At 68.1% G+C, this 55924-nt stretch carries 54 protein-coding genes and 1 tRNA gene (2 of these 55 running past the window's edge); 31 read left to right on the plus strand and 24 right to left on the minus strand.

What is annotated here, in order from left to right; genetic code table 11:
* Window positions 1-1019, plus strand: the 3' portion of a protein-coding gene (locus IEW01_RS06635) for a thiolase family protein (protein WP_188526838.1). Its footprint begins 157 nt before the window's first position; only the last 1019 of its 1176 coding nucleotides appear in the window; the start codon falls outside the window, past its left edge; the stop codon is at window positions 1017-1019.
* A gap of 16 nt (window positions 1020-1035) precedes the next feature.
* Here IEW01_RS06635 and IEW01_RS06640 read toward each other — a convergent pair whose 3' ends face one another.
* The 3 genes from IEW01_RS06640 to IEW01_RS06650 form a co-directional block, all read right to left on the minus strand.
* Window positions 1036-3105: a tetratricopeptide repeat-containing sulfotransferase family protein gene (locus tag IEW01_RS06640; RefSeq protein WP_188526839.1), complete on the minus strand. Its 2070-nt coding sequence runs from the start codon at window positions 3103-3105 to the stop codon at window positions 1036-1038.
* 73 nt (window positions 3106-3178) lie between these two features.
* The gene (locus IEW01_RS06645; protein ID WP_188526840.1) at window positions 3179-3919 is read right to left on the minus strand and encodes a glutamine amidotransferase; all 741 of its coding nucleotides are present in this window, start codon (window positions 3917-3919) and stop codon (window positions 3179-3181) included.
* Window positions 3920-3979: 60 nt separating this feature from the next.
* Window positions 3980-5500: a fused MFS/spermidine synthase gene (locus tag IEW01_RS06650; protein ID WP_188526841.1), complete on the minus strand. Its 1521-nt coding sequence runs from the start codon at window positions 5498-5500 to the stop codon at window positions 3980-3982.
* Between the two features lie 192 nt (window positions 5501-5692).
* On the opposite strand from IEW01_RS06650, the gene IEW01_RS06655 reads away from it, so the two are divergent.
* The 3 genes from IEW01_RS06655 (at window position 5693) to IEW01_RS06665 (ending at window position 8933) form a co-directional block, all read left to right on the plus strand.
* Window positions 5693-7360, plus strand: coding sequence for a tetrathionate reductase family octaheme c-type cytochrome (locus IEW01_RS06655; RefSeq protein WP_188526842.1), 1668 nt, complete (start codon window positions 5693-5695; stop codon window positions 7358-7360).
* The gene (locus tag IEW01_RS06660) at window positions 7353-8009 is read left to right on the plus strand and encodes a cytochrome b/b6 domain-containing protein (protein WP_188526843.1); all 657 of its coding nucleotides are present in this window, start codon (window positions 7353-7355) and stop codon (window positions 8007-8009) included. The genes IEW01_RS06655 and IEW01_RS06660 overlap by 8 nt, the downstream gene beginning before the upstream one ends.
* Window positions 8010-8174: 165 nt before the next feature.
* Window positions 8175-8933, plus strand: coding sequence for a flavodoxin family protein (locus IEW01_RS06665; protein WP_188526844.1), 759 nt, complete (start codon window positions 8175-8177; stop codon window positions 8931-8933).
* Between the two features lie 77 nt (window positions 8934-9010).
* On the opposite strand, the gene mepK is transcribed toward IEW01_RS06665, so the two are convergent.
* Window positions 9011-9580, minus strand: a complete 570-nt coding sequence (gene mepK, locus IEW01_RS06670; RefSeq protein ID WP_188526845.1) for a peptidoglycan L,D-endopeptidase MepK — start codon at window positions 9578-9580, stop codon at window positions 9011-9013.
* Window positions 9581-9933: 353 nt separating this feature from the next.
* Between mepK and IEW01_RS06675 the strand changes: the two genes are divergently transcribed.
* From IEW01_RS06675 to IEW01_RS06685, 3 genes are all read left to right on the plus strand, one after another.
* Window positions 9934-11556: a L,D-transpeptidase family protein gene (locus tag IEW01_RS06675; RefSeq protein WP_188526846.1), complete on the plus strand. Its 1623-nt coding sequence runs from the start codon at window positions 9934-9936 to the stop codon at window positions 11554-11556.
* Between the two features lie 100 nt (window positions 11557-11656).
* Window positions 11657-11923, plus strand: a complete 267-nt coding sequence (locus tag IEW01_RS06680; RefSeq protein ID WP_188526847.1) for an acyl carrier protein — start codon at window positions 11657-11659, stop codon at window positions 11921-11923.
* A 6-nt stretch (window positions 11924-11929) separates the two neighbouring features.
* A complete protein-coding gene (locus IEW01_RS06685) occupies window positions 11930-13141 on the plus strand; it encodes a beta-ketoacyl-[acyl-carrier-protein] synthase family protein (protein ID WP_188526848.1) in 1212 nt (403 codons plus the stop codon).
* An 87-nt stretch (window positions 13142-13228) separates the two neighbouring features.
* Here IEW01_RS06685 and IEW01_RS06690 read toward each other — a convergent pair whose 3' ends face one another.
* Window positions 13229-13891, minus strand: a complete 663-nt coding sequence (locus IEW01_RS06690) for an invasion associated locus B family protein (protein ID WP_188526849.1) — start codon at window positions 13889-13891, stop codon at window positions 13229-13231.
* Window positions 13892-14333: 442 nt separating this feature from the next.
* On the opposite strand from IEW01_RS06690, the gene IEW01_RS06695 reads away from it, so the two are divergent.
* The 3 genes from IEW01_RS06695 to IEW01_RS06705 all read left to right on the plus strand — a co-directional run bounded on the left by IEW01_RS06695 (window position 14334) and on the right by IEW01_RS06705 (window position 17186).
* Complete coding sequence (locus IEW01_RS06695; RefSeq protein WP_188526850.1) at window positions 14334-15860, plus strand: helicase HerA-like domain-containing protein; 1527 nt, start codon at window positions 14334-14336, stop codon at window positions 15858-15860.
* A 179-nt stretch (window positions 15861-16039) separates the two neighbouring features.
* Window positions 16040-16624: an HNH endonuclease gene (locus IEW01_RS06700; RefSeq protein WP_188526851.1), complete on the plus strand. Its 585-nt coding sequence runs from the start codon at window positions 16040-16042 to the stop codon at window positions 16622-16624.
* Between the two features lie 85 nt (window positions 16625-16709).
* Window positions 16710-17186 carry a P-loop nucleotide/nucleoside kinase family protein gene (locus IEW01_RS06705; RefSeq protein WP_188526852.1) on the plus strand — a complete coding sequence of 159 codons (477 nt, stop codon included), beginning with the start codon at window positions 16710-16712 and terminating at the stop codon, window positions 17184-17186.
* Between the two features lie 51 nt (window positions 17187-17237).
* On the opposite strand, the gene IEW01_RS06710 is transcribed toward IEW01_RS06705, so the two are convergent.
* Both IEW01_RS06710 and IEW01_RS06715 read right to left on the minus strand, forming a co-directional pair.
* Window positions 17238-18296: a methyltetrahydrofolate cobalamin methyltransferase gene (locus IEW01_RS06710; RefSeq protein WP_188526853.1), complete on the minus strand. Its 1059-nt coding sequence runs from the start codon at window positions 18294-18296 to the stop codon at window positions 17238-17240.
* Between the two features lie 25 nt (window positions 18297-18321).
* Entirely contained in the window at window positions 18322-18618 is a 297-nt protein-coding gene (locus IEW01_RS06715) for a virulence factor (protein WP_188526854.1), read from the minus strand.
* 270 nt (window positions 18619-18888) lie between these two features.
* Between IEW01_RS06715 and IEW01_RS06720 the strand changes: the two genes are divergently transcribed.
* Together IEW01_RS06720 and IEW01_RS06725 are read left to right on the plus strand one after the other, a co-directional pair.
* On the plus strand, window positions 18889-20001 hold the full coding sequence (locus IEW01_RS06720) for a Ppx/GppA phosphatase family protein (protein WP_188526855.1): 1113 nt from the start codon (window positions 18889-18891) through the stop codon (window positions 19999-20001).
* 126 nt (window positions 20002-20127) lie between these two features.
* A complete protein-coding gene (locus IEW01_RS06725) occupies window positions 20128-20841 on the plus strand; it encodes an RlmE family RNA methyltransferase (RefSeq protein ID WP_188526856.1) in 714 nt (237 codons plus the stop codon).
* Window position 20842: 1 nt separating this feature from the next.
* On the opposite strand, the gene IEW01_RS06730 is transcribed toward IEW01_RS06725, so the two are convergent.
* The 4 genes from IEW01_RS06730 to IEW01_RS06745 all read right to left on the minus strand — a co-directional run bounded on the left by IEW01_RS06730 (window position 20843) and on the right by IEW01_RS06745 (window position 24536).
* The gene (locus IEW01_RS06730) at window positions 20843-21040 is read right to left on the minus strand and encodes a hypothetical protein (protein ID WP_188526857.1); all 198 of its coding nucleotides are present in this window, start codon (window positions 21038-21040) and stop codon (window positions 20843-20845) included.
* Between the two features lie 120 nt (window positions 21041-21160).
* Window positions 21161-22543, minus strand: a complete 1383-nt coding sequence (gene mgtE / locus IEW01_RS06735) for a magnesium transporter (protein ID WP_188526858.1) — start codon at window positions 22541-22543, stop codon at window positions 21161-21163.
* A gap of 202 nt (window positions 22544-22745) precedes the next feature.
* Window positions 22746-24332, minus strand: coding sequence for a pyruvate kinase (locus tag IEW01_RS06740; protein WP_188526859.1), 1587 nt, complete (start codon window positions 24330-24332; stop codon window positions 22746-22748).
* Window positions 24333-24446: 114 nt separating this feature from the next.
* Window positions 24447-24536, minus strand: a tRNA-Ser gene (locus tag IEW01_RS06745).
* Window positions 24537-24686: 150 nt separating this feature from the next.
* On the opposite strand from IEW01_RS06745, the gene IEW01_RS06750 reads away from it, so the two are divergent.
* Genes IEW01_RS06750 through IEW01_RS06770 form a run of 5 tightly spaced genes read left to right on the plus strand, consistent with a single transcriptional unit; the run spans window position 24687 to window position 28696 of the window.
* Window positions 24687-25517, plus strand: a complete 831-nt coding sequence (locus IEW01_RS06750; protein WP_188526860.1) for a hypothetical protein — start codon at window positions 24687-24689, stop codon at window positions 25515-25517.
* Between the two features lie 44 nt (window positions 25518-25561).
* Window positions 25562-26662, plus strand: coding sequence for a cobalt-precorrin-5B (C(1))-methyltransferase (locus IEW01_RS06755; protein WP_188526861.1), 1101 nt, complete (start codon window positions 25562-25564; stop codon window positions 26660-26662).
* Window positions 26659-27390: a cobalt-precorrin-6A reductase gene (locus IEW01_RS06760; protein WP_188526862.1), complete on the plus strand. Its 732-nt coding sequence runs from the start codon at window positions 26659-26661 to the stop codon at window positions 27388-27390. The genes IEW01_RS06755 and IEW01_RS06760 overlap by 4 nt, the downstream gene beginning before the upstream one ends.
* Entirely contained in the window at window positions 27387-28019 is a 633-nt protein-coding gene (locus tag IEW01_RS06765; protein WP_188526863.1) for a DNA-3-methyladenine glycosylase family protein, read from the plus strand. The genes IEW01_RS06760 and IEW01_RS06765 overlap by 4 nt, the downstream gene beginning before the upstream one ends.
* Entirely contained in the window at window positions 28016-28696 is a 681-nt protein-coding gene (locus IEW01_RS06770; protein ID WP_188526864.1) for an alpha/beta hydrolase, read from the plus strand. The genes IEW01_RS06765 and IEW01_RS06770 overlap by 4 nt, the downstream gene beginning before the upstream one ends.
* Window positions 28697-28807: 111 nt before the next feature.
* Here the strand turns inward: IEW01_RS06770 and IEW01_RS06775 are convergent, their stop codons facing one another.
* On the minus strand, window positions 28808-29647 hold the full coding sequence (locus IEW01_RS06775; protein ID WP_188526865.1) for an AAA family ATPase: 840 nt from the start codon (window positions 29645-29647) through the stop codon (window positions 28808-28810).
* A 200-nt stretch (window positions 29648-29847) separates the two neighbouring features.
* On the opposite strand from IEW01_RS06775, the gene dksA reads away from it, so the two are divergent.
* The 7 genes from dksA to alaS all read left to right on the plus strand — a co-directional run bounded on the left by dksA (window position 29848) and on the right by alaS (window position 40910).
* Window positions 29848-30270: an RNA polymerase-binding protein DksA gene (gene dksA / locus IEW01_RS06780; protein ID WP_188526866.1), complete on the plus strand. Its 423-nt coding sequence runs from the start codon at window positions 29848-29850 to the stop codon at window positions 30268-30270.
* Between the two features lie 83 nt (window positions 30271-30353).
* The gene (locus IEW01_RS06785) at window positions 30354-31523 is read left to right on the plus strand and encodes an FAD-dependent monooxygenase (RefSeq protein ID WP_188526867.1); all 1170 of its coding nucleotides are present in this window, start codon (window positions 30354-30356) and stop codon (window positions 31521-31523) included.
* 112 nt (window positions 31524-31635) lie between these two features.
* On the plus strand, window positions 31636-33084 hold the full coding sequence (gene guaB / locus IEW01_RS06790; RefSeq protein WP_188526868.1) for an IMP dehydrogenase: 1449 nt from the start codon (window positions 31636-31638) through the stop codon (window positions 33082-33084).
* 39 nt (window positions 33085-33123) lie between these two features.
* Window positions 33124-34275, plus strand: a complete 1152-nt coding sequence (locus IEW01_RS06795; RefSeq protein ID WP_188526869.1) for an RsmB/NOP family class I SAM-dependent RNA methyltransferase — start codon at window positions 33124-33126, stop codon at window positions 34273-34275.
* 200 nt (window positions 34276-34475) lie between these two features.
* The gene (locus IEW01_RS06800; protein ID WP_188527390.1) at window positions 34476-36824 is read left to right on the plus strand and encodes an ATP-binding protein; all 2349 of its coding nucleotides are present in this window, start codon (window positions 34476-34478) and stop codon (window positions 36822-36824) included.
* A 199-nt stretch (window positions 36825-37023) separates the two neighbouring features.
* On the plus strand, window positions 37024-38112 hold the full coding sequence (recA, locus tag IEW01_RS06805; protein ID WP_188526870.1) for a recombinase RecA: 1089 nt from the start codon (window positions 37024-37026) through the stop codon (window positions 38110-38112).
* Window positions 38113-38255: 143 nt separating this feature from the next.
* Complete coding sequence (gene alaS / locus IEW01_RS06810; protein ID WP_188526871.1) at window positions 38256-40910, plus strand: alanine--tRNA ligase; 2655 nt, start codon at window positions 38256-38258, stop codon at window positions 40908-40910.
* 69 nt (window positions 40911-40979) lie between these two features.
* On the opposite strand, the gene IEW01_RS06815 is transcribed toward alaS, so the two are convergent.
* The 11 genes from IEW01_RS06815 to IEW01_RS06865 all read right to left on the minus strand — a co-directional run bounded on the left by IEW01_RS06815 (window position 40980) and on the right by IEW01_RS06865 (window position 49879).
* Window positions 40980-41537, minus strand: a complete 558-nt coding sequence (locus IEW01_RS06815) for a VOC family protein (RefSeq protein ID WP_188526872.1) — start codon at window positions 41535-41537, stop codon at window positions 40980-40982.
* A gap of 61 nt (window positions 41538-41598) precedes the next feature.
* Entirely contained in the window at window positions 41599-43422 is a 1824-nt protein-coding gene (gene typA / locus IEW01_RS06820; protein WP_188526873.1) for a translational GTPase TypA, read from the minus strand.
* Window positions 43423-43519: 97 nt separating this feature from the next.
* Entirely contained in the window at window positions 43520-44134 is a 615-nt protein-coding gene (locus IEW01_RS06825; protein ID WP_188526874.1) for a YitT family protein, read from the minus strand.
* A gap of 45 nt (window positions 44135-44179) precedes the next feature.
* The gene (locus IEW01_RS06830) at window positions 44180-44794 is read right to left on the minus strand and encodes a YitT family protein (protein ID WP_188526875.1); all 615 of its coding nucleotides are present in this window, start codon (window positions 44792-44794) and stop codon (window positions 44180-44182) included.
* A 60-nt stretch (window positions 44795-44854) separates the two neighbouring features.
* A complete protein-coding gene (locus tag IEW01_RS06835; protein WP_188526876.1) occupies window positions 44855-45184 on the minus strand; it encodes a DMT family transporter in 330 nt (109 codons plus the stop codon).
* Window positions 45185-45237: 53 nt separating this feature from the next.
* Window positions 45238-45468 (minus strand): ribbon-helix-helix domain-containing protein, encoded by a 231-nt coding sequence (locus IEW01_RS06840; RefSeq protein WP_188526877.1) that lies wholly within the window; start codon window positions 45466-45468, stop codon window positions 45238-45240.
* The gene (locus tag IEW01_RS06845) at window positions 45465-45647 is read right to left on the minus strand and encodes a DUF4169 family protein (protein WP_188526878.1); all 183 of its coding nucleotides are present in this window, start codon (window positions 45645-45647) and stop codon (window positions 45465-45467) included. The genes IEW01_RS06840 and IEW01_RS06845 overlap by 4 nt, the downstream gene beginning before the upstream one ends.
* Window positions 45648-45799: 152 nt before the next feature.
* On the minus strand, window positions 45800-47194 hold the full coding sequence (fumC, locus tag IEW01_RS06850; RefSeq protein ID WP_188526879.1) for a class II fumarate hydratase: 1395 nt from the start codon (window positions 47192-47194) through the stop codon (window positions 45800-45802).
* A gap of 77 nt (window positions 47195-47271) precedes the next feature.
* A complete protein-coding gene (locus IEW01_RS06855) occupies window positions 47272-47733 on the minus strand; it encodes an SspB family protein (RefSeq protein WP_188526880.1) in 462 nt (153 codons plus the stop codon).
* Between the two features lie 74 nt (window positions 47734-47807).
* Window positions 47808-49046, minus strand: a complete 1239-nt coding sequence (chrA, locus tag IEW01_RS06860; protein WP_188526881.1) for a chromate efflux transporter — start codon at window positions 49044-49046, stop codon at window positions 47808-47810.
* A 56-nt stretch (window positions 49047-49102) separates the two neighbouring features.
* Entirely contained in the window at window positions 49103-49879 is a 777-nt protein-coding gene (locus tag IEW01_RS06865) for a hypothetical protein (RefSeq protein ID WP_188526882.1), read from the minus strand.
* A gap of 247 nt (window positions 49880-50126) precedes the next feature.
* Here IEW01_RS06865 and IEW01_RS06870 point away from each other — a divergent pair, with 247 nt between their 5' ends.
* Window positions 50127-50861, plus strand: a complete 735-nt coding sequence (locus IEW01_RS06870; protein WP_188526883.1) for a hypothetical protein — start codon at window positions 50127-50129, stop codon at window positions 50859-50861.
* Window positions 50862-50949: 88 nt separating this feature from the next.
* On the opposite strand, the gene IEW01_RS06875 is transcribed toward IEW01_RS06870, so the two are convergent.
* A complete protein-coding gene (locus tag IEW01_RS06875; protein ID WP_188526884.1) occupies window positions 50950-51240 on the minus strand; it encodes a hypothetical protein in 291 nt (96 codons plus the stop codon).
* A 45-nt stretch (window positions 51241-51285) separates the two neighbouring features.
* On the opposite strand from IEW01_RS06875, the gene IEW01_RS06880 reads away from it, so the two are divergent.
* The 6 genes in view from IEW01_RS06880 to IEW01_RS06905 are tightly spaced (at most 2 nt apart) and all read left to right on the plus strand, a layout consistent with a single transcriptional unit that may run on beyond the window.
* A complete protein-coding gene (locus tag IEW01_RS06880) occupies window positions 51286-52791 on the plus strand; it encodes a terminase TerL endonuclease subunit (RefSeq protein ID WP_188526885.1) in 1506 nt (501 codons plus the stop codon).
* A complete protein-coding gene (locus tag IEW01_RS06885) occupies window positions 52782-53111 on the plus strand; it encodes an HNH endonuclease (RefSeq protein WP_188526886.1) in 330 nt (109 codons plus the stop codon). The genes IEW01_RS06880 and IEW01_RS06885 overlap by 10 nt, the downstream gene beginning before the upstream one ends.
* Window positions 53104-54384, plus strand: a complete 1281-nt coding sequence (locus IEW01_RS06890) for a phage major capsid protein (protein WP_188527391.1) — start codon at window positions 53104-53106, stop codon at window positions 54382-54384. Before IEW01_RS06885 ends, IEW01_RS06890 begins: the two co-directional genes overlap by 8 nt.
* Window positions 54384-55016, plus strand: coding sequence for an HK97 family phage prohead protease (locus IEW01_RS06895; protein ID WP_188526887.1), 633 nt, complete (start codon window positions 54384-54386; stop codon window positions 55014-55016). Before IEW01_RS06890 ends, IEW01_RS06895 begins: the two co-directional genes overlap by 1 nt.
* Before the next feature lies 1 nt (window position 55017).
* Window positions 55018-55551: a hypothetical protein gene (locus IEW01_RS06900; protein WP_188526888.1), complete on the plus strand. Its 534-nt coding sequence runs from the start codon at window positions 55018-55020 to the stop codon at window positions 55549-55551.
* Window positions 55552-55553: 2 nt separating this feature from the next.
* Window positions 55554-55924: the beginning of a phage portal protein gene (locus tag IEW01_RS06905; protein ID WP_188526889.1), read on the plus strand. The gene runs 703 nt beyond the window's last position; the window shows 371 of its 1074 coding nt (coding positions 1-371); its start codon is at window positions 55554-55556; the stop codon falls past the right edge of the window.

Genomic DNA, 55924 nt, shown 5'->3' on the forward strand with positions numbered 1-55924 from the left:
TCTTCGGCTCGGCGCTCACGCAAGGCTCCACCGGGGTGAACACCGCGCGCCACGTCGCCCTCGCGGCCGGGCTGCCCGCCAGCGTCGCGGCGGTGACGCTCGACCGGCAATGCGCCTCGGGGCTGAACGCCATCGCCAGCGCCGGCCACATGATCCGCGCCGAGGGCGTCGACGTGGCGCTGGCGGGCGGGCTGGAAACCATCTCGCTGGTCCAGAACAAGCACTGGAACGGCCATCGCTACCACACGCCGGGGGTGGCCGAGGGCTATTATTTCTCGATGCTCGACACCGCCGAGGTGGTGGCGGCGCGCTACGGGGTGAGCCGCGCGGCGCAGGACGCCTACGCGCTGCAAAGCCAGCGCCGCACGGCGGGCGCGCAGGCGGCGGGGCGGTTCGACGACGAGATCGTGCCGGTCGAGGCGGTGAAACTGGTGCTCGACAAGGCCACCGGCGAGGCCCGCGAGGAGCGCGTCGTTCTGGAGGCTGACGAGTGCAACCGCCCGGCCACAACGCTCGAAGGGCTCGCCGGGCTGGCCCCGGTGCAGGGCGAGGGCAAGACGGTGACGGCGGGCAACGCCAGCCAGCTTTCCGACGGTGCTTCGGCGCTGGTGGTGATGGAAGCGGGCGAGGCGGCGCGGCGCGGGCTGGAGCCCTTGGGCCGGCTCAGGGGCTTCGCCGTGGCCGGCGTGGCGCCGGAGGAAATGGGCATCGGCCCGATGGTCGCGATCCCGCGCCTTCTCAAGCGCCACGGCCTCAGCGTCGACGACATTGACCTGTGGGAGATCAACGAGGCCTTCGCCGCCCAGCTCATCCCCTGCCGCGATCACCTTGGCATTCCGGACGAGATCCTCAACGTGAACGGTGGCGCGATCTCGATCGGCCATCCCTACGGCATGTCGGGCGCGCGCATGGCGGGCCACCTGTTGCTGGAGGGCCGCAGGCGCGGGGCGAAACTCGGCGTGGTGAGCATGTGCGTCGGTGGCGGGCAGGGCGCGGCGGGGCTGTTCGAGATCTTCTGACCCGCCGGCGGCGGGGTCAGACCACCCCGCCGAGCCGCTCCAGCATCGGCGCGAGGAAGGGCTCGTAGGGCCGCCAGGCTTCGGAACTTCCGGTATACATCTTCTGGCGCACCTGCGTCGCCGACACCGTGCGCACCGCGCGCCTGGTCTGGTGGAAGTCGAGGCAGGCCTCTTCCCAGTCGAGCCCGGCGGCGGCGAGGAGCTTGCGGGTCTCTTCTTCCTGGTGCTCGGTGAGGCGCTCGTAGGGCACGGTGGTGATCCGCCCCGGGTAGAGGCCCGACCAGAAATCCATCAGATCGAGATGCGCGAGATACATCGCGGCGGTATCGGCCATGTCGGTGCCGAAATTGTTGGCCCGCCCGATGAAGGTGTTGGAATAGTTCGACCAGCAGGTGGCGCGGGCATCGCGGCGCATGAACAGAACCCGCGCCTCGGGCATCGCGGCGAGGGCGTGGCCGAGGTGGCGGAAGTTGAGCGGGGTCTTGTCGGTGACCACGGGCTTGTCGGCCCCGAGCCGTTCGAGCGCGCCGAAGTAATCGCGCCGCAGCGCGATCAGCGTCTCGCGGTCGGGCGCCGCGCCGACCTCGGCATCGCGCCAGCCCAGCCGCGCCATGCCGGCGTCGATCGCGGGCAGCTCGCCGGCGCCGTGCACCTGGCTGTGGCTGGCGAGGATCTGCTCGACGAGCGAGGTGCCCGAGCGCGGCATCCCGACGATGAACACCGGGCGGTGCGGTGCCGGCACCTCGGCCAGCGCCGCCGCGTCGAGCGGGGCGATCCCGTCCGCGAATTGCGCCTTCATCGCCGCGAACATGGCGAGGTGGGCGTTGATATCGTAGGGTTCGGCCTCGCGCCGCAGGCGGTTGGCGCGGTCGAGCCGGGCGAAGGCCGCCGCCGCGTCGCCGGCCTTGTCCAGCGCCTTGAACAGGGTGAAGCCGATGATCGTGCGCTGCCCCGGGCTTACCCCCGGGTCTTCCAACATCGCCTCCATGCGGGCGTAGTCGGGGTGATCGAGCGTCAGGGTCTCCATCTGCCAGCGCAAGGCCAGCGGCTCGGGCGTCGACGGATCGAGCGCGTAGGCCTTGTCGAGCGCCGCCACTGCGCTGTCCTTGTCGCCCAGCTCGCGGTGGAACTTGCCGATGAGGTTCCACGCCCGGGCATCCTTCGGATCACGCGCCAGCGCCGTCTCGCAGGCGGCGAGCGCCTCTTCGGGGCGGTTCACGTCGCCGAGCGCGCGGGCGTGGTTGGTGTGCAGCACCGCCAGCTCGGGCTTGAGCGCGGCGGCGCGGCCCAGCGCCTCCACCGCCTCGTCGACCCGGCCCAGCGCGTTGAGCGCGTTGCCGAGGTTGTTGAGCACGTCGACGTTGCCCGGATCGAGCGCCTGGGCCGCCTCGAAAGTGGCGAGCGCCTTTTGCGCCTGGCCCAGCGCGGCGTGGGCATTCCCGAGGCCGATATGCGCCTGCGGCAGCTTCGGCGCGCGGGCGACGGCCCGTTCGAACACTGGCACCGCCTCTTTCGCCCGCTCGGTGTTGACCAGCGCATAGCCCAGCATCAGCTGCGCCTGGACGAAATCGGGATCGAGCTTCAGCGCGACGCGGGCGGCGGCCTCGGCCTCGTCGTAGCGCCCGAGCTGGGCGAGGGCGGTGGCCTTGTTGGCCGGCGCTCCGGCAAAGCCCGGATCGAGCGCGATCACCCGGTCGAAGCCCTGGACGGCGGCCTCCAGCTTGCCGGCCCGCATCTGCGCCAGCGACAAAAGGTTGATCAGCGCCGGATCCTTCGGAAACAGCAGCGCGAGGCGCTGGCCCTCGGCCAGCACGCTGGCAAGGTCGCCGCGTTCCATCAGCCGCTGGAGCGCCTGCATCTGCTGCGGCGCCGGGCCGGGGGCGCGGGGTGCGGCGGCCTGCCGGGCGGCGCCGGGCATTGCACCAGGGCGGGCCGGGCGTGCTGTGGCGAGCGCCTCCAGCCCCTTGCGGGCGGTGGCATTGCCGGGAAACTTCGCCAGAACCTTGCGGTAGAGCGCCGCCGCGCCGGCGCGATCGCCCTTCTTCGCCAGCTTCGCTGCCTTGCGCAAGGTGCCGTCAACCGACATCGCCGTCTCCCCCGGAGTTGTTCCCACCCGTTTTCTCACGCAGCCGCGCCGAAGGCCAGAGCCCACCGGCGGTTCAGCCGCCGTAGCGCGCCACGAAGTTGCGCAGGATCAGCTCTGGATAACGCACGTCCTGGCCGCGCACCTCCTCGATCAGCGCCGCCGCCGTCTCGGGCGGGAAATAGCCCTTGTGCTTGTAGATGTGGATGCGGGTCTCGAACCCTTCGGCGTCGGCCTCGGGGTGAAACTGCGTGGCATAGACGTTCTGGCCGTAGCGCAGCATCTGGAACGGCGTGGGGCCGGAGCCGACCAGCCGCACCGTGCCGGGCGGCAGCGCCTGCACCGCCTCCTTGTGGCCGACGAAGGCACGGAAGCTGTCGGGCACCCCGGCGAGCATCGGATCGGCGCGGCCCTCTGCCGTGAGGGTGCAATCGACCGCGCCCACCGGCTCGCCGTAGGCGTCCTTCGACACGATCCCGGGGCTCAGGTGATGGCCGAGAATGCCGATGCCGTAGCAGCAGCCGAGATAGGGCAGGTCGCGGGCGCAGATCTCGGGCATCAGCCCCATGATCGCGTCCTCGATACGTTTTTCCACCGGGTCTTTCTCGTCCTCGGGGTCGGAGACGCAGCCCGGGCCGCCGCCGACGATCACGCCGCTGTAGGCGTCGAGCGAAAGCTCGGCCGGCAGGCGCTCCTGGTCGAGCCGGATGCGGTGCACGTCGCCGGCCGAGAGCCCGCCCTTGGCGAGAATGGCGGCGAACTCGTTGTCGGCGGCCTGCGCCTCGGGGCGCAGCTGCAGGATGAGAAACGGTTTCATGGCCTGTCCGCTAGCCCGCGGGGCGCGGTCGGTCAAGCCAAAGCGGGCAGGCGGCACAGATCAGAACGTCGCGCCGAGAAGGCGGTCGATCGGGGCGAAATCGTCGGTGAGCACGAGTTGGCCGTGTTCGGCGCGCAGGGCGGCAAGGAAGCTCTCTGGCAGGCGGCCGAAGCCCTTGGGCGCGGGCGCGCGGGTTTCGAGAAACCCGGCCGGGCTGGCGCCGTCGCCCGCCGCCAGCACGAAAACCCGTTGCGCGCCCGGTTCCAGCCGCTCGGCACTCGTCCAGACCTCAACGACGGGAAACACCGCCTCGGCCGTCGCCAGGATCGCGGCGAGGGCGGCGAGGCTGTCGGCATGGTCGATCACGTTCATCAGGAAAACCCCGCCGGGGGCGAGGCGTGAAGCCGCAAGCTCGAAGAACTCGCGGGTGATCAGGTGTTGCGGCACCGCGATGTCGGTGAAGGCATCGCCGATGATCACGTCGTATCTATCGGGCCGGCGGGCGAGGGCGCGGCGTGCGTCCTCGTGCAGGATCTCGACGCCCTCAGGGTCGAACCAGAAATCGGAGATCGCCATCGCGGTCACCGCCGGGTCTATCTCGGCCACGGTCATTTCCGGGCGCGGCGCGCGCGCGCCCCAGGCGCGGGGGATCGAGTAGGTGCCACCGCCGATGAAGAAGGCGTGGAAAGCCCGCGTGCCCATGCGGTGGCGGGCGATGACCTCAAGGAGCGCGGCGTGGTCGGTGTGCATCACCCCCGGCGCGTCGCGCGCGGAAATGCCGTGGGCGAGGTGATCGAGCACCATCAGCCGCACCGGCGCCTGCGGATCGGTCGAAACATCGAGGCTGCGCAGGCAGAAATACCGGCTTTCCATGGTGCAGGGGTTGGGCGCGGCCAGCGTGGCTGCGGCCAGCGCCAGCGGCGCGATCAGTGCGCCCGCCGCCAGTGCCAGCGGCGGCGGGTGCCCCGCCCGGCGGCCGAGCGCGAGCAGGAGAAGCGTGGCCAGCGCATAGGCGACGGTGACCGCGGCGAGCGTGCCGATCGAGCCGAGCCAGGCGATGAACACGAACCCCGCAAGCAGCGTGCCGGCGATCGCCCCGATCGCCCCGGCGGCGAACATCGCGCCGAGCGCGCGTCCCTGCCGGTCGGGGGCGGCGGCCACGGCGATGGCGGCCAGCACCGGGGCGGGGATGCCGGCGAAGAGCGAGGGCAGGAAGAAGGCGATCATGCTGAGCGCGACGATGGCGGTTACCGCGTTGTCGGTGGCGGGCAGCACGACATCGGCGCCCCAGCGCAAGAGGAAGACCGCGCCCGCCGTGGTCAGCGCCGCCGCCGCCAGCGCCCAACCGGTGGCGACAAGGGCGCGCGCGGGCTGGCGCTCGGCGATGATGCCGCCGATCCAGTGGCCGGCGGAGAACCCCGCGAGCACCACCGCGATCACCGAGGTCCAGGTGTAGAGCGACATGCCGACGTAAGGCGCGAGCAGCCGGCCCGCGACGATCTCGACCACGAGAGAGGCGGCCGAAACCGCGCCTTGAAGCGCGACGAGAAGCCAGACGGGGGGCAGGGCGCGAGCGGTCATGCAGGGTCCTCGGCGGGTGGATCGGTGGCGACTTTGCGGCGCGGCCCGCCGTGGGGCAAGGGCAAACTCCGCCCCAGGGCGCGCTCCTGCGGCAATTCGTGCCCTCGCCTCGGGGCGGGCAAAAGTAACATAACAGATAACAGATATGTTATCCTTGGTCCTCGCAAGGGGGCCGGAACGGAGGAGACGGCAATGCGGAGACTGGCAAGCATCGTCTGGCTGGTGCTCGGGCTGGGGGTCTGGCTCGGCCTTGCCGGCAACGGACTGGCACAGGACGAAACCGGGGCGACGCCGCCGCCCGACCGGGTGACCGCGCCCAACACCTCGACCGCGGATCACTCGAAATTCGAGATCCTCCAGCAGAGCTTCGCATCCGGCCCCGAGGTGACGGCGGCCTGCCTGTCGTGCCACACCGAGGCCGACGACCAGTTCATGCACACGATCCACTTCCAGTGGGAATACGAAAGCTCCGCCGGCCAGATGCTGGGCAAGAAGAACGTGCTCAACGCCTTCTGCGGCAACGTCGCCGGCAACGAGCCGCGCTGCACCTCCTGCCACGCCGGCTACGGCTGGGACAACATGAACCAGCCGCCCCCGGCGCAATCGACCGCCGTCGACTGCCTTGCCTGCCATGACCGTTCGGGGCAATACACCAAGCTCGCCGACGCCGCCGGTCACCCGCCGCTGGAACCGGTGAAAGCCGGTGCGATGACGATCACCGGCCAGCCCGCCTGGGCCGTGGACCTCGCCAAGGCGGCGCAGAGCGTGGGCCAGCCCGGGCGCGACAACTGCGGCAACTGCCATTTCTACGGCGGCGGCGGCGACAACGTGAAACACGGCGATCTTTCGTCGGTGCTCTACGAGCCGCCGCTGGCGGTCGACGTGCACATGTCGCCCGAGGGCGAGAACTTCACCTGTTCGACCTGCCACGTCTCGGACCAGCACGAATGGGCCGGCTCGCGCTACGACGTGCACGCCTCCGACCCCACGGGCACCGGCAAGCCCGGCGCGCGGCGCGACCTGGCCACCTGCGAAAGCTGCCACTCGAACGACCCGCACCCCTCGACGCTGATCGGCATGAAGCTCAACGACCACGTCGACGTGGTCGCCTGCCAGACCTGCCACATCCCCGAATTCGCCCGTGGCGGCGTGGCCACCAAGACGATGTGGGACTGGTCGACGGCGGGCAGGCTCTCGCCCGAGGGCAAGCCGATGCACGAGGAGAACTACATCCAGAGCGACGGCACGGCGCTGCACACCTACCTCTCCACCAAGGGCGATTTCGAGTGGGGCGAGGATGTCGTGCCGCACTACGCCTGGTTCGACGGGCAGGTGGAATACACCACCGGCGACCAGACCATCGACCCCGAGAAGGTAGTCGAGGTCAACCGCATCCACGGTGCGCGCGACGACGGCAAGAGCCGGATCTGGCCGTTCAAGCTCATGGAGGGCCGGCAGGCCTATGACGCGGGCTTCGACAAGCTGGCCTATTCCCACGTCTGGGGCCCGACCACCGACACCGCCTTCTGGACGAATTTCGACTGGTCGCGGGCGATCGAGGCGGGGATGAAGGCCGCCGGCTCGGAGTATTCGGGCGATTACGGCTTCGTCGACACCCACATGTACTGGCCGATCACCCACATGGTCGCACCGGCCTCCGACGCGGTGGCCTGCGCCGAATGCCACGCGCAGGACGCGCGCCTTGCCGGGCTTGCGGGGATCTACATGCCGGGCACCGAAACGATGTCGTGGGTCGGCATCCTCGGCCGGTTGATGGTGCTCGCCGTGATCCTCGGCGTGCTCGGTCACGGCCTGTTGCGCCTGGTCACCCGCAGGAAGGGAGGAAGCCACCATGGCTAACCGCATCGTCAAGGTTTTCCCGCGATTCGAGCGGTTCTGGCACTGGACCCAGATGGCGCTGATCTTCACCCTGATCTTCACCGGCTTCGGGCTGAACGGGCTGCATGGTCTGATCGGCTTCAAGATCGCGGTGATGTTGCACACACTCGCGGCGCTGGTGCTGCTCGGGGTCTGGCTCTTCGCCACCTTCTGGCTCTTCACCACGGGCACGTGGAAGCAGTTCCTGCCACGGGCCGACGGCATGTTCGAGGTTGCCCGCTTCTATGCCTGGGGCGTGTTCCGGGGCGAGGATCACCCCTATCGGAAACTGTTCTGGCGCAAGCACAACCCGCTCCAGGCGGCGACCTATTTCGTGTTGAAATGGATGATCTTTCCGGCGATCTGGAGCACCGGTCTGGTCTATCTGACCTACAACTTCTGGGAGCCGCTGCCGAACGCGGTGTTCTGGCTCGAGATCGTCGCCAACCTGCACCTGCTGGCGGCCTACGTGATCGTGTCGTTCGTGATCATCCACGTCTACCTGCTGACCGTCGGTCACGGCTTCCGTGAGCACGTCAAGCCGATGGTGACCGGGTTCGACGAGATCGACCTGACACCGGAGCAGGAGGCCTACCTCGAACAGAACGAACCCTGGCGGCTGAAGCACTGACCGGTGACCGGGCGCGGTGACGGGCGGTGCCTGCGCGGACAGCGGCCCGATCGGGTTCACCTGCGTGTCACACCTCGGTGAGACGGCGGCGGCGGGGTTGATCGGATGGGGGCGGTTGGTTGAGGCTGGTGCTGTGCCCGCACCCCCGACAGGAAAGGCCAGACCATGCCCCTCAACGAACATCAGGAGACGCTCTGCCGCGAGAATAATACCGATTTCTCCGATCTCACCGCGCTGTTCATCAATACCTCGCTGAAACGCGATCCGAACGAGAGCCACACCCGGCTCCTGATGAACGTCTCCGCCACGATCATGGAGCGCAACGGCGTCACGGTGGATCACCTGCACATGCTGTCGCACCGGGTTCCGCCGGGGGTTTACCCGGACATGACCGATCACGGCTGGGAGGCCGATGACTGGCCGGCGCTGTGGGAGCGGGTGAAGGCCGCCGACATCCTCGTTGTCGGAACGCCGCTCTGGCTGGGTGAGGAAAGCAGCGTCTGCCGGGTGTTGATCGAACGGCTCTACGGCATGTCGGGCCTGCTCAACGACAAGGGCCAGTCGATCTATTACGGCAAGGTCGCGGGCAGTGTGATCACCGGCAACGAGGACGGGGTGAAACACGCGGCGATGACGATCGGCTACGCGCTGTCGCATCTGGGCTGCACGATCCCGCCGCAGGCCGATTGCGGCTGGATCGGCGAGGCCGGGCCGGGCCCGTCCTACGGCGACATGGTCGATGGTGAGCCGGCCGGGTTCGACAATGAGTTCACCCAGCGCAACACCACGATCATGACATGGAACCTGCTGCATCTGGCGCGGATGCTGAAGGACGCGGGCGGCTATTCCAGCCATGGCAACGACCGCAACGCCTGGGGCGCGGGCTGCCGCTTCGACCACGACAACCCCGAATACCGCCGCTGAGACGGGCCGCTGACCTGAAAAGACAAACCCCGGCGCGGGGCCGGGGCGATGTCGTCATCGATCGTGGGAAAAGAGGCTCAGCTGCCCCAGGTGCGCACCGCACCGCAATCCATGTGCACGAAGTTGGAGCCGGAATACTTGCCAACACCGCCGGCCTTGCAGGCGGTCGCGGCCTTGAACATCTGGCCGACCGAGCGGCTCTTCAGCCGCAGGTCGGCGGCCTGGCCCTTGAGGTGCAGCGAGTTTTTCGCCACGCCGCGCGAACGCGAACGCAGCATCGCGTTGGTTTCGGGGCTGCGGTAGCCCGACAGCAGCATGTAGGGTTCGTTCACGTCCAGTAGCCCGTGCGCGGCGGCCATGATGTCGAGCGTGCGGGTGTCGATCTGGACCATCTTGTTGTTGCGCCAGTCGCGCATGAAATGGTTGATTTCCGCGATCGCCTCGGGGATGTACTCCCCCTCGATCCAGTAGATCGTGTCGATCCGCTCGCCGGTCCGGCCCGAATGCATCACGATGCGGCGGATGTCGCCGCCACCGCGGAGGAACCCGGCGGCATTGGCGAAAGTGGGGGCGGCGCTGACGGCGGTGGCCGCGAAGGCACCCAGCAGAGCGCGGCGGCTCAGTCCATTGGAGCTCGTGCTTGTCATCTGTCCCAGTTCGTCCCGTATCTTGTTTTTTACTCCGCGTCGCACTGCTCTGCGCGGCACGGTTGCTTTTTGCGCCTCAGCCCTCGGCGCCATCCCGTTATGTCATACAACGAATCGTCCTCCAACCCCCCGCGTTGCCATGGCGGCCACAGACAAGAAGAATCGGCAGAAATTTGCTGAAAAGCCCCAACACCGGGTTAACTGTGGCTACAGTGTCGCACCCGCCCGTTCGGCGGCGACGAAAGACGCAATTTGGCGCGTTTGTGAATGGACTCGGCCCGTAGCCATGGCAAAATGGGTGGAATTCGGGGGATTTCTCCCGGTTTCCGCCTTTGAAGCGAGGAAGATTCAAGATGCCGCTGCCGCGCCTTCGCAAGACCTTCATTTACTCGATTGCCGCCGCCGCCCTGATCGGGCTCACCCCGCCCGCCGGAGCCGTTTCCACCGACTTGCGCTTCCCGGCCTTCGCCCAGGCGGTGGCCGAGGCGGCGGTGGGTCACGACGAGGTGGCCGCCTTCTACCGCGAGACCGGTTACCAGCCGATCTGGACCGGGCAGGAACCCGGCGAGCGCGCGCGGCTCGAGGCGCTGCTGAAGGCGATCCTCTCGGCCGGCGACCACGCGCTGCCGGTCTCGGCCTATGACACCACCGAGCTTCAGGCGATGATGCGGGCGGTGTCTTCGCCGCGCGACCGGGGACGCGTCGAGGTGGAACTCACGCGGCTGTTTCTGACCTATGCGCACCAGTTGCAGAGCGGCATTCTCACGCCCAGCCAGATCGATGCCGGCATGGTCCGCCGGCCCGATCGGCGCGACAGCACCGACCTGCTCACCAGCTTCGTCGGGGCCGAGAACCCGGACGCCTTCCTGCATACCCTGGTGCCCACCTCGGATGAATACGCCCGCCTGATGCACAAGAAGTTCGAGCTCGAACGCCTGATCTCCGCGGGGGGCTGGGGGCCGACGGTGCCCGCCAGCGCGCTGCGGCCGGGCGACGTGGGGATGACCGTGGTGGCCCTGCGCAACCGTCTCGTGGCGATGGGCTATCTCGATCGCTCGGCCACCATCACCTACGACGCCGACATCCAGCGCGCGGTGCAGCGGTTCCAGGAAAACGCCGGGCTGAGCGCCGACGGCGTGGCCGGGCCCTCGACGATCCGCGCGCTCAACGTCGCCCCCGAGGAGCGGCTGAAGTCGATCATCGTGGCGATGGAGCGCGAGCGCTGGCTCAGCATCGACCGCCAGAACCGTTACGTCTGGGTCAACCTGACCGATTTCACCGCTCGGATCGTCGATGGCGGCAAAATCACATTCGAGACCCGCGCGGTGGTCGGCCAGAACCGGGGCGATACCCGCACGCCCGAGTTCTCCGACACGATGGAACACATGGTGATCAACCCGAGCTGGTACGTGCCGCGCTCGATCTCGGTGAACGAATACCTGCCGGGCATGATCGCCTCCGGCGGCGGCAGCGCCGGTCACCTGCAGCTGATCGACGGGCGCGGCAACGTGGTTCCGCGTTCGGCGGTGAACTGGGAAGCTTACAGCCCGCGCAACTTTCCCTACGACCTCAAGCAGCCGCCCTCGCGCGGCAATGCGCTGGGGCTGGTGAAGTTCATGTTCCCGAACAAGTACAACATCTACTTGCACGACACGCCCTCGAAGAGCCTGTTCAACAACGAGGTGCGGGCCTATTCGCACGGCTGCGTGCGCCTGCAGAAGCCCTTCGAATTCGCCTACACCCTGCTGGCGCCGCAGGAGGCCGATCCCAAGACCTACTTCCACAGCGTGCTCGACACCGGGCGGGAGACGCAGGTCAACCTGGTGAACCCGGTGCCGGTGCACCTCGTCTACCGCACCGCCTATTCCGACCTGCGCGGCCAGATGAGCTACCGGGCCGACATTTACGGCCGCGACGCCAAGGTCTGGGCCGCGCTCGAGGCGGCGGGAGTGCGGCTGCCGGGTTACGAAAGCTGAGCCTCGGCGCGCGAAACGACGCGCCTCGCATATTTGGGTTTTCTTGCGGTTCCAAACCGAATAAACGGAGTGCGCCCGTTGTCTGACGCCAGGGAGCACGATGTCCGAGGATATCCGTAACCGTATCATCGAGATCATCGCCGAACAGGCGGTGATCGAGCCGTCCGACGTGTCGATGGAGCAAAGCCTCGAAGACCTCGGGATCGACAGTCTCGGACTGGTCGAGGCGATCTTCGCCATCGAGGAAAGCTTCGATATTTCCGTGCCTTTCAACGCCAACGCGCCCGAGGAAAGCGAGTTCGACATTTCCTCCGTCGGCGCCATCGTCGAGGCCGTTACCGGGCTTGTCGCCGCGCAGAAGGCCTGAGGCGGGATGCGGCGTGTCGTGATCACCGGGGCGGGCACGATCAACCCCCTTGGCCATGATCTTCCCGAAACCTTCGCGGCGATGAAGGCGGGCCGGTCGGGGATCGGCACGCTCGATTTCCGCGATGCCGACCGGCTGTCGATCCGCATCGGCGCGCAGGTGAAGAATTACGACCCGCAGACGCATTTCAGCCGCCAGGAACTGGTGCTGTTCGACCGCTTCACCCAGTTCGCGCTGCTGGCCGCGCGCGAAGCGATGGGGCGGGCGGGGCTGACCGTCGAGGGCGCGCTGGCCGAGCGCGCGGGCGTGGTGCTGGGCAATTCCGGTGGCGGGCTGGGCACCGTCGAAGACAATTACCGCACCGTCTTCGAAGAGGGCAAGAACCGGGTGCATCCCTTCGTCGTGCCCCGGCTGATGAGCAACGCCGCCGCCAGCCAGGTGTCGATGGCGCATAACCTGCGCGGGCCGTCCTATACCGTCGCTTCCGCCTGCGCTTCGTCGAACCACGCGATGGGCCAGGCGCTGATGCTGATCCGGTCGGGGATGGCCGAGGTGATGCTCACCGGCGGCTCCGAGGCGATGCTGTGTTTCGGCGGGATCAAGGCCTGGGAGGGGCTGCGGGTGATGTCGCGCGACGCCTGCCGGCCGTTCTCGGCCAACCGCAACGGCATGGTGCAGGGCGAGGGCGCGGCCGTATTCGTCTTCGAGGAAATGGAACACGCGAAGGCGCGCGGCGCCGAGATTCTCGCCGAGGTGGCCGGGTTCTCGATGACGGCCGACGCCTCTGACATCGTGATGCCGTCGCGCGAGGGCGCGGCACGCGCGATCGCCGGCGCGCTGCGCGACGCCCGGCTGAACCCCGAGGACGTGGGCTACATCAACGCCCACGGCACCGGCACCGCCGCCAACGACAAGACCGAATGCGCCGCCGTGGCCGAGGTTTTCGGCGCGGCAACCGCGGGGTTGATGATCTCGTCCACCAAGTCGATGCACGGACACCTGATCGGCGGCACCGGGGCGGTGGAACTTCTGGCCGCGGTGATGGCGCTCACCGATGGGGTGATCGCGCCGACCATCGGCTACGAGGCGCCCGATCCCGATTGCGCGCTCGACGTGGTGCCGAACGAGGCGCGCGAGGCCCGCGTCGGGGCGGTGCTGTCGAACGCCTTCGCCTTCGGCGGGCTCAACGCGGTCATCGCGCTGAGATCGGCGCCGTAAGGCCGGCCGGCGTTTTCTCGACACCCTGGGCAACAAAAAACGCCGCGCGAAGATCGCGCGGCGTCGGGTCCGGTGTATTGCGCCGGATTATTCTTCCGCGGCAGGCGCGGTCTCGGTCTCGGTCTCGGTCTCGGCCTCGGTCTCGGCCTCGGGCGCGGCCGCGGGGCGAACCGGAACCGAGAGCGAATCGTAGGCCGCGGTGAAGCCCTTGAGCGACACCGGGATCTGGATCCGCGTCGGCTCCCGGTCGGGCGGCAGGAAGGCGACGAGGCCGAGGTTCATCACCTCGCCGGCCTTGAAGGCCGCGACGTCATCGGCGCCGAAGAGAAGCCGGGCGATGCAGCCGTCGGGCAGGCACATGTAGAAATCGTATTGCTTCGAGAGACCGCGGTCGACGCCGATGGTGAGGCCCTGCGGCAGCAGGATGCCAAGGTCGATCGGCAGGGCCAGCTCGCCCATCGAAACCGCCGGGCTGTCGGCGGCCTGGCGGGCGAGGGCGATCTTGCCCACCGGGTTGCGCTCGGCGTCGTAGAGGATCTGCGCCATGCGGCAGGGATCGTTGCCATCCTCGGTGCGCAGGCATTCGCGCTGCCAGTCGGTGAACACCTCGTCGACGTAGGTCGCGTCGTCCGCCGCGGTGGCCGCAACGGGGGCTTCGGCATTCTCCGGCACCTCGGCGTCTTGCGCCGCGGCGGGACCGGCAAGCGCGACCAGCAGCGCGAGGCCGAGGGGTTTGAGCAGATTTGCCATGATCGAATTCCCGTTTTTCGTTTCCATTCGCGATGTTGATTAACATGGGGCGCCGACCGTGTCAGGCGCGAAATTCACGCGCCGCGCCGGATGTGCGAAACCCGCCGCGCGCAGGCAAGGAGGGCCGTGAATTGATAAAGGGCCCGGTTGGACCGGACCCTTTGGTGTAATTTTTTCTCCCTGCCGGACTGGCCGACTTGTGGGCGCGACGCTACGACGGATTGTCGCAGCGGTCAACAGGCTGGAAAGGCCGCACACGCATGGCGCGAGCCGGCCCGGCGAAGGGTGATCGGGCGAAAAGAGCCGCGCCCGAAGGCGCGGCCAGTCTGACAGGGAGGAAGTCGCCCGGGCGAAAGAGGACATGGCCCGGACGGATTCACACTGGCACGAAATCCTTAAAAATGTATTTTCATCGCAAAGGGTTCCGAGGGAGGCAGGCAGCATGGACGACCAGGTGTTCATCGGCGGAGGCGGCGAGAACTACGGCGTCAAGCAAGGGCTGCTGCTGAAATACGCCAACCGGCACGGGCTGATCGCCGGGGCGACCGGCACCGGAAAGTCGGTGACGCTGCAGATCCTGGCAGAAGGGTTTTCCAAGGCCGGGGTGCCGGTGTTCCTCTCCGACGTGAAGGGCGACATGGCCGGGCTCGCGGCCGCCGGGTCGGCCGGGTTCAAGCTGCATGACGCGTTCATGGCGCGTGCCGGCAAGATCGGCTTCGACGATTACGCCTACGAGCAGTTCCCGGTGACCTTCTGGGATCTGTTCGGGGAGCAGGGCCACCCGGTGCGCACTACGGTGGCCGAGGTCGGCCCCTTGCTGCTCTCGCGCCTGCTCGAGCTGACCGACGTGCAGGAGGGGGTGCTCAACGTCGCCTTCCGCGTCGCCGACGAGGAGGGGATGCCGCTTCTCGACCTGAAAGACCTGCAATCGCTCCTGCTCTGGGTTGGCCAGAACGCCTCCGAACTGTCGTTGCGCTACGGCAATGTCGCCGGGTCGTCGGTGGCGGCGATCCAGCGCGCGCTTCTGGTGCTCGACAACCAGGGCGGCCAGAACCTGTTCGGCGAGCCGGCGCTGGACCTGGCCGACCTGATGCGGGTGGAGCCAGACGGGCGCGGCCGGATCTCGATCCTCGCCGCCGACAAGCTGATGCAATCGCCCCGGCTCTACGCCACCTTCCTGCTCTGGCTGCTGTCGGAGCTCTTCGAGGACCTGCCCGAGGTGGGCGACCCCGACAAGCCGAAGCTGGTTTTCTTCTTCGACGAGGCGCACCTGCTGTTCGACGATGCCCCGCGCGCGCTGATCGCCAAGGTCGAGCAGGTGGCGCGGCTGATCCGCTCCAAGGGGGTCGGGGTCTATTTCGTCACCCAGAATCCCGCCGACGTGCCCGATACCGTGCTCGGCCAGCTCGGCAACCGCATTCAGCACGCGCTGCGGGCCTTCACCGCGAAGGATCGCCGCGAGCTGCGCCACGCCGCCGAAACCTACCGCGACAATCCCCGCTTCGACATCGAGCAGGCGATCCGCGAGGTGGGCACGGGCGAAGCGGTGACCTCGATGCTGGAAGCCAAGGGCGCGCCGGGGGTGGCCGAGCGCACCTTGATCCGCCCGCCGTCGTCGCAGCTCGGGCCGATCTCGCGAGAGGTGCGCGCCGCGGTCAATGCCGCGTCGCCCTTCGCCGGCAAGTACGACACCCTCATCGACCGCGACAGTGCCCACGAGATGCTGGCGGCCCGGGCCGAAGCGGCGGCGCTGGCGGCCGAGCGCGCCGAGGCTGAGGGTCAGGCGCGCGAATTCAGCGCCGCGCGCCGCTACAGCGCGAACGCCAGCCCGGCCGCACCGCGCAAGGCCTCGGGGCGCGGCTCGTCCTTCGGCGAGGAAGTGGCGAAAGTGGTGATCAAGGAACTCAAGGGCACCACCGGCAGGCGCATCGTGCGCGGGGTGCTCGGCACGCTGTTCAAGGCGCGCTGAACCCGGCTTGCCGCCGATGCGCCGCTTCGTCACGACGCTGTCATGAATCGCCGTCAGGATGGGCCCATATCGTGGGGCTTGTCTGGAACTCTTTCCCAGATATAGTCATCGAAAAGATCATGGGGCGGGATGTCCCCGCCCTGCGGGTTCGAGACAGGGCGAGGGCGGAGTCACCGATCATGGACGGCGAGTTCAGAACATCATTCGTGCGCGAGCAGGCCAACCCGAGGGCGCACCCGGCATTGGTGCTCAACGCCGATTTCCGCCCGCTCTCCTACTACCCGCTCTCGCTCTGGCCATGGCAGGAGGCGGTGAAGGCGGTGTTTCTCGACCGGGTCAACATCGTCGCCGAATACGACGAGGTGGTGCACTCGCCCTCGATGGCGCTGCGCATCCCCTCGGTGGTGGTGCTCAAGGACTATGTGAAGCCGCAAAAACGCGTCGCCTTCACCCGGTTCAACCTGTTCCTGCGCGACGAATTCTGCTGCCAGTATTGCGGCGCCACTGGCGATCTGACCTTCGACCACGTGGTGCCGCGCGCGCGGGGCGGGGTGACGAGCTGGGAAAACGTCGTCGCCGCCTGTTCGAAGTGCAACCTGCGCAAGGGCTCGCGCTCGCTGCGCCACTCGGGTCTCAGCCTGCGCAAGCCGCCGCGCCAGCCGGGGGCGGAGGAGCTCAAGAACCTCGGGCGCAAGTTCCCGCCGGGCTACCTGCACGACAGCTGGACCGACTTTCTCTACTGGGACGCCGAACTGGAGGCGTGAAGGCGCTGGTTGCGTCCCGCGCGTTGTTTCACGTCCATACTGCGGCGCACAGCCCCAAGGTAATCCCATGTCTCGAACCATACCCATGTTGCACCTCGTCTGCGGCAAGGCCGCATCGGGCAAATCCACCCTGACCGCGCGGCTCGGCGAGGCGGCGGGAACTGTCGTCGTCGCCGAGGACGACTGGCTGTCCGCCCTTTATGGCGACCAGATGCAGTCGCTGCCGGACTACGTCCGGTGCGCGGCGCGGCTGCGTGTCGCCATGCGCCCGCATATCATCGCGCTACTGAAGGCCGGGCTGTCCGTCGTCTTGGATTTCCCCGCCAACACGGTCGAAACTCGGCAATGGATGCGCGAGATCGTGCAGAGCGCGGGTGCGGACCACCGCTTGCACTATCTGGATGTGTCCGACGAGGCGTGCTGGGTGCGGCTGCAGGCGCGCAATGCCCGGGGGGATCACCCGTTTTCCGTCACCAGGGAGCAGTTCGCCCGGCTTCTTGAGCACTTCGTGCCGCCTGCCGAGGGCGAGGGACTCACCATCGTGCGCCACACGGCGCGCTAGCGCGGATGGCAGCTCCGGGGGGCAGGCCGGCACCCCGGAGATCCTTGCGCGTCAGCCCCGGCGGCGGCGTCCGCCGTCGCGCCCGCCCCGGCCGCCGCGGCTGCCCCCGCCCGAGGCGGCGTGGTTGAACTTGATCCAGTCGGCGCCATGGGCATCGTTGTCGAGCAACAGGTTCGCGGCGCGGATCGCTTCCATCTCCTTGCCCGGGCGGTAGCGGGTGGAGCCCAGGCCGAACAGGGTGACGAAGGTTTCATCGTCCATGTCTTCCGGCAGCACCACCCCGAGCGCGGCGACCTCGGCCCGCTTCTCGGCGATCTTTGCAGCGGGCACCGGCAGCGCCAGCGGGTTCATGATCGCGCTGGTCATGCCCGAGGCATAGGCCATCGGCAGGAAGGCGTTGTTGATGCCGTGGCGGTTGGGCAGGCCGAAGGAGATATTCGACGCGCCGCAGGTGGTGTTGACGCCCAGCTCGTCGCGCAACCGGCGCACGAGGGTGAACACCTGCTTGCCGGCGGTGGCCATGGCGCCGATCGGCATCACCAGCGGATCAACCACGATATCATGCGCCGGGATGCCGAAATCGGCGGCGCGTTCGACGATCTTCTTCGCCACCGCGAAGCGCACCTCGGGGTCTTCGGAAATGCCGGTGTCGTCGTTCGAGATCGCCACCACCGGCACGTTGTATTTCTTCACCAGCGGCAGCACCAGTTCGAGCCGCTCCTCCTCGCCGGTGACGGAGTTGACCAGCGGGCGGCCCTCGGCCACCTCCAGCCCGGCCTCCAGCGCCCCGGGCACCGAACTGTCGATGCAGAGCGGCACATCGACAAGCCCCTGCACCAGCCCGATCACCTTGCGCATCAGCGGCGGCTCGGTGACGTTCGGGTCGGGGTTGGTGTTGAACACGACGCCCGCGTTGACATCGAGCACGGTGGCCCCGGCGGCGACCTGCGCCACCGCGTCGCGCTCGACGGTGGAAAAGTCGCCGGCCTCGAGCTCGGCGGCCAGCTTCTTGCGCCCGGTCGGGTTGATGCGCTCGCCGATCACGCAGAACGGCTCGTCGAAGCCGATGGTGACGGTCTTGGTCTTGCTTTCGAGAACGGTGCGGGTCATGGGTCTCTCCTCGGGGCGGCGGGGCTCAGGCCCGGCCGTGATTGTCGATGAGCTGCCGGAGCCGCTCGGGGGTGTAGTCGGCCTCGATCCGCGCGGCCTCGGCGCTGGCGATCTCGCCCGGTTCGCCCGGCGTTTCCACCGGGCCTTCGCGGTGCCACTGCGCGAGGTAGTCGTCGGTGCCCGCCATGCCCGCCTTCATCGCGGCGCGGTCGATCGCCTGTTCGAAGCGTTCCGACAGCTGCACCTTGGCGGCCGCGCGGCCCTTGCCGACGATGACCTGGGCGGGGATGTCGCGCCAGTAGACGATGGTGAGGCCGGGCATGGGCGTTCTCCTTGGTTTCCTTCCCGATAGGCCAGCGCCGCCCGCCCGACCGCGCCAATGGCGACGTGACGCGCGCGGGATGCGACCTCGGGGCTCGCGCCTCGATACCCGCCCGGCCGCGCCGGGCCAAGGGGGCGGGGCTTGAATTGTCTTCATGATCATCTTCACCGCTTGTTGACCGCAGGGTCGCCGGGCGGCCGGCGGCACAGAGCTTGCGCGGTGGGCAATCCTGCCCTACCTTTAAGGCAACTTTGAATGGAGGGCGTGAAAATGGCGCCCAGGCGTCCCGATGGCGTGGGCGCGTTCCCGAAAGCGGTCGAGCCACCCGCGCCGAAACGGCCGGATCCGGACAGCCTCTATGCGGCGCTGGATCTCGGCACCAACAGTTGTCGCATGCTGATTGCCCAGCCCAAGGGCAGCCAGTTTCATGTTGTCGACAGTTTCTCGAAATCCGTCGGACTCGGCCAGGGCCTCGGCGGCTCGGGCCGGCTGAGCCGGTCGTCGATGGCGCGCACGATCCAGGCACTGAGGATCTGCAAGCGCAAGCTGGCAAAGCACGATGTCGGGCACATGCGGCTGGTGGCCACCGAGGCCTGCCGCCGCGCCACCAACAGCCGCGATTTCATGCGCATCGTCGAGCGCGAAACCGGCCTCAGCCTCGAGATCATCAAGCCCGAGGAAGAGGCGATGCTGGCGGTGATCTCCTGCGCGCCGCTGGTCTCGACCCGCACCGAGCAGCTTCTGGTGGTCGATATCGGCGGCGGCTCGACGGAACTGGTGTGGATCGACCTCTCGGCGGTGCCGCCGCTGGAGCGGCCGCGCTCGATCATGCGGCTGCGGACGGGGTTCAAGGGCGATCTGGGGCCGTTTCCGACCGCCCGGGTGGTGGACTGGATCAGCGTGCCGCTCGGGGTGGCGACGCTGCGCGAGGCCTATGACGACGTCGACGACGACTCGGCGCGCTTCGCCCTTATGAGCTGGTATTTCGAGGAACAACTGGGCGGGTTCTCCCCGTTCCACCGCGAGAACAACCGCGAGGGGTTCCAGATCATCGGCACCTCCGGCACCGTCACCACCGTGGCCGCCACCCATCTCGGGCTGAAACGCTATGACCGCAACAAGGTCGACGGGCTGCGGATGACCTCCGACCAGATCGACCGGGTGATCCGGGGCTACCTTGCCGCCGGGCCCGAGGGGCGGCGCGCCGATCCCCGGATCGGGCGCGACCGGCAGGCGCTGATCATGTCGGGCGCGGCGATTCTGCAGGCGCTCCTGCGGATCTGGCCCACCGATCGCCTCAGCGTCGCCGACAGGGGGCTGCGCGAGGGGCTGCTCTACGCGCAGATGTCGTCGGACGGGGTGCTGGAAGACGGGCCGTTCTGAGGCGGGCGCTGCCGGATCGGGCGGCTGGCCCCGGCCGGCGTGAACCTCTGGCCCCGCGCCGGACGCATCGCGAGGCGTTGCGGCGCGCATGGCTTTCGGTATATCCCGGCGCAAAAGGAGGCGCAGGTGGCCAAACAACCAACCAAGGGCACATCGGGCCGGGGGGAGCGTGACCTCAAGGTCAAGGTGAAATCCGCGCGCGGGCGCAAGCTCTCGTCGACGCTCTGGCTCCAGCGCCAGCTCAACGATCCTTACGTGAAGCGCGCCAAGGCCGAAGGGTATCGGGGCCGGGCCGCGTTCAAGATCCTCGAACTGGACGACCGTTTCGGCTTTCTCAAGCCCGGCGGTCGGGTGGTTGATCTCGGCTGCGCGCCGGGCGGCTGGCTGCAGGTGGCGGTGGCGCGGGTCAACGCCTTGGGAGAGATCGCGGGAAAGCCCAAAGGCACCGTGCTCGGCGTCGATCTTCAGGAGATCGAGCCGGTGGCCGGTGCCGAGACGCATCAGCTCGATTTCATGGCGGATGGCGCGGACGACCAGGTCAAGGCCTGGCTCGGCGGCAAGGCCGACGTGGTGATGAGCGACATGGCGGCGGCCTCGTCGGGCCACAAGCAGACCGACCATCTGCGCATCATCGCGCTCGGCGAAGCGGCGGCCTTTCTCGCCTTCGACGTGCTGGAAGAGGGCGGCACCTTCGTCGCCAAGGTTCTGGCCGGTGGCGCCGAGGGCGACCTTCAGAAGCTGCTCAAGCAGAAATTCACCAAGGTGGTGAACGTCAAACCCCCCGCAAGCCGCTCGGACTCGTCGGAAAAATTCGTCGTGGCAACGGGGTTCCGCGGCTAGATCAACCGTCGATCAGGCCCAGGTCGCGGCCGCTGGTCACTTGCGTCAGCATCCGGCCGCGCGCGGTGTGGCGAATATCGTAGCCATAGCCGCGCAGGCGGAAGCGCCACTCGCGGTCCGACAGGCAGGTGCGGCGCTCATCGAGCGCGAAGGCAAGGGCTTCGGAGACGGCGGAAAGCCCGGTCTGGGTGATGTGCATTGGTTTAATTCCCTGTTCAATCGGTGTCCATGGCTCGGATTGTCCACGGATTCGTGGCAGGAATGACGCCGGAATGGGGCGGAACCGGGGTGATTTCGCGCGGGGCCCCCGCGCCCCGCGTTACAGCAGCACCACCGAGGCCAGCCCGAGGAAGGCGAAAAAGCCGACCACGTCGGTGACGGTGGTGACGAAGGGCCCCGAGGCCAGCGCCGGGTCGATCCCCGCCCGGTCAAGCAGCAGCGGCAGCACGATGCCCGACAGCGCGGCCGAGGCGAGGGTGAGCACCATCGCCATCGCGATCACCGCCGCCAGCATCGGCACGCCGAACCAGAACGCCGCGACGGCGGACATGATCACGCCGAAGGCGAGGCCGTTGATCGTGCCGACCATGAGTTCGCGCGAAAGCACCCGCCGGGCGTTCTGCCCGGTCAGTTCGCGGGTGGCGAGCGCGCGCACCGCCACGGTCATCGTCTGGGTGCCGGCGTTGCCGCCCATCGAGGCCACGATCGGCATCAGCACCGCCAGCGCGACCATGGCTTCGAGCTCTTCCTCGAACATCGAGATCACGATCGAGGCGAGGATCGCGGTCAGCAAGTTGACGAACAGCCACACGAAGCGGCCGCGCACGGTGTCCCAGATCCGGTCGGAGAGCGAGCTCTCCTCGCTCACGCCGGCGAGGCGGAGAAGGTCTTCCTCGGCTTCCTCGTCGAGCACGATCATGGCGTCGTCGATGGTGATGACGCCGACGAGTTTTTCCGCTTCGTCGACCACCGGCATCGAGATCAGGTGATACTTGTTGAACAGCCGCGCCACCTCGCCCTCGTCCTCGGTGGCCGAGACGGTGCGGAAACTGTCTTCGCTGAGATCGGTGAGGTGCACGTCGCGCCGCGCCGCGAGGATGCGCCCCAGCGTGCCGTAGCCCGTGGGCCTGCCCTCGAGATCGACGAGGATGATGTGGTAGAACTGCGCCGGCAGCCATTCGGCGGCGCGCAGGAAGTCAATCGTCTCGCCGACGGTGTAGTCTTCGGGCACGGTGACGGTTTCGGACTGCATCAGGCGGCCGGCCGAGCCCTCGGGCCACGACATGGCGCTCTGCACCGCCTCGCGGTCGTCGCTTTCGAGCGATTGCAGGATGAAGTCCTGGCCGTCCTGTTCGAGGTCTTCGAGAATGTCGACCACGTCGTCGGAATCGAGTTCGCGCACGGCTTCGGCGACCACCTCGCGCGGCAGCGCCTCGATCACCTGCTCACGGATCGACTCGTCGATCTCCGACAGGATATCGCCGTCGAATTCGGAGCCGTAGAGCTGCACGAACCGGTCGCGCTGGTCGGACGACAATTGTTCGAGGATGTCGGCGATATCGGCGGCATGCACGGTTTCCAGCGCGGTTTTCAGCGCCTGCGGATCCTCGGCCTCCATCGCGGCGAGGATCACATCCCATTGCTCGGAGGTGATTTCGTCGAGCACCTCGGTCACATCGTCGATCTGCTCTGCCTGCTGCATGACGCTCTCCTCCACTCGTCCAGTCCCGGTGCCCGCCAATTCACCCTGACGCCTCGCCATGCGCGGGCGATGCGGCCCCGAGTCGTGGGCCGCTTCAAAGCTCGTCGGCTACACGAGAAAGGCGTTCAAGTCGATCAAATCGGCATCGGCGGAGGGCACAAAACAGCGATCCCGGGCGCGGCCGCGCGCAGGGCGGCCCGGCTCAGAGCGCCTGTGGCGCGGCCCATGCCTTGAGCGGGGCGAGGCGCGGGGTTTTCTTGGCCTGGTGCCGATCCATCCGGCGCAGCACCCGGTCGAGGAAACCCACCGCCTGCGCGGCATAGGGGCCCTTGTTGAGCATGACGCATTCGGCGCGCTGGCTCATCGCCGCGTCGGTCGCCTCGGCGCGGCTGGCAAAGCCCTCCTTGGCGAGCCCTTCCAGCACCTGCGTGGCCCAGATCGCGGGCACTTCCGCCGCTTCGCAGAGCCACAGGATCTCTTCCTGGATCTCCGCCAGCCGCTCGAGCCCGATCTCGACGGCGAGATCGCCGCGCGCGATCATCACCGCCACCGGGCCGCGGGCGCCGGCCTGAACGATCAGCCGGGGCAGGTTGCGCAGCGCCAGGTCGGTTTCCACCTTGAGCACGATCGCGGGGCTTTGCGCGCCCGCGGGCAGGCGTTCGGCGATCGCGTCCTGCAGGGCGCGCACATCGCGCACCGTCTGGACGAAGGAATAGCCGATCAGGTCGGCGCGCCCGACGGCGAAGTCGAGCGCGGCGAGATCGGCCTCGGTGAGCGCGGGGATGTCGATATCGACGCCGGGCAGGTTCACGCCCTTCTCCGGCGCGAGCCGGGCGCCCTTGGCGCGGGCTTCGGTGACCTGCAGCTCGGCCCGGCCCTCGGCCACCTCCAGCACCCGCGCGCCGAGCTTGCCGTCGTCGAAATGCACGATCGCGCCGGGGCGCAAGGCGTCGATCAGGTTGGGGTGGCTCAGGGTGATCTCGACGCGCTCCACCTCCGCCCCGGTGGGCGCGCGGGTGAGCATCAGCCGGTCGCCCTTCATCAGCCGCGGCCCGCGCGTTTCGGGGGCGATGCCGTCGCGGGCGAGCGCCTTGAGCTTCTTTTTCTTCTCCCGTGCGAGGAAGATGGGCGGCACCGATACCGTGGTGGTGCGCACCTTCGGCCCGCCGAGATCCATCAGCACCGGCACACGCCGGCCCGCGGCGGCGGCGGCGTCACGGGCGAAGGCGATCATCGCCGCCCAGGCCTCGGGGCCATCGTGGGCGCAGTTGATCCGCACCGCGTTTGCCCCCGCCGCGATCAGCTCGGTGATCAGCTCCGGCGCGGTCGCCGCCTCGCTTGGCAGGGTGACGAGAATCCGCGCGCTGCGCCCGGTGGGTTCGGAGCCGAAGAGCGCGTCGCGCCGGGCTTCGATCACGGCCCGCGTGGCGTCGACCGGGGGCGGCAGCGGCCCGGCGAGCGGCCCGCCGCCCGCCATCGCGTCAAGCGCGGCGATCACCGCGTCGAGCGTGGCCAGCATGTGGGATTCGCTGCGCCCGAGCGACGACAGGCCAAGCCGCGCCAACGCCCCCTGTTCGGCGGTGAGGTCGATCCGGCGCAGGGCGAGAAACAGCGCGAGGTTCTCGGCGGAGGCGGCGAAGGCGGACCCTGCCAGCGCCGGTTGCCAGCCTTCGAGGGTGACCGCCGCGCTCGCCCGCGCTTCCGCGCGCACCTCGATGAGCCGTTCCTGCAGCTCCGCCGCGAGGCCTTGCGCATCGGCGGCACTGATCGCTCTGTCGGTCTGGTCCATGATCGCCTCCGGCCCGAACCCGGCAGGGCCGGGTCTCGACACCGATCAGATAATCACGGCGATTTGTCAGTTCCATGACATGGACGCGAAAGCGCAGACTTTCCGGTGGGAAAGTGGCGGAGAGACAGGGATTCGAACCCTGGGTCCCCGTGAAGGGACAACGGTTTTCGAGACCGCCCCGTTCGACCACTCCGGCACCTCTCCGCGGGGGTCTGGCGGGTGACATAATGCCAGCGCGAGCGGGGCGCAACCCCTCATTTCCGCCGATCGGAGCTGGGTTTGCGCCGCGGCTCTTGTGGCGCCTCGGCGGCATGCCTAGTCTTTTGAAAGTCAGGCATGCGCGAGGAGGCAATCATGCGGGTTCAAGGAAACATGGCCGGGGCACTCGTGCTGGCGTTCGCCACCCTCTGGGGGGTCGTCGCCGGCGCGGCCGATCGCGCGGAGTACCGACAGTTTCTCGAGGTGACCGGGTTCGACGTGGCGATCACCTCGATGCAGCAGGGCGCCATGGCCGGCCCCGGCATCGCCGGCGATGCGCCGGACGCCTTCGGCCGGCAATACACCGCGCTGGCCCGGCGGGTGTTTGATCCAGAGCTGATGCTGGATCGCGCGGTGGAGATGATGGAGGCGGTTCTGCCCGAGCCGCTGCTCGAGCACGGCATGGATTTCTACGGCTCCGAGCTTGGCCGGCGGCTGGTCGCGGTGGAAAACGAGAGCCACGTGACCGAGGATGATGTCCGCCACGAGCAGGGGCGCGAGATCGTCGAGCGGCTTGGCGAGACCAACCCGGCGCGGCTGGAGGATTACAGCGCGATGATGGATGCGATCGGCGGGGTCGAATCCAGCCTGCGCGCGGTGATCGAGGTGCAGCTGCGCTACCTGCTGGCGGCGATGGCGGCGGGCAGCGTCGATATCGACTATTCCGAGGCCGAACTGCGCGCCTTGCTCGAAGAGCAGGCGCCGGAGATTCGCAGCAACATCGCGCTCTACTCGATGCTGGGCGCGGCCTATACCTACCGCGACATGTCGGACGCGGATATCGAAGCCTACCGCGCCGCGCTCGAAGACCCGGCGATGATGCAGGTCTACGAGATCCTGAACGCGATCCAGTTCCAGGTGATGGCGGAACGCTACGAGGCGCTGGCCGAGGCGCTGGCCGGGCTGACGCCGGAGCAGGAGATCTGAGCGCCGGCTTGTCGGGCCGGGCAGGCGGCGTATAGTTCGCGGTGATGGATCACGAGAAGCGAGACCTGCGCCGGGGCTGGACCACGGGCGCCTGCGCCACGGCGGCCGTCAAGGCGGCGCTGCTGCGGCTGTGGGGCGGGGCCTTTCCCGAAACGGTAACGATCACGCTGCCGCGCGGCGAGCGGCCCGGCTTCGCGCTGGCCCGCAGCGCCAGGGGGTCGGACTGGGCCGAGGCGGGGATCGTCAAGGATGCGGGCGACGACCCGGACGTTACCCACGGCGCGCTGATCCTGGCTCGGGTGCGCGAATCCGCTGCGGGCGTGACCTTCCGCGCCGGCGCCGGGGTTGGCACGGTGACGAAGCCGGGCCTGCCGATCCCGCCGGGCGAGCCCGCGATCAACCCGGTGCCGCGCGAGATGATGCTGCGCGCGGCGTGGGAGGCGGGGCTGGAGACCGGCCGGACAGCGCAGCCGGTTCCTGATGTGGCCGGGCTGGCGGAAAGCTGGGTCGCCGCCGGGTTGCCCGGCGTCGAGATCACCATCTCGATCCCCGGCGGCGAAAAGCTCGCGGCGAAAACCTGGAACCCGCGCCTTGGCATCGAGGGCGGGCTGTCGGTGCTCGGCACCACCGGGATCGTGCGGCCGTTCTCTTGCGCGGCGTGGATCGCCTCGATCCACCGCGGCGTCGACGTGGCACGCGCCACGGGGCTGAGCCACGTTGCCGGCTGCACCGGGGCGACCAGCGAACGCGCGGTGCAGGCGCTCTACGGGCTGCCCGATCATGCGATGCTCGACATGGGCGATTTCGCGGGCGGGATGCTGAAATACCTCGCCCGCCACCCGGTGGCGCGGGTGACCATCGGCGGCGGCCTCGCCAAGCTGGCCAAGCTGGCGCAGGGCGCGATCGACCTGCACTCGGCGCGCAGCCAGGTCGATTTCGCCCGGCTGGCGGAGATGGTCGGCGACGCCCGGGTGGCGCAGGCGAACACCGTGCTGGAAGCCTATGGAATCGTTGGAGAACCCTTGGCGAAAAAGGTGGCCGAGGCCGCGCTAGAGCAGGTCAGGGCGCGGTTCGGGGCCGAGATCGGCTATGACGTGGTGGTGGTCGACCGGGAGGGCGCGGTGATCGCGCGCGCCGGGCCGTGAAGATCCTGCTGATGGCCGGCACGGCGGAGGCGCGGGCGCTGGCCGATCGGCTGGCGCAGGATCCGCGCGTCGCGGTTCTGGCCTCGCTCGCGGGCGAGACGCGCACGCCGCATCGGCTTGCGGTGCCGGTTCGGGTCGGCGGATTCGGCGGCGATGAGGCGCAGGAAAAATTCATGCAGGACGAGGGGATAGAAGCGGTTATGGATGCAACGCATCCGTTCGCGGCGCAGATTTCGGCCCGCAGCGCGGCGCTCTGCGCGCGGCTGGGGCTGCCCTATCTGCAGATCCTGCGCCCCGGGTGGGTGCCCGGCGCCGGCGACCGCTGGACCTTTGTAGACCGCGAGGAGGAGGTGGCGGCGGCGCTGCCGGCGGGGGCGGTGGTGTTTCTCGCCACCGGGCGCAAGACGCTCGACCGGCTCAGCGGGCTTGCGGCGCACCGGGTCTATTGCCGCCGGATCGACCGGGCCGAGGGGCCATGCCCGCTGCCGCAGGGGCGCTGGGTTGTCGGCCGCGCGCCGTTCAGCGTTGCCGACGAGGTCGCGCTGTTCCGGCGGCTGGGCGTGACCGCGCTGGTGGTGAAGGACGCCGGCGGGACGGCGGATGCCAAGCTCGTCGCCGCGCGCGAATTGGGGCTGCCGGTGGTGCTGATCCGCCGCCCGCCGCAGCCGCCGGGCGACAAGGCCGCCAGCGTCGCGGCGGCGCTCGACTGGCTGGAGCGCCGGTTATGAGCGGGCGGATCATCGAGACGGCGGCGGACCTCGGCGAAGGCGCGGACTGGCTCGCCGCGCGCGAGCCGCGGTTCGCCGAGGCGCTTGAGGTGGTCGGGCCGCTGCCGCTGCGCCGCCGGCCGGAGGGGTTCGCCCAGCTTTTGTGGGTGATCGTCGGCCAGCAGGTGAGCACCGCGAGCGCGGCGGCGATCTGGGCGCGCGTGCAGGCGGCGGGGCTGACCGATCCCGCCCGTGTGGCCACGGCCGAAGACGACACCCTGCGCGCCGCCGGGCTCAGCCGCCAGAAAGCACGCTATGCCCGGGCGCTGGCCGAGGCCGGGATAGATTTCGAGGCGTTGCGCGATCTGCCCGACGAGGCGGTGGTGGCCCGGCTCACCGAGGTGCCGGGGATCGGCCGCTGGACGGCGGAGATCTACGCGATGTTCAGCCTCGGGCGGGCGGATGTTTTCGCCCCAGGCGATCTCGCCCTGCAGGAGGCGGTGCGCGGGCTGTTCGGGCTGGAGGCGCGCCCGCGCGAGGCGGCGCTGCGCCGGATGGCCGCGGACTGGTCGCCCTGGCGGGGCGTTGCGGCGCGGCTGCTGTGGGCCTATTACCGGGTGGCGACAAACAGGGAAGGGATCCGTTCATGACGCGCGAGTTGAAGTTCAAGCGCCGGCCACCGATGTCGGGCGAGGTGAAATCGGTGGTATTGTTCCTGCACGGCTACGGCGCCGATGGCGACGATTTGCTCGGGCTGGCCGATCCGCTCGCCCCGCACATGCCCGACACCGCCTTCATCGCGCCAGATGCGCCGGAAAAATGCGCCGGCAACCCCTTCGGCTTCCAGTGGTTCCCGATCCCCTGGCTCGACGGCTCGTCGGACGAGGAGGCCTCGGAAGGCGCGTTCCAGGCGGTCAGGGACATCGACGCCTTCGTCGACCAGGTGCTCGCGCAGGAGGGCATCACCGCCGACAAGCTGATGGTGTTCGGCTTCAGCCAGGGCGCGATGCTGGCGCTGCGGGCGCTGCCCCTGCGCGACGTGCCCGTCGCCGGGATCGTCTCCAGCTCCGGCCGGCTGCTCGACCCCGACAGTTTCGCCGACACGGTGCTGTCTAAGCCGCCGGTTCTGCTGATCCACGGCGACCAGGACGAAATGGTGCCGCCGGGGCATTTCAACGAGGCCGGGCAGGCGCTGGAGAAGGCCGGGTTCGAGGCCTATGGCCATGTCATGGAGGGCACCGGCCATGGCATTTCGCCTGACGGGCTCTCGGTGGCGCTGGCCTTCATGGCCCAGCGGCTCGGGATCGCGCTGGACGTTCCGGAATAGGGGGATCGCCCCGGGCTGCGCCCGGGCCGACCCGCCCGGGGGCTGTGCCGCCGGACCCCCGGGATTTTTTTCAAGAGATGAAAGAGGTCGGCCGGCGCGCGCGGGGCCGGCTCAGCGTTCGCGCCGGGCCATGAAGGCGAGGCGTTCAAAGAGGTGGACGTCCTGCTCGTTCTTCAAGAGCGCGCCGTGCAGTTTCGGCAGCGACGAGGCGCCCTCGCGCGCGAGATCTTCGGGGTCGAGATCCTCGGCGAGCAGGAGCTTGAGCCAGTCGAGCACCTCGGAGGTGGAGGGCTTTTTCTTCAGCCCGGCCTGGTCGCGGATCTCGTAGAACTGGGTGAGCGCGGTGGTCAGCAGCCGCTCCTTGATGCCGGGGTGGTGGACCTCGACGATGCGCCGCATCGTTTCCATGTCGGGAAAGCGGATGTAGTGGAAGAAGCAGCGGCGCAGGAAGGCGTCGGGCAATTCCTTCTCGTTGTTCGAGGTGATGATCACCACCGGGCGCTGGCGCGCGCGCACGGTTTCGCCGGTTTCGTAGACGTGGAACTCCATCCGGTCGAGTTCCTGCAGCAGGTCGTTGGGAAACTCGATGTCGGCCTTGTCGACCTCGTCGATCAGCAGCACCACCCGCTCGGGCGCCGCGAAGGCCTGCCAGAGCTTGCCGCGCCGAATGTAGTTTGAGACGTCGTGCACCCGTTCATCACCGAGCTGGCTGTCGCGCAGCCGGCTCACCGCGTCGTATTCGTAGAGGCCCTGCTGGGCGCGGGTGGTGGACTTGATGTGCCACTCGATGATCTCCATCCCGAGGCTCATGGCGACCTGGCGGGCCAGCTCGGTCTTGCCGGTGCCGGGCTCGCCCTTGACCAGCAACGGGCGCTCGAGCGTCACCGCGGCGTTGACGGCGACGGTGAGATCTTCGGTGGCGACGTAGGTCTCGGTGGAGCTGAACTGCATCGGTCTTCCCGGGGGCTGGTTGGGGCTTGGCGTTTCGCGCCCATATGCCCCGAAGCCGCAGGCGGGGGCAAGCGCATTGGCTTGGGCGCATTGGCTAGTGACAACCCACCTAGGGTGGGCTAAAGGGGCGCGCAGGAGGACACCGGATGGTCGAGACAGTCGAAAATGGAGTGGCCGCCGGCGAGCACAAGGAGCCTGGGATGAAAGCTGAAGTGTTCCTGCCAGAGGATTATCGTCCGGCCGAGGACGAGCCTTTCATGAACGATCGCCAGCTCGAGTACTTCCGCCGCAAGCTCTTGGCGTGGAAGGCCGATCTGCTCGACGACAGCAAGACCACGATCGAGGGATTGCAGGAGGGCGCGCGCAATATTCCCGATATCGCCGACCGCGCCTCGGAAGAGACCGACCGGGCGCTGGAACTGCGCACCCGCGACCGCCAGCGCAAGCTCGTCTCGAAGATCGACGCGGCGCTCAGGCGGATCGAGGAGGGCGAATACGGCTACTGCGAGGAGACCGGCGAACCGATCTCGCTCAAGCGCCTCGACGCCCGTCCGATCGCCACGCTGAGCCTCGAGGCGCAGGAGCGCCACGAGCGGCGCGAGAAAGTGCACCGGGACGACTGATGCGCGCGCTTGGCCTGGATTTGGGTTAACTGGCACCGGGGTGGCGACGCCCCGGTGTTTTCATGTTGCGGGGGAGGATCGCGATGCTGACGGGGCAGGAGGTCACCATTCTCGGGGGCGGGATCGGCGGGCTCGCCGCCGCCGCCGCGCTGGCGATGCGGGGGGCGAAAGTCACCGTGCTGGAACAGACCCCGGCGATTCGCGAGGTGGGGGCGGGCATCCAGATCAGCCCCAACGGCGTGGCGGTGCTCGATGCGCTCGGGCTCGGCGCCACGGCGCGGGCGCGATCGGTGGCGAGCCGGGCGGTGCTGCTCAGGGACGGGCTCACCGGGCGCGACGTGCTGCGGCTGGATTTCGAGGCGCTGAAGCCGGGCCGCGAGTTCCTGCTGTTTCACCGCGCCGACCTGATCGACATTCTGCTCGAGGCCGCGCGCGAACTGGGCGTGACGATCGAGACCGGGGCGAAGGTTGCCCGCGTCGATGTCGGCCAGCATTCGACGCTGATCGAGATCGAGGGCCAGGAAACCCGCGAGGCGCATTTCGTGGTCGGGGCCGAGGGGCTGCATTCGCTGATGTATCGCGCCCTCAACGTGCCGCGCGAGCCGCTGTTCACCGGCCAGGTGGCCTGGCGCGCGCTGGTTCCCGCGCGGGGCGACGAGGCGGCGGAGGCAACGATCTGGATGGGCCCGGGCCGGCACATGGTCACCTACCCGCTGCGCGGCGGCCAGATCGTCAACATCGTCGCGGTGCAGGAACGCGCCGGCTGGGTTGCCGAGGGCTGGAACCATGACGACGACCCGGCGAACCTGCGCAAGGCCTTCGAGATGTATGCGCCCGAGGCGCGGGCGCTGCTCGACCGGGTCGAGGCGGTCAATCTCTGGGGCCTGTTCCAACACCCGGTGGCCGAGCAATGGCACCGGGGCGGGGCGGTCATCCTCGGCGATGCGGCCCACCCGACGCTGCCGTTCATGGCGCAGGGCGCGGTGATGGCGCTGGAAGACGCCTGGGTGCTGGCCGAGTGCCTCTCGGTCTCCGGGCTAGAGGAGGGGCCGGCGCTCTACCAGGCGCGGCGGCGTCACCGGGTGATCAACGTGGTCGAGGCCGCCAACCGCAACGCGCGCAACTACCACTACGCCAACCCGGCGCTGAAATTCATCGGCCACAACGCCCTGCGCCTCGCCGGGCGGTTTGCCCCCGGTCGGGTGCTGCGGCGGTACGACTGGATCTACGAGCACGACGTGACCAAACCCTGAGCAAACGGCCCGCCCGTGGCGCGCGGCGCAAGAAATTGCGCCACCCCTCTTTCCAAACCTCACCATGCGTGAAATAGGGAAGCGCCAAACGATGTATCCAAGGAGATCCCCCATGGAGATTCGCGAGGCCCTCACCTTCGACGACGTGCTCTTGGTGCCCGCGGCCAGTTCGGTGCTGCCTTCGACGGCCGATACCCGCACCCGCGTCACCCGCGAGATCAGCATGAACATCCCGCTTCTCGCCGCGGCGATGGACACGGTGACCGAGGCGCGCATGGCGATCGCCATGGCGCAATCGGGCGGCCTCGGGGTGATCCACAAGAACCTCGACATCGAGGCGCAGGCGCGCGAGGTGCGCCGGGTCAAGCGGTTCGAGAGCGGGATCGTCTACAACCCGATCACGCTCACCCCCGACCAGACGCTGGCCGACGCCAAGGCATTGATCGAACGCTACAATTTCACCGGCTTCCCGGTGGTGGACGCGCACGGCCACGTCGTTGGCATCCTCACCAACCGCGACATGCGCTTCGCCACCTCCGACGATACCCCGGTCAAGGCGATGATGACGCGCGACAACCTCGCCATGCTCACCGAACCGGCGGAGCTGGAAGAGGCCAAGAACCTGATGAAGTCGCGCCGGATCGAGAAGCTGCTGGTCACCGACGGCGCCGGCAAGCTCACCGGGCTTCTGACCTTGAAGGATACCGAGCAGGCCGTGCTCAACCCCACCGCCTGCAAGGACGATCTCGGGCGTCTGCGCGTGGCGGCGGCGACCTCGGTGGGCGATGCCGGCTTCGAACGCTCCGAGGCGCTGATCGACGCGGGCGTGGACATCGTGGTGATCGACACCGCGCATGGCCATTCGCAGGGCGTGATCGACGCGGTGCGCCGGGTTAAGGCCCTGCCCGGCGGGGTGCAGGTGATCGCCGGCAACGTCGCCACCGCCGAGGCCACCCGCGCGTTGATCGACGCGGGCGCCGACGCGGTCAAGGTGGGGATCGGGCCGGGCTCGATCTGCACCACCCGGATGGTCGCCGGCGTGGGCGTGCCGCAGTTCACCGCGATCATGGATTGCGCCGAGGCCGCGGGCGACGTTCCGGTGATCGCCGATGGCGGTATCAAGTTCTCTGGCGATTTCGCCAAGGCGATCGCCGCGGGCGCCTCCGCCGCGATGGTGGGCAGCATGATCGCCGGCACCGACGAAAGCCCTGGCGAGATCATTCTCTACCAGGGCCGCAGCTTCAAGAGCTACCGCGGCATGGGCTCGCTTGGCGCCATGGCGCGCGGCTCGGCGGATCGCTACTTCCAGAAGGATGCCGCCTCCGACAAGCTGGTGCCCGAAGGCATCGAGGGGCAGGTGGCCTACAAGGGCTCGGTGGCGAACGTGATCCACCAGATGGTCGGGGGCCTGCGCGCCGCGATGGGCTACACCGGCAACGCCACGATCGAAGAGATGCGCGGCGGTGCGCGGTTCGTGAAGATCACCGGGGCCGGGCTGAAGGAAAGCCACGTGCATGACGTGCAGATCACCCGCGAAAGCCCGAACTACCGGGGTGGCTAAGGTTTTCAATGCCTTGCCCGTTGTTCTTGAGGTGATGGCGTGACTCCGTCCGCACGGATCGCCGCCGCCATCGAGGTGCTCGACGCCTGGCTCGATGGCGCGCCGCTGGAACGTGCGCTCACCAACTGGGGCCGCAACCACCGCTTTGCCGGATCGAAAGACCGCGCGGCGATCCGCGATCACGTGTTCGACGCGGCCCGGTGCCGGCGGAGCTTTGCCGCGCTTGGCGGCGCCGAGAGCGGGCGCGGGCTGATGATCGGGGCGCTGAAGGCGCGGGGCGAAGACCCGCGCGGATGGTTCACCGGCGTGGGCCACGCGCCCGCGCCGCTTGGCTCGGGCGAGGGCGAGGGGCCGGTGCTTGCGGCTCTGCCCGAGACGGTGCGGCTCGATTGTCCCGACTGGCTCGAAGCTCCGCTGCGCGCAAGCCTCGGCGACGATTTCGCCCCGGTGATGGAGGCGCTGCGCCACCGCGCGCCGGTGTTCCTGCGCGCCAACTTCGCGCGCACCAGCCCCGAAGCCGCGCGCGCCGCGCTGGCGGAGGAGGGGATCGAGACCCGCCCGCACCCGCTTTCGCCGACCGCGCTGGAGGTGACCGAGGGCGCGCGCCGGGTGCAGGCAAGTGCGGCGTTTCGCGCCGGCCTCGTGGAATTGCAGGATGCCGCGAGCCAGGCGGTTGTCGATCTCTTGCCGGTCGGCCCCGGCACCCGGGTGCTGGACTATTGCGCCGGCGGCGGCGGCAAGAGCCTTGGGCTGGCTGCCCGTGGCGCGCAAGTGACGGCGCATGACGTTGATCCTGGGCGTATGCGCGATCTGCCCGCCCGCGCGACGCGGGCCGGGGTGCAGGTTGGCAGGCTCGGGCCGGAGGGCGGGCGGTTCGACCTCGTGCTCGCCGACGCGCCCTGTTCCGGCTCCGGCGCATGGCGGCGCAACCCGCAGGGAAAGTGGGATCTGACGCCCGAGAGACTCGATGAGCTTTGCGCGATACAAGCCGGAATTCTCGATGAAATCACCGATTACGTTGCGCCCGGCGGGCAGCTTGCCTATGCCACCTGTTCGCTGCTGGAGGCCGAGAACGGCGCCCAGATCGAGGCCTTTCTCGCCCGCCACCCCGGCTGGCGCTGCGATTTCGCGCGTCGGTTCACGCCGCTCGATGGCGGCGACGGTTTTTTCCTCGCGCTCTTGACGCGGTAAGCCGGCGCGGCTCTACTCAACGCAAGGTTGCATCCCGCCCATGGCGTTCAAGCCGGCGTTAATCACCTGTTAACGACGGCGCGACCTAATGCGGGAGATCGAATCACCAACAGGGGGCCGCCTTGTCGCACCCGGCGTTGTCACCAGGTCCTGCCACGCAGGCCGCGCTCGAGCTTGGGCCCAGGGCCCTGCTGCTTGTGATGCTCGGCGCGGGGCTGCTCGGGCTGGCCTGGGCCGTGCCGGTCGGCGTGGCGGCGCTCGGCCTCGTCCTGCTCGGCGCCACGTTCATCGCGCTGGCGCTGCTGGTGAAGGGGCTGGGGCTGCGCCACGGCGTCGCCCGGGCCAGGCTGCGCGCGGCGCTGGCCGAAACCATCGCGCTCGATGCCGCGCCGGGGGTCATCACCGATCGCGACGGCGAGATCTTTTATCTCAACGACGCGGCGCGCGCGCGGTTCGCCGCCGCGTCGCCGGGTGGCACGCTGGTGTCGGCCTTCGCCGATCTCTTTGCCGCGCCGGCGACGCTGGTCTACCGCTTGCAGAACAAGGCGCTTGCCACCGGCGCGGCGCGCGAGGACGTGGTGCTGCGCCAGGGCCACATGCGGCTTTCGGTGCACCGCGTCGGCCAGCAGGGGTTCCTGTGGCGCTGCGAGGATATCGGTGATCGGCTTGCGGCCGGGCAGGGCGGCGAGGCGATCTCGTTGCCGATGATGACGGTGGCGCAGAACGGCGCGATCCTGTTCATGAACGAGGCCCTGCGCCGGTTGCTCGGAGGGCGCGAAACCACGCTCGACAGGGTGTTCGGCGAGTTGCCGCTGCGCCCCGGAGAGAACCACCGGATCACCGGCGCGCATGGCCCGGTTTCGGTGATGCCGGTCGAGGTGCCGCTCACCGGCGGGCGGCGCGAAATCTACCTCGTGCCCGACGCGCGGCAGCACCGCGTCGGCCCCGGCGAGTGGGGCGTGCTCGAAAGCCTGCCGCTGCCGCTGCTGCGGCTCAACCGCGACGGCGCGATCACCATGGCGACGGCGCGGGCGCGGCGCTTGCTGGGCGATGACGCGGTGATCGGCAGCCACCTCGCCGACCAGCTCGAAGGCCTCGGTCGGCCGCTTTCGGACTGGCTGCGCGAAGCCTGGGAGGGGCGCAACCTGGGGCGCATCGAAACCATGCGCGCCTCCAGGGCCGAGGAGCGGTTCCTGCAGGTCTCGCTCGAACACTACCACGACGAAAGCGGCCCCGCGCTCGTCGCCGTGCTCAATGACGCCACCGAACTGAAATCGCTCGAGACGCAATTCGTCCAGAGCCAGAAGATGCAGGCGATCGGCCAGCTCGCCGGCGGCGTGGCACATGATTTCAACAACCTGCTCACCGCGATCTCGGGGCATTGCGACCTGCTCTTGCTGCGCCACGACGAGGGCGACCCCGATTTCGCCGATCTCAGCCAGATCTCGCAGAACGCCAACCGGGCGGCGGCGCTGGTGAACCAGCTGCTGGCCTTTTCGCGCAAGCAGACGCTGCGGCTCGACCGGCTCGACCTGGCCGACGCGCTCGGCGACCTGACCCATCTGCTGGGCCGCCTTGTCGGCGAACGGGTGCAGCTCTCGCTGGAAACCGGCGCGGCGATCCGGCCGGTGCGCGCCGACAAGCGGCAGCTCGAGCAGGTGCTGATGAACCTCGTGGTCAATGCCCGCGACGCGATGATGCCGGCCGGGGGGAAGATCCGGCTGGTGCTCGAAAACTGCTCGCTCGACCGTCCCCTCGCGCGCGATCGCGCCGTCGTTCCGCCCGGCGATTACGTCACCATCCGGGTGATCGACGAGGGCTGCGGCATCAGCGCCGAGCTGCGGGCGAAGATCTTCGAGCCGTTCTTCACCACCAAGGGGGCCGGCAAGGGCACCGGGCTCGGCCTGAGCATGGTTTACGGGATCGTCAAGCAATCGGGCGCCTTCGTCTTCGTCGATTCGGTCGAGGGATCGGGCACGACCTTCACGCTGTATTTCCCGGTGTATCGCGAAGACCTCGTGGCGCGCACCGGGGGAAGCGCGGACGCGCCGGCATGGCAGCCTGATGGCGCCGATGCGGCGCCGCCGCGCGATTTGGTGGCCGGTGCGGCCCCGGCGCCGAATGGCGCTCTCGCCGCCGTTACCGAGGGCCTTCCCCGTCCGACCCATGGCGCCCCGCCGCGCGACGGCGGCATCGTGCTGCTGGTGGAAGACGAGGCACCGGTGCGCGCCTTCGCCTCGCGCGCGCTGAGGCTTCGCGGCTTCACCGTGCTCGAGGCCGAAAGCGCCGAAGACGCGCTCAAGACGCTCGAAGACGAGAGCCTCGAGGTGGATGTCTTCGTCACCGACGTGGTGATGCCCGGCATGGACGGGCCGACATGGGTGAGCGAGGCCCTGCGCCGGCGTCCGGGGGTGCGGGTGATCTTCGTCTCGGGCTATGCCGAGGATTCGGTGAGCGAACACCAGAACCGGATTCCCAACTCGGTCTTCCTGCCCAAGCCGTTCTCGCTCACGGAACTGACCGAGACCGTTTCGCGGCAATTGCACTGAGGCCCGGCCACGCCCTTTTCGCGCGGCCCGGGGGCTTTTCCGGCGCCGTCAACGAAGTGTTAACCATTGCCGGCCACCATCGGGGGAGAAGATTGGTCTTGAAATGTTCTCTTTTTGTGCGCATGGTGCCGCGCAGAACAAGAGGCGAACAGAGCAGTGATTGCTGCGCGGGCAAGGGTGTGAAATAAGGATGGCAAAGATGGCAACGGCGGATCTCCTCGATATGACGACCAAGCGTGACAGCGAAAAGCAGAAGGCGCTCGACTCGGCGCTTGCCCAGATCGAGCGGCAGTTCGGCAAGGGGTCGATCATGAAGCTCGGCGCCGACAACCCGGTGGCCGAGATCGCGTCGACCTCGACCGGCTCGCTCGGGCTCGACATCGCGCTCGGCATCGGCGGCCTGCCGAACGGGCGGATCATCGAGGTCTACGGCCCGGAAAGCTCGGGCAAGACCACGCTCACGCTGCACTGCGTGGCCGAGGAGCAGAAGAAGGGCGGCGTCTGCGCCTTCGTCGACGCCGAACACGCGCTCGACCCGCTCTATGCCAGGAAGCTCGGGGTCGACCTCGACGAGTTGCTGATCTCGCAGCCCGACACCGGCGAGCAGGGGCTCGAGATCGTCGACACGCTGGTGCGCTCGGGCGCGGTCAGCATGGTGGTGGTGGACTCGGTCGCGGCGCTGACACCCAAATCGGAGCTCGAGGGCGACATGGGCGATTCGAACGTCGGTGTGCAGGCCCGGCTGATGAGCCAGGCGATGCGCAAGCTCACCGGCTCGATCTCGCGGTCGCATTGCACGGTGATCTTCATCAACCAGATCCGGATGAAGATCGGGGTGATGTTCGGCAGCCCCGAAACCACCACCGGCGGCAACGCGCTCAAGTTCTACTCCTCCGTCCGGCTCGACATCCGCCGCATCGGCGCGATCAAGGATCGCGACGAGGTGGTCGGCAACGCGACCCGGGTGAAGGTGGTGAAAAACAAGGTGGCCCCGCCGTTCAAGCAGGTGGAATTCGACATCATGTATGGCGAAGGCATCTCGAAAACCGGCGAGTTGCTCGATCTCGGCGTGAAAGCCGGCGTGGTGGACAAGTCCGGCGCCTGGTTCTCCTACGGCGACGAACGGATCGGCCAGGGCCGCGAGAACGCCAAGACCTTCCTCAAGGAAAACAAGGCGATGGCGCTCGAGATCGAGGACAAGATCCGCGCCGCCCACGGCCTCGAGTTCAACATGCCCGAGGGCGAATCCGGCAACGACGGTGACGGCGACGACCTGATGGAAGCCTGAGACCAAGGGCTTTGAACGCACATCACGGCCGGGGCGCGCCACGCCCCGGCCGTTCTGCTGTGGACACGCGCCCGAGCCGCAATTAAACCGGGGCGACCGGCCCTCGCGGCCTTCAAACCCACGCTCGGACCCCGAAAAGACATATGGCCAGCCTGAACGACATCCGCTCCACCTTCCTGAGCTTCTTCGAGCGCAACGGCCACGAGGTGGTCGACAGCTCGCCGCTCGTGCCGCGCAACGATCCCACCCTGATGTTCACGAACTCGGGCATGGTCCAGTTCAAGAACCTGTTCACCGGGGTCGAGCACCGCGACTACACCCGCGCCACCACCGCGCAGAAATGCGTGCGCGCCGGCGGCAAGCACAACGATCTCGACAACGTCGGCTACACCGCGCGCCACCACACCTTCTTCGAGATGCTGGGCAACTTCTCCTTCGGCGATTACTTCAAGGAGCAGGCGATTCCCTATGCCTGGGAGCTGCTGACCAAGGAATTCGGGATTCCGAAAGACAAGCTGCTCGTCACCATCTACCACACCGACGACGAGGCGGCGGAGATCTGGAAGAAGGTCGCCGGGCTGCCCGACGAGAAGATCATCCGCATTCCGACGAGCGACAATTTCTGGCAGATGGGCCCCACCGGCCCTTGCGGCCCCTGCACCGAGATCTTTTTCGACCACGGCGAGCATATCTGGGGCGGCCCGCCGGGCAGCCCGGAGGAAGACGGCGACCGGTTCATCGAGATCTGGAACCTCGTGTTCATGCAGAACGAGCAGTTCGAAGACGGCTCGATGCGCGCGCTCGACATGCAGTCGATCGACACCGGCATGGGGCTGGAACGGATCGGCGCGCTGCTGCAGGGCAAGCACGACAACTACGACACCGACCTGATGCGCGCGCTGATCGAGGCTTCGGCGCATGTCAACAACGCCGATCCCGACGGGCCGGGCAACGTCCACCACCGGGTTATCGCCGACCACCTGCGCTCGACCTCGTTCCTGATCGCCGACGGGGTGATGCCCTCGAACGAGGGGCGCGGCTACGTGCTGCGCCGGATCATGCGCCGGGCGATGCGCCACGCGCACCTCCTCGGCAGCCAGGACCCGGTGATGCACCGCCTGGTGCCCGAGCTTGTCCGCCAGATGGGGCAGGCCTACCCGGAACTCGGCCGCGCGCAGGTGCTGATCGAGGAAACGCTGCTCACCGAGGAAACCCGCTTCAAGGCCACGCTCGACCGCGGCCTGAAGCTGCTTGACGAGGAACTGGCGGATTTGCCCGAGGATGCCGATCTGCCCGGGCGGACCGCGTTCAAACTTTACGATACCTACGGCTTCCCGCTCGATCTCACCCAGGATGCGCTGCGCGAAAAAGGGCGCGGCGTCGATACCGAGGGGTTCGATGCGGCCATGGCCGAGCAGAAGGCCAAGGCCCGCGCGGCATGGTCGGGCTCGGGCGAGGCGGCGGACGCGACGATCTGGTTCGACATCGCCGAGGCGAAGGGCGTCACCGAGTTCCTTGGCTATGACACCGAACATGCCGAGGGCCAGGTGCTGGCCGTCGTCAAGGACGGCGCCGAGGTCGATGCCGCGACCAAGGGCGCCAAGGTTCAGATCGTGGTCAACCAGACGCCGTTCTACGCGGAATCCGGTGGCCAGGTGGGCGATACCGGGCTGATCCGCACCGAGACCGGCAGCGCGCGGGTGACCGATTGCCAGAAGGTGGCGGGGGTGTTCATCCATTTCGCCGAGGTCGAGTCGGGCGAGATCGCGCGCGGGCAGGGGGCGGAGCTTGCCGTCGATCACCTGCGCCGGACGGCGATCCGGGCCAATCACTCGGCCACGCACCTGCTGCACGAGGCGCTGCGCCAGGAACTGGGCGAGCACGTGGCGCAACGCGGGTCGCTCAACGCGCCCGACCGGCTGCGCTTCGATTTCAGCCACAACAAGGCGCTCACCGCGCAGGAGCTGCACAACGTGGCGCGCGAGGTGAACGCCTATATCCGCCAGAACGCGCCCGTTGAAACCCGGGTGATGACCCCCGATGACGCCCGCGCCATCGGCGCCCAGGCGCTGTTCGGCGAGAAATACGGCGACGAGGTGCGCGTGGTCTCGATGGGCCGCGCGCCGACCGGCAAGGGCAGCGGCGGCGAGACCTATTCGATCGAGCTCTGCGGCGGCACCCACGTCGGCCGCACCGGTGATATCGGGCTCTTCGTTCTGCTCGGCGACAGTGCTTCCGCGGCCGGCGTGCGCCGGGTCGAGGCGCTCACCGGCAAGGACGCCTTCGCCTGGCTCGAGCGCGAGGCCGGCCGCGTGGCGGAGCTTTCGGACGCGCTGAAAACCCAGCCCGACGATCTCGTCGCACGGGTGCGCGCGCTGATGGACGAACGCAAGGCGCTGCAGGCCGAGGTGGCGCAACTGCGCCGCGAACTGGCGATGTCGGGCGGCGGGCAGGAAACGCCGAAACCCAAGGATATCAACGGTGTGCCCTTCCTCGCTCAGGTGCTCTCCGGGGTATCGGGCAAGGATCTGCCACCGCTGATCGACGCCCACAAGGCCAGCATGGGCTCCGGCGCGGTGCTGCTGATCGCCGATGTGGGCGGCAAGGCGGCGGTCGCGGCGGGGGTGAGCGACGATCTCACCGCGACGGTTTCGGCCGTCGACCTGGTGCGCGCGGCGGTGGCGGCGCTCGGCGGCAAGGGTGGCGGCGGACGGCCCGACATGGCACAGGGCGGTGGCGCCGATCCGGCGCAGGCCGAGGCGGCGATCGCCGCGGCCGAAGCGGTGATCGCGGGCTGACGCCCGGCTCCGCGCGCTATCGTCTCCGGCGCGCGATCACGTCTGCGCGACAGAGCCTGTCGCGGCCCCTCAGCTCGAATCCCCGTTGTGGCGCGCCTCGACAAGCCGCTCGATCGCATCGGCGAGATGGATGTCGGCGATCGCCCGGTCGCCGCGCGAGACGCGGATGCGGTGTGCCTCGGCCAGCACCTCGGCGTGGGTATGGCCGGTGGGCGGTTCGAACCGGTAACACGCCAGCTCGATCAGCAATCCCAGCGGATCGCGAAAGTAGATCGAATCCATGAACCCGCGGTCTTTCGGCCCGGAGTGCGAGATCCCGCGCGCATCAAGCCGGTCGACGGCCTGCGCAAACACCGCCCTCGAGACGTTGAACGCGATGTGGTGCACGTTGCCCGGCTCGCGCGCGGTCGGCCGCGGATCGGGCTTTCGCGCCTCGTTCGTGAAAATCGTGATCAACCGCCCGTCGCCCGGATCGAAGTAGAGATGCCCTTCGTCGGGGTTGTCGAGGTTGGGTTGCTCGAAGATGAAAGGCATGCCGAGCACTGCCTCCCAGAAATCTATCGAGGTCTGACGGTCGGCGCCGTTGAGCGTGATGTGATGCACGCCCTGAACCTGGAGCTTGTGCATGGCTGGCCCTCCTTCGGACCAGCCTAGCGCCTTTATGGCCCCGGCGCCAACCGCGGCAGCGTCAGGCCCCGCTGCGGGCGGCGCGCTTGCGCTCGTGCGGGTCAAGGTGGCGTTTGCGCAGCCGGATCGCGTTCGGAGTCACCTCGACGAGCTCGTCGTCGTTGATATAGGCGATCGCCTGTTCGAGGCTCATCTTGCTGACCGGGGTGAGGCGCACCGCTTCGTCGGTGCCGCTGGCGCGCACGTTGGTGAGCTTCTTGCCCTTCAGCGGGTTGACCTCGAGATCGTTCTCGCGGCTGTGCTCGCCAATGATCATGCCCTGGTAGATCTTGTCCTGCGGCTCGACGAACATCTTGCCGCGCTCCTCGAGGTTCCACAGCGCGTAGGCCACCGCCTCGCCGTCTTCCATCGAGATCAGCACGCCGGCGCGGCGGCCCTCGATCGGCCCCTTGTGCGGGGTATGGCCGTGGAAGACGCGGTTGAGCACGCCGGTGCCGCGGGTGTCGGTGAGAAACTCGCCGTGGTAGCCGATCAGCCCGCGCGACGGCACGTGGGCGATGATCCGGGTCTTGCCCGTGCCGGCCGGCTTCATCTCGACAAGGTCGCCCTTGCGCGGGCCGGTGATCTTCTCGATCACCGCGCCGGTGTATTCGTCGTCGACGTCGATGGTGACTTCCTCGACCGGCTCCAGCGTCTCGCCGTTTTCACCTTCGCGCATGATCACCTGCGGGCGCGAGATCGAAAGCTCGAAGCCCTCGCGGCGCATGTTCTCGATCAGCACGCCCATCTGCAGTTCGCCCCGGCCCGAAACCTCGAAGGCCTCGCCGCCCGGCGTGTCGGCGATCTTGATCGCGACGTTGCTCTCGGCCTCTTTCATCAGCCGCTCGCGGATCACCCGGCTTTGCACCTTCTTGCCGTCGCGGCCCGCCAGCGGGCTGTCGTTGATCCCGAAGGTGACAGTGATGGTGGGCGGGTCGATCGGCTGGGAATCGATCGGGGTGTCGACCGCGAGGGCGCAGATCGTGTCGGCCACGGTGGCCTTCTGCATCCCGGCGAGCGAGACGATGTCGCCGGCTTCGCCGATCTCGATATCCTGCTGGCCAAGGCCGCGGAAGGCCTGCACCCGGGTGACGCGGAACTGCTCGATCTTCTGGCCGATGCGGCTGAGCGCCTGCACCGTCTGGCCGACCTTGACCTTGCCGCTCTCGATCCGCCCGGTGAGGATGCGCCCGACGAAGGGGTCGGCCCCGAGGGTGGTGGCGAGCATGGTGAAATCCTCGCCCTGGCGCTTGATCTGGTGCGGCGCGGGCACGTGGTTGACGACGAGTTGAAACAGCGCGTGCAGGTCCTTGCGCGGCCCGTCGAGCTCGGGATCGGCCCAGCCCGAGCGCCCGGAGGCGTAAAGATGCGGAAAGTCGAGTTGGTCATCGTCGGCGCCGAGGTTGGCGAACAGGTCGAACACCTCGTCGAGCGCGCGATCGGGCTCGGCGTCGGGCTTGTCGACCTTGTTGAGCACGACGATCGGGCGCAGGCCAAGCGCCAGCGCCTTCGAGGTGACGAACTTGGTCTGCGGCATCGGCCCTTCGGCGGCGTCGACCAGAAGCACCACGCCGTCGACCATGCTCAGGATCCGCTCCACCTCGCCGCCGAAATCGGCGTGGCCGGGCGTGTCGACGATGTTGATCCGCGTGCCCTTCCACTCGACGCTGGTGGCCTTGGCGAGGATGGTGATGCCGCGCTCGCGCTCGAGATCGTTGGAATCCATCGCCCGTTCCGCCACCGCCTGGTTTTCACGGAACGCGCCCGATTGCTTCAGAAGCTCGTCGACGAGCGTGGTCTTGCCGTGGTCGACGTGGGCGATGATGGCGATGTTGCGCAGATCCATTGGGTTCCTCATGACTGGAGTCGCTGGGCCATAGCCTGCCCCCGGACGAAACACCAGCCCTGAAAGCGGCGATCGGCGAAACCGGGCCGTGGGGCTGTCAGCTGACCACGTACCAGTCGCGCCGGTGGTTGAAAGCGATCACGAGGTTGAGCACCAGCGCCCCGACCAGCGACCAGGCGACGCGGTCGGCGGGCAGGATGAAGGCGGCAACGGCGAAGAGGGCGGCGTCATGCGCGATCTGGACGTAGCCGGCGCGGATGCCGAAGCGGTCCTGCAGGATCAGCGCCACGATGGACATCCCGCCGAGGCTGCCGGAATGGCGAAACAGGCCCAGAAGTCCGACCCCGGCGGTGACCCCGAACAGCAGCGCCGCCACGCCGGGGTGGATCTGGCCGACCTCGAACAGCGGTTTCAGCGCCTCGGCCAGCACTGAAACGAGCGTGACCGTGGCCAGTGACTTGACGAAGAACACCCGGCCCCGCGCCCAGAGCGCCAGCGCGAAGAACGGGATGTTGACGAGGAAGAAGACCAGCCCGAACGACCAGCCGCCGATGTAGGACAGGATCAGCGCGAAGCCGGCGGTGCCGCCGGTGACCAATCCCGCCGCGCGCAGCAGGTGGATGCCGAGCGCGGCCTCGATCGAGGCCACGAGCAGGCCTTGCGCATCCTCGTGCGGGGCGTAGCGGGGCGTGGTGTTCGGGTCAGCAGTCATGACCTTTTACATGCGCCGCGCCGTGGCCTTCGTCAAGGGCCGGGCTCAGCGCGCGATGTAGCGGTCGCGCCGGTGGTTGAGCGTGATCAGCAGGTTCAGGAGCACCGCCCCGGCCAGCGACCAGCCGACGATGGCGGCGGGAAACAGGAAGAAGGCGACGGCGAAGACCGCCGCGTCGAAGCCGAGCTGGATCACGCCGGCGCGCAGGCCGAACCGGTCCTGGACGTAGAGCGCGAGGATGCCCACGCCGCCGAGCGTGGCGCCGTGGCGAAACAGCACCAAAAGCCCGGTGCCGGCGATGATCCCGGCGAGGAAGGCGGCGGGCGCGGGGTGCGAGACCTCCAGCGTCACCAGCCGGTCGAGCCCCTCCACCATCACCGAGAGCAGCGCCACCGCGACGAAGGTTTTGACCGTGAAGCGCCAGCCCATGCGGGCGATGGCGAAGCCGTAGAACGGCAGGTTCAGCACGAAGAACAGCACCCCGAACGGCCAACCCGAGGCATAGGAAAACACCAGCGAAAGCCCCGCGATCTGGCCGGTGATCAGCCCCGCGGCGCGCAGGAACAGCACCGAGAGCGCCACCAGCGCGGTGCCGGTGAGAAAGGCGAGCGCGTCTTCAAGCCGGGTGTGGCGGTCGGGAGGTGCGGAAAGCAGCAGCATGTCGGGCCTCGGGCTTTGGATCGGCGCATCGGTAGCGCCGGGCGCGCGGAAAGGCCAGCCTCAGTGCGGCGCCGCGTTCGAAAACAGGTGAATCACCAGGATGCCGCCGAGGATCATCGCCATGCCGAGGAGCGCGGGCAGATCGAGCCGCTGGCCGAACACCGCCAGCCCGATCAGCGCGATCATCACGATGCCAAGCCCCGACCACATCGCGTATGCCACGCCGACGGGCAGGAACTTCAGCACCCAGCCGAGCAGGAAAAAGCTCACCGCGTAGGCGCCGACCACGATGATCGAGGGGCCGGCCCTTGTGAACTGCTGGCTGGCCTGGAGCGCGGTGGTGCCGATGGTTTCGAAGGCCACGGCGATAAGCAGGATGAGGTAGGGCATGGGGTCATTCCTTGGCCTGGCGGGGGCGGGGATGGCGGCTCTGGGCGCGAGCGTCAACCCGGCGGGGCGTTTCGGTAGCGTTCCAGCACGAAAACCCGGATCGCCGAGGCGAGCCCGGCCGAAACCCCGCGCGCCTCGTCGATCTCGGCGGCCAGTTCGTTGATGCCCTTGCCCTCGGCCGCGGCGATCTCGCGGAACGCGCGCCAGAAGGCATCTTCGAGCGAAACCGACGTGCGGTGGCCGCGGAGCGTGAGCGAACGCTTCACCGGGCGGGCGCTGCTCATGTGTCCGGCGCCTTGCGATGGGCCTCCAGCGCCCGCGCGGCCTTTTCGGCCCGCGCGCGTTCCGCCTCCTTCTGCGCACGGGTGCGGCCGTGTTTCACGGCGTTCTCATCGGCCTTCGCGCGTTTGCCGGCGCGGGCCTTGTCCTTGCGGAAGCGGTTGAGGTTGGTGACGTCGCCCATGGCCGCATCATGCCTGAACGGGCCGCAGGGAGAAAGCCCCGCGCCCCTCTTCTTGGGTCCGAAAATACCTTCGGGGGGTTCGGGGGGCAGACAGCCCCCCGACGCTCCAGCGGCGTGCCTCCGCCACGACGGGCAGACAGCCCCCGGCGATCTCAGCCCTTCGGGCCGATCATGTCTTCGGGCCGTACCACGCGGTCGAAGGTCTCGCCATCGACAAACCCGAGCGCGATCGCCTCCTCGCGCAGGGTGGTCCCGTTCTTGTGCGCGGTCTTGGCCACCTTGGTGGCGTTGTCATAGCCGATGGTCGGGGCCAGCGCCGTCACCAGCATCAGGCTTTCCTTCATCAGCTTCTCGATGCGCTCCTCGTTGGCCCTGATGCCCAGAAGCATGCGCTCGGTGAAGCTGTCGGCGGCGTCGCCGATGAGCTGGATCGACTGCAAGAGGTTGTAGGCCATCATCGGGTTGTAGACGTTCAGCTCGAAATGGCCCTGGGAGCCGGCGAACTTGATCGCCGCGTCGTTGCCCATCACGTGCGCGGCCACCTGCGTCATCGCCTCGGCCTGGGTCGGGTTGACCTTGCCGGGCATGATCGAGGAGCCGGGCTCGTTTTCCGGCAGGATCAGCTCGCCCAGCCCCGAGCGCGGGCCGGAGCCGAGGAAGCGGATGTCGTTGGCGATCTTGTACATCGCACCGGCGACCGTGGCGAGCGCGCCGGACATGAACACCATCGCGTCATGCGCCGCCAGCGCCTCGAACTTGTTGGGCGCGGTGACGAAGGGCAACCCGGTGATCCGCGCCATGTTGGCCGCCACCTCCTCGCCCCAGCCGGGCCGGGTGTTCAGCCCGGTGCCGACGGCGGTGCCGCCTTGCGCCAGTTCGTAGATCCCCGGAAGCGCCGCCTCGATGCGCCTGATGCCGTTGCGGATCTGCATGGCATAGCCGGAGAACTCCTGGCCCAGCGTGAGCGGCGTGGCGTCCTGCGTATGGGTGCGGCCGATCTTGATGATGTCCTTGAACTCGGCTGATTTCGCCTCGAGCCCGGCGGCGAGCTTGTCGAGGCCGGGCAGGGCCACGTCGCGCAGGCTCATGGCGGTGGCGATGTGCATCGCGGTGGGGAAGGTGTCGTTCGACGACTGCCCCATGTTGCAGTGATCGTTCGGGTGCACCGGGTCTTTCGAGCCGATCTCGCCGCCGAGGATCTTGATCGCGCGGTTGGCGATCACCTCGTTGGCGTTCATGTTCGATTGCGTGCCCGAGCCGGTCTGCCAGACCACGAGCGGGAAATTGTCGTCGAACTTGCCCGCGATCACCTCGCCCGCCGCTTCGACGATGGCGTCGGCGATCCGTGCGTCGAGCGCGCCGGCCGCCTTGTTGGCCTCTGCGCAGGCCTGCTTGATCACCCCGAGCGCGCGCACGATGGACACCGGCTGGGTCTCCCAGCCGATCGGGAAGTTGAGCAGCGAGCGCTGCGTCTGCGCCCCCCAATACTTGTCGGCGGGCACTTCGAGCGGGCCGAAGCTGTCGGTTTCGGTGCGGGTGGTGGTCATCGCGTGCTCCCTTGTATACGGCTGCATGCCGTCTAGCGAAGCTTTCGCGCCCGCGCAATCGCGGTGGCGCTAACGGTCTACTTGCGGAACTGGTCGAGACGGACGACCTCGGCGTCCTTCGCCCCGGCCTCCTCTTCCTCGTCGGGCCCGCCGGGCGGCAGCGGATCGGGCTCGTCATCCTGCGCGTCCTGGCTCTCGAAGCGCAGGCCGAACTCGACCGAGGGATCGACGAAGGTGCGGATCGCGTCGTAGGGAATATACATCGGCTCGGGGCTGTTGCCGAAGTTGAGCGTGATCGCGAAGCCCTCGTCGTCCACCTTCAGATTCTCGAACCAATGCTGGATCACGATGGTCATGTCGTCGGGGAAGCGGTCGGACAGCCAGTCGGCCAGCTCGACGTCGGGGTGGCTGGTATCGAAGCTGATGAAGAAGTGGTGCGCGCCTGGCAGCCCGTGCTCGGCCACGTCGGAAAGAACCTGGCGGATGAGGCGCCGCATGGCGTCGTGCATCAGATTGCCGTAGTCGATCGAGCGCGACATCGAAACTCCCGGGGGGCATTGTTTTCCACACCATACGGGATTCGGGAGGGAAGAAAAGGCGGGAATGGCGGCCGTCAGACGATCAGCCCGGAGAGGGTGCCGGCGAGCGCCATCGTCGCCAGCGCCGCCGGCAACGGCAGGCGCAGGCGTCCCAGCAAGAGCGCCGCAACGGCGACCAGCCCGAGCGCGGTGGGCGAAAGGCTTGCCGGGTCCGGCAGGCCCGCCGGGGTTACGCGGGTGAACAGCACGTGGCTTGCGAAGTAGAGCCCGAGCGCGGCGATCACCCCGACGACGGCGGCCGACACGCCCTCCATCGCGGCGGTGACCCGGGGCAGGGCGGTGAGGCGTTCGAGGAAGGGCGCAAGGGTGAAGACGAGGAGGAAACTGGGCAGGAACACCGCCCAGAGCGTGAGGGCGGCGGCGGCGAAGCCGAGCGCCGGGCCGCCCGCGCCGAGCCCGGCGAGGTAGCCCACGAACTGGGTGACGAGGATGAGCGGGCCGGGCGTGGTTTCGGCCAGGCCGAGGCCGTCAACCATCTGCGCGGCGGTCAGCCAGCCCTCGGCCTCGACGGCGGCTTGCGCGGTATAGGCGAGCGCGGCGTAGGCGCCGCCGAAGCTGACCACCGCGAGGCGCGAGAAGAACAGCCCGACATCAAGGAGGCGCGTGGCCCCGGCCGCCCAGAGCACGGCGAGGGGGGCGAGCCAGAGCGCGAGGAAGCCGAGCCCCGCCGCGAGCGGCGCGCGCAGACCCGGCAGGGTGCCGGCGCTGAGGGGGGCGCCGCCCGGGGCGCGGCCGCGGGCAAGCCCGGCGAGCGCGGCAACAGCCACCACCAGCGGGAAAGGCAGCCCGGCGACGGCAATCGCGACCAGTGCCGAGAGCGCGAGCAGGAGGTGCAGCGGGCGGCGCAGCGCCCGCGAACCGAGCCGCCAGAGCGCCTGGACCAGCACCACGATCACCAGCGCCTTGATCCCGAGAAAGGCGGGTGCGAGCGCGGGCAACGCGCCCCAGCGCCCGTAGGCCCAGGCCAGCAGCGCCATGACCAGCGCGCCGGGCAGGATGAAAAGCAGGCCCGCGACCAGCCCGCCCGCGACGCCGCGCAGCCGCCAGCCGGCATAGGTGCTGAGCTGCATCGCCTCCGGCCCCGGCAGCAGCATGGAAAAGCTCAGCCCCTTCAGGAACTCGGCCTCGGTCATCCAGCCGCGCCTGTCCACCAACTCGCGGTGCATCACGCCGATCTGCGCCACTGGCCCGCCGAATGACATCAGGCCGATCCGGGCAAAACAGGTGACAAGGGTGCGAAGGCTCGGCCGCATGCGCGGATATGCGCAAGGTGATGTAATGCGCGCAAGACGAAAAGCGCGCGGGGGCGCTATTGCTGACGGTTGTCCGGGCAGCCTTGGCGGAACAGCGCGAGATAGCCGGGCAGTTCCCGGTCGACCCAGGTGAAGGTCTCCTTCAGCGCGCCTTCGTTCCATCGGAACTCCGCGAGCGCAATCGTGTGTTCGGTGGGTTTCGGGTTTTCGGGGTCGCGGATCGGGTAGATTGAGAGCGTGGCCCTGGTCGCGGGGGCCCGGAAGTTCTCGATTGCCAGCAGAGTCTCCGGCGTGGCAGCGAAGTCCGGCGTTCCGGGAGCGGCGGCGATGCTGCCTTGCCACATCACCGGGAAGACCCCGGGGCCGAAGGCCATCGGTTCCATCACGCCCTCCGCCAAAACCGGATTGAACAGGCCCTTGGCATTGATGGGCATCGTCAGCCGGCCCCAGACCGGCTGTGCCTCGGCGGTGAGTGCCTCGAAGTCGTGGATCGGCAGGGGCTCGACCACAAGCCCGCCGGTTAGAATTTCGACGCTGGACGCGGTTTCGCCCTGATACTCGATGACGTCGACACGCAACTGAGCGAGAAGGAAATCCTCGACGTCGCGCGCCGCCCCGGCCCATGTGCCGTCATAGAGGGCATGTTCGGAATCCTGCAGCATTGTCGCATGCCAGATCCAGGGCGTGGCCGTTCCGGGCTCGCCCGAAATCGTGACGTTCAGGGTGGTGGTGTCTGTTTGCTGAGTGAATGCGCAGGTGATGCTCTCAGCGCTGGCGGCGGTGGCGCACAGGATGCTTGCGCCGGCAAGCAGACTATGGGCAGTGCGGAACACCTGTTTCCCCGTTTCGAAATGCGGTTTCGGTCCAATACCGGGAGGTTAGCCAAACCGGCGGGCAGATGGCAAGCCGTGTTTCCGGCGATCTTGGTCCAATTGGGGGAAGGTGCAGGCTTCCGCAGTATTCGCAAGGTTTCGTTGGATATCAATCGAATGCGTTTTCCAGCGGAAACCGGACAGAAGCCGAACAGCTCCAGAACGAATCGGCCAACTGTAAAACGGATCTGAACCTCGAGGTGGCGTCATGAGACACCGCAGCCACCGGCCCGATCGTCGATATGCAGCGATTCCCAATGCTGTGATGCGTGATGAGAATCTGTCGATCGAGGCGCGAGGGATGCTCGCACTGCTGATGACATACGCGGACGATTGGGAATTCCACTCACCGCACCTGATGCGGGTCGCCGGCGTTAAACCCGATCGGTTTCAAAGGATAATGCGCGAACTCACCGCTGCCGGTTTCGTCACGCGCGAGCCCATTCGGTGCAGCGAGACGGGCAAGTTATTCGGCACGCGCTGGATCATCCACGACGAGCCCGACAGCGACCGAGAACCGGAAAACACGGTTATCGGTGACACCGAGAACCGGAAAAACCGACCGTTGGTAAAACCGACAGCCGGTAAATCCGGCCCCATAAGAAGACCAAGAAGAAAAGAAGACCAAATTATTGAAGGCCAACCATCGAAGAAAATCGGATTCGATGAGAACTGGAAGCCCGACAACGAGCTTCGACGTTGGGCCAAGTCGCAGGGCTTCACTGACGAAGACATCGAAGCCCAGGCCAAGCTCTGCGCGTTGCACCACATCGCCAAGGGAACGACCTTCAAAGACCTCGGCGCAGCCTGGAAGACCTGGATGCTCCGCGCCAAGAAATATCGCGACGACGAGCTCCGCAAAGCAGGTCCAGTCGCCAACGGCAACAGCGTTGGGCGAGGGCTGCTCGATCGGGTCGCGAAAAATCACGGAGACTGGCGATGAGAGGGCCGTTGGTCCCAATGCCCGGCGATCGAAATTCCCGGGGGGGCGAGGGGGGGAGTTTTCTCTTCGCGCTGCGGCAAGCGAGGTTTCATTCGCAGTATTCCGTGACCGCGAAAACAGTTTCCAACATCTGGCGGTGCGTCATCTCATCAAAAAGTGACTTCAGGATTTCTGCAAACATCTCCGGGTCTTCCTCGCCGGCTTTTTCAGCGAGGTCCCATACTATCAACCCCACCAAATCAAACGTCTCTTTCGTGATCTCAGTGTTCGCTGCGATGAGCTTGGAAGTAAGCGATCTGCAATTGACGCTTTGCTGCGCATCGCTGCCGGACGGAAAAACGAAAAGCGCTCCGCATGCCGCCGCAAAAACAATTCGCATGGGTTGCAACAAACTGACCACCTCAATCCTTTGGGGGAAGCGTGTATGAGTTGTTCCAAGAAGGCAATCTGTTTCCTCGAGACTCTGCGGATCCCCGAAGGGCCGAAGGCGGGCGAGCTTCTGAAGCTGGCGCCGTTCCAGAAGCAATTTGTTCGCGGTGCTCTGGCGGACGGGATCAACGTCGCGGTGCTGTCGATCGGCCGGGGCAACGCCAAGACGGCGCTCTCGGCCGGGCTGGCGCTCGGAGCGCTCCTGGGCAAGTGGGATGATCAGCCTCGGCGGGATGTGATCATCGCGGCCAGGACACGGGACCAGGGGCGCGAAGCGTTCGACTTCGCCGAGGGCTTCGCCCGGTCCTTGCCCGAGGAGGACCAGGCGCGCCTCAAGTATCGCTATTCGCCCAGGCTCGAGATCGAATATGCGGGCGAGCACGTCCTGCGGGTGATCGCGGCGGACGGCAAGTCGGCCCTGGGCTCGGCGCCGACGCTGGTGCTGATGGATGAACGCGGCCATTGGGCCAAGGATCAGGGCGACGCGCTCGAGCACGCGCTGCTCTCCGGCCTCGGTAAGCGCGCCGGCCGTGCGCTGATCATTTCGACTTCGGCGGCGGATGATGCGCACCCGTTCTCGGTCTGGCTCGACGAGGATGTGCCGGGCGTCTTCCGGCAGGAGCATCGGCCCGCGCCTGGCCTCCCGGCCGATGATCTCGAAAGCCTCAAGATCGCCAATCCGGGCGCGCAACACGGGATCGGCTCTTCGCTCGAATGGCTGCAATCCCAGGCTCGCCGGGCGATCGCGCGGGGCGGCTCGAGCCTCACGAGCTTCCGCCTCTACAACCGCAACGAACGGGTTTCGGGCGAGACGCGCGACATGCTGCTGACCGTCGACGAATGGCTGGCCTGCGAGACAGACGATCCGCCTCCGCGGGAAGGCGGGGTGGTGATCGGGATTGACCTGGGCGGCTCGGCTTCGATGACGGGGGCGGCGTTCTATTGGCCCGAGACCGCCCGTCTCGAATGTCTCGGCACTTTCCCCTCGCAGCCTGCGCTCCTGGACCGGGGGCAGGCTGACGGTGTGGGCGATCGCTACGTGCAGATGCACGACCGGGGCGAGCTCTCGACGCTCGGCGACAAGACGGTGCCCGTGGCGGCTTGGCTCACCAAGGTGATGGATCACGTCGCGGGCGAGCATGTCACCGGGCTGACGATGGACCGCTACAAGCAGGCGGAGCTTGGCGAGGCGATCGACCGGGCCGGCATCCAGGCGCCGCTCGTATGGCGCGGGCAAGGTTTCCGCGACGGTGGCGAAGACGCTGAGCGGCTGCGTCGGGCCGTTTTCGACGGACGCGTGAAGACCGCGCCAAGCCTGCTTCTGCGCTCCGCCTTCGCGGATACCGTCTGCCTGCGCGACCCAGCGAACAACATCAAGATCGCGAAAGCCCGATCGAAGGGCCGGATCGACGCGGCCTCGGCGACCGTGCTCGCGGTGGCAGAAGGTGCCCGGCAAACCGCGCGCCCGAAACGCAAAGGAGGCCGCATCGGATGGTCGTAAAACATCATAGGCACTCCGACAAGGTGACGCGCTCGCGCCGCTGGAAGGGGCTGCGGCTCGAGGTGCTGCGCCGGGACGGCTTCGCCTGCGTCATGTGCGGGGCACGCGGACGGCTCGAGGTCGACCACATCAAGCCGGTGCGGTCGCACCCGGAGCTCTCCTTTGACCTGGGCAATCTCCAGGCGCTCTGCCCGAGTTGCCACACCCGAAAGACCCGAGTGGAAATCGGCCTCGGCCGTGAAGATCCAGCCCGTGAGGCTTGGAAAAAGCTGGTCCGTGAGACGGGCCGACATGAACACGAAAGGAAATCAGATGCTTGATTCAGTGAAGATCAGCCGGCGCCAGTCGGAAATCCGGCAGGAGCTGGCCGCCTTGGTGGGCAAGGACAAGCCCTCCGAAGACGAAACCCGCGCGATGGAATCCCTCGACGCGGAATATCGGCAGAACGAGACCCGGTATCGCGCGGCGCTCATTGCCGAAGACGAGGAACGCCGCGAAGCCGGTGCCGATCTCGAAACCCGCTCGGATCGTGAATGGGCGGAGATGATGGCGGGCTTTGAGATGCGCCAGGTTGTTGATCAACTGGACCCGAAGGGAACTGGTCGCCAGCTCGAGGGCCAAACCGCCGAGATCGTGCAGGAGCTTCGAAGCGCGGGCGGCTTCCGGGGTGTCCCGGTGCCGTGGCAGGCGCTCGAGGTTCGGGCCGGTGAAACCGTCGCCAGCGGCACGCCGGACCCGGTGCAGACGCGTCCGATTATCGACCGTCTTTTCCCCGGCAGCGTGGCCGCTCGGATGGGTGCCCAGATGATCAGCATCGATGCGGGCGCAATCGAGTGGCCGGTGACGACCTCGAGCGTGTCGGCAGGCTGGGCCGATGGCGAGACGGCGAACGTCGCTGGGCCGACGACCTACGCGACCACGGATCGCAGCATGTCGCCCGACAGTAACCTCGGCATCCAAATGCGGATCACCCGCAAGGCTCTGAAACAGTCGGGCGCGGCGATGGAACAGGCGGTGCGCCGCGACATGAACGGCGCGATGGGCGCGGCAGTGGATGCGGCCGCTTTCCTGGGCACCGGCGCGAACGGGCAGCCGCTTGGCGTAATCACCGGCGCGGCGACCTATGGCATCACCTCGACGGCGGTTGATGCACTAGCCGATTGGGCGGCGATGCGCGCGGGCGTCAGTCGCTTCATGGCGGCGAACGCGGCGGGCTCGCCCGGCGAGGTGCGCGCGTTGATTCGGCCGGAACTGTGGGATTATCTCGACGGCGCGCTGATCAGCGGCACAGCGGTTTCGCAGTGGGATCGCCTGGTCAAGAACATCCCGCCCGCCAACATCGCGATGAGCGCTAACGCGCTCGCAGACCCCAGCGGCACGCCCTCGGCGACCTCCGCGCTCCTGACCACGGCGGTCGGTGGCGTTGCACCGATCTTCGTCGGCGCCTGGGGCGCGGTCGACATGATCCGCGATCCGTATTCCGACGCTCAGTCGGGCGGGTTGCGAATTACGGCGCTGGCTACGCTGGATGTGACGGTTGCGCGCCCGGCGCAGCTCGAGCTCCTGACCGGCCTTGAACTCGAGGCGGCCTGATGCTCTGGGCCGCAACTCAGGGCGACCTCGAGGTGCGCAAGCGCGCCTCGGGGGCGCTCGCCTTGGCGGGCCGGTTTCCCTACGGCAAGGCCGCTGTCCTATCGGACGGCGGCCGCACCGGGCGGCCTCGCAAGGAAGTCATCGCGCCTCGGGCGTTTTCATATCGTGTCGAACGGCCCGAGGAAAATATCCACTTCCTGGTCGGGCATGACTACTCAAAACCAATCTCATCGCGAGCGGCAGGGTCTCTCAAGCTCACCGACGGCGACGACGCGCTCACCTTCGAGGCGACGATCGCCCCGGAGATCGCCGAGACGACCTGGGCACGCGATGCGCTGGCTGCGGTCTCTGCCGGCCTCATGGTCGGGTTGAGCCCCGGTTTCAGAATCCCGCCGAAGCGCGCCGTGAAGGACGCCGAGACGATCGAAGACGAGGGCCACGACCCGGAGAACGGCGCGCACAACGCGATCATCCGCACGGTTCATGCGGCGTTGCTCTACGAGCTGTCGATCGTGACCCGGCCGGCCTATTCCGAGGCGCAGATTGAGGCGCGGTCCTGGGCAAAGACCAAGGGCGGCGCCTACACGCCCGACGCCGGCCTTGTGCGCACGCTCAACCGGTGGAGGGCCTGACATGGCAGAAACGATCAAGCAGACCGAGAACGCACCGGAGAGCTATCCCGATGCGCCCTCGGGCCTCTCGGCAGCGGCGGCCGCTCTTGACGCGGCGATGATCTGGCAGCGGATCGAAGCCTATGTCGCGCATCGGTGGACCGCGCGCGATGTGATCTGGATCGTGGAAGGCGACGGGGAATGGACGCCCCCTCTCACGCCCGCAGCCGTCTCGACGGTAGAGGTATGGGAAGCCTCGGCATGGGTGGAGACCGTGCCGCTTCCTTCGCCCCTGGGCGGCTACGAGTTGCCAGGCGAAGGTCCTTACCGGATCACGGCAAGCGTTGGCGGCGGGACGGTGCCCGAGGTGGTCGACCAGGCCTTTCGGCGCCTCGCGGAATACTGGGCGGTTGAGGAAAAGCATCCGGGCGCCTCGGCATTCGCAACGAGTGTCGGGACTCTCGACCTGAACGAGACACGCGCGCCGACCTGGGTGGCGCGCGCAATGCAGCACTCGGGCGCGGCGGACCTGCTTCGCCCATATCGGAGGGCGTGAAGATGGGCATTCTGGACCTGTTCCGGCGCAAGCCTGAAACCGAAACGCGCTCGGCGGCGAGCGGCTTCACCGCCGAAATCATGGCGGCGCGGGAAGCCTATGTGAGCGGCCGGCGCGGCATCGCGGAGCTCACCGCCACAGCGCAAGCCTGCGTCTCGCTGTGGGAAGGCGCCATGGCCCTTGCCGATGTTGAGGGCACCGATCTGCTGGACCGGCGAAGCATGGCGCTGGCGGGCCGCTCTGCGGCGCTCAGGGGCGAAGCGGTGTTCCTGATCCGCGAGCATGGCCTGGTGCCTTGCTCGGATTGGGACTTGCGCACCCGACATGGACGGCCAACGGCCTACCGGGTGTCGATCAGCGAGGCGGGAGGTGG

This window comes from Sinisalibacter lacisalsi (assembly GCF_014640115.1).
GTDB classification, from domain to species: domain Bacteria; phylum Pseudomonadota; class Alphaproteobacteria; order Rhodobacterales; family Rhodobacteraceae; genus Sinisalibacter; species Sinisalibacter lacisalsi.

Coding starts and splice junctions, on each gene's coding strand:
- IEW01_RS06845 (WP_188526878.1), bottom strand. CDS start 45,647: ATGGGCGACGTCACCAACCTCAACCGCTTCCGCAAGGACAAGGCCCGC.
- mgtE (WP_188526858.1), bottom strand. CDS start 22,543: ATGCAGCAGGCAGAGCAGATCGACGATGTGACCGAGGTGCTCGACGAA.
- IEW01_RS06740 (WP_188526859.1), bottom strand. CDS start 24,332: ATGGACCAGACCGACAGAGCGATCAGTGCCGCCGATGCGCAAGGCCTC.
- IEW01_RS06700 (WP_188526851.1), top strand. CDS start 16,040: ATGGACGGCGAGTTCAGAACATCATTCGTGCGCGAGCAGGCCAACCCG.
- IEW01_RS06640 (WP_188526839.1), bottom strand. CDS start 3,105: ATGTCGGTTGACGGCACCTTGCGCAAGGCAGCGAAGCTGGCGAAGAAG.
- IEW01_RS06855 (WP_188526880.1), bottom strand. CDS start 47,733: ATGTCGCGCTCGATCGACTACGGCAATCTGATGCACGACGCCATGCGG.
- IEW01_RS06825 (WP_188526874.1), bottom strand. CDS start 44,134: ATGACTGCTGACCCGAACACCACGCCCCGCTACGCCCCGCACGAGGAT.
- IEW01_RS06650 (WP_188526841.1), bottom strand. CDS start 5,500: ATGACCGCTCGCGCCCTGCCCCCCGTCTGGCTTCTCGTCGCGCTTCAA.
- IEW01_RS06875 (WP_188526884.1), bottom strand. CDS start 51,240: ATGCGAATTGTTTTTGCGGCGGCATGCGGAGCGCTTTTCGTTTTTCCG.
- IEW01_RS06785 (WP_188526867.1), top strand. CDS start 30,354: ATGCTGACGGGGCAGGAGGTCACCATTCTCGGGGGCGGGATCGGCGGG.
- IEW01_RS06815 (WP_188526872.1), bottom strand. CDS start 41,537: ATGCACAAGCTCCAGGTTCAGGGCGTGCATCACATCACGCTCAACGGC.
- IEW01_RS06660 (WP_188526843.1), top strand. CDS start 7,353: ATGGCTAACCGCATCGTCAAGGTTTTCCCGCGATTCGAGCGGTTCTGG.
- IEW01_RS06655 (WP_188526842.1), top strand. CDS start 5,693: ATGCGGAGACTGGCAAGCATCGTCTGGCTGGTGCTCGGGCTGGGGGTC.
- IEW01_RS06900 (WP_188526888.1), top strand. CDS start 55,018: ATGGCAGAAACGATCAAGCAGACCGAGAACGCACCGGAGAGCTATCCC.
- dksA (WP_188526866.1), top strand. CDS start 29,848: ATGAAAGCTGAAGTGTTCCTGCCAGAGGATTATCGTCCGGCCGAGGAC.
- IEW01_RS06870 (WP_188526883.1), top strand. CDS start 50,127: ATGAGACACCGCAGCCACCGGCCCGATCGTCGATATGCAGCGATTCCC.
- mepK (WP_188526845.1), bottom strand. CDS start 9,580: ATGACAAGCACGAGCTCCAATGGACTGAGCCGCCGCGCTCTGCTGGGT.
- IEW01_RS06730 (WP_188526857.1), bottom strand. CDS start 21,040: ATGCACATCACCCAGACCGGGCTTTCCGCCGTCTCCGAAGCCCTTGCC.
- IEW01_RS06705 (WP_188526852.1), top strand. CDS start 16,710: ATGTTGCACCTCGTCTGCGGCAAGGCCGCATCGGGCAAATCCACCCTG.
- recA (WP_188526870.1), top strand. CDS start 37,024: ATGGCAACGGCGGATCTCCTCGATATGACGACCAAGCGTGACAGCGAA.
- chrA (WP_188526881.1), bottom strand. CDS start 49,046: ATGCGGCCGAGCCTTCGCACCCTTGTCACCTGTTTTGCCCGGATCGGC.
- IEW01_RS06720 (WP_188526855.1), top strand. CDS start 18,889: ATGGCGCCCAGGCGTCCCGATGGCGTGGGCGCGTTCCCGAAAGCGGTC.
- IEW01_RS06840 (WP_188526877.1), bottom strand. CDS start 45,468: ATGAGCAGCGCCCGCCCGGTGAAGCGTTCGCTCACGCTCCGCGGCCAC.
- IEW01_RS06765 (WP_188526863.1), top strand. CDS start 27,387: ATGAGCGGGCGGATCATCGAGACGGCGGCGGACCTCGGCGAAGGCGCG.
- IEW01_RS06830 (WP_188526875.1), bottom strand. CDS start 44,794: ATGCTGCTGCTTTCCGCACCTCCCGACCGCCACACCCGGCTTGAAGAC.
- IEW01_RS06775 (WP_188526865.1), bottom strand. CDS start 29,647: ATGCAGTTCAGCTCCACCGAGACCTACGTCGCCACCGAAGATCTCACC.
- IEW01_RS06675 (WP_188526846.1), top strand. CDS start 9,934: ATGCCGCTGCCGCGCCTTCGCAAGACCTTCATTTACTCGATTGCCGCC.
- alaS (WP_188526871.1), top strand. CDS start 38,256: ATGGCCAGCCTGAACGACATCCGCTCCACCTTCCTGAGCTTCTTCGAG.
- IEW01_RS06690 (WP_188526849.1), bottom strand. CDS start 13,891: ATGGCAAATCTGCTCAAACCCCTCGGCCTCGCGCTGCTGGTCGCGCTT.
- IEW01_RS06755 (WP_188526861.1), top strand. CDS start 25,562: ATGGATCACGAGAAGCGAGACCTGCGCCGGGGCTGGACCACGGGCGCC.
- IEW01_RS06715 (WP_188526854.1), bottom strand. CDS start 18,618: ATGCCCGGCCTCACCATCGTCTACTGGCGCGACATCCCCGCCCAGGTC.
- IEW01_RS06685 (WP_188526848.1), top strand. CDS start 11,930: ATGCGGCGTGTCGTGATCACCGGGGCGGGCACGATCAACCCCCTTGGC.
- IEW01_RS06885 (WP_188526886.1), top strand. CDS start 52,782: ATGGTCGTAAAACATCATAGGCACTCCGACAAGGTGACGCGCTCGCGC.
- IEW01_RS06880 (WP_188526885.1), top strand. CDS start 51,286: ATGAGTTGTTCCAAGAAGGCAATCTGTTTCCTCGAGACTCTGCGGATC.
- IEW01_RS06800 (WP_188527390.1), top strand. CDS start 34,476: ATGCTCGGCGCGGGGCTGCTCGGGCTGGCCTGGGCCGTGCCGGTCGGC.
- IEW01_RS06680 (WP_188526847.1), top strand. CDS start 11,657: ATGTCCGAGGATATCCGTAACCGTATCATCGAGATCATCGCCGAACAG.
- IEW01_RS06645 (WP_188526840.1), bottom strand. CDS start 3,919: ATGAAACCGTTTCTCATCCTGCAGCTGCGCCCCGAGGCGCAGGCCGCC.
- guaB (WP_188526868.1), top strand. CDS start 31,636: ATGGAGATTCGCGAGGCCCTCACCTTCGACGACGTGCTCTTGGTGCCC.
- IEW01_RS06750 (WP_188526860.1), top strand. CDS start 24,687: ATGCGGGTTCAAGGAAACATGGCCGGGGCACTCGTGCTGGCGTTCGCC.
- IEW01_RS06665 (WP_188526844.1), top strand. CDS start 8,175: ATGCCCCTCAACGAACATCAGGAGACGCTCTGCCGCGAGAATAATACC.
- IEW01_RS06695 (WP_188526850.1), top strand. CDS start 14,334: ATGGACGACCAGGTGTTCATCGGCGGAGGCGGCGAGAACTACGGCGTC.
- IEW01_RS06710 (WP_188526853.1), bottom strand. CDS start 18,296: ATGACCCGCACCGTTCTCGAAAGCAAGACCAAGACCGTCACCATCGGC.
- fumC (WP_188526879.1), bottom strand. CDS start 47,194: ATGACCACCACCCGCACCGAAACCGACAGCTTCGGCCCGCTCGAAGTG.
- IEW01_RS06835 (WP_188526876.1), bottom strand. CDS start 45,184: ATGCCCTACCTCATCCTGCTTATCGCCGTGGCCTTCGAAACCATCGGC.
- IEW01_RS06895 (WP_188526887.1), top strand. CDS start 54,384: ATGCTCTGGGCCGCAACTCAGGGCGACCTCGAGGTGCGCAAGCGCGCC.
- IEW01_RS06890 (WP_188527391.1), top strand. CDS start 53,104: ATGCTTGATTCAGTGAAGATCAGCCGGCGCCAGTCGGAAATCCGGCAG.
- IEW01_RS06770 (WP_188526864.1), top strand. CDS start 28,016: ATGACGCGCGAGTTGAAGTTCAAGCGCCGGCCACCGATGTCGGGCGAG.
- typA (WP_188526873.1), bottom strand. CDS start 43,422: ATGGATCTGCGCAACATCGCCATCATCGCCCACGTCGACCACGGCAAG.